The sequence below is a fragment of the Agrobacterium sp. CNPSo 2736 genome, from assembly GCF_004005385.1.
GTDB classification, from domain to species: Bacteria; Pseudomonadota; Alphaproteobacteria; order Rhizobiales; family Rhizobiaceae; genus Agrobacterium; species Agrobacterium leguminum.
On sequence record NZ_RZTX01000025.1, the window covers coordinates 1 to 42,017 of the forward strand.

The following is a 42,017-nucleotide window of genomic DNA, read 5'->3' on the forward strand; positions in this document are numbered from 1 at the left end:
GGTGCCGGTATTGGCGATGCGGACGGCTTTTTGTGTTGCGGCATCGAAAAGATCCAGATGTGCCTTTGAGACGTCGCATCCGATGTAAACAGGGTGTACCATGGCAAGCCTCATCCTGTGCTACGAGGTCCGCGCTCACGGCCTCCATCAACTGTTCAGGTTGGGATTATCAGAGCGGGCGGAGGTCCAAAAGCCAGCAGGCGGTCTCTAACGACCAGGATTCCGACGGCCTTCCGCCCGCACTCTACATAGCACAAATCCAATACACAGGATTCCTGTGACAAGCACAGGAATGAGGTTGAGGGGAGCCCCGGCACAAAAGCGGGACGCACCCTAGTGATAATTCACCTTTTCCGCATCGAGAATGCTGTCCGCATCCAGCGCCGCAATCGGAATATCGCTGCGCGCCGGAATATCGCCGGAAAGCTGAAGCGCCAGATAACGCCCGCAGCAGACCCGAAGGAACGAGGTGAAATTGCCGAGATCGTGCCCGGCATCGATCGATTCATTATAAAGCTTGGCGATGAGCTGCACGCTGTTCATGCCGTCACGCCGCGCGATCTCGTCCAGCGTCGCCCAGAAAAAGTTTTCAAGCCGCACGCTGGTGACCATGCCATCGATCCTGAGCGACCGCGTATGGCTCTCCCAAAGCGTCGGGTCTGCCTTGATGAAAAGCTTGCACATGGTTTCCTCCCTTACCACGCCTGAAAGATAGGCGGAAAACGGGGCTGGAAAAAGCCCCGTTTCGCTGACCTTATTTGCCGAGCACGGCCATGAATTGCGAAAGCCAGGCCGGATGCGCCGGCCACGCGGGCGCCGTCACCAGCTTGCCGTCAGTAACGGCCGCATCAATGGCGATATCGGCATAGGTGCCGCCCGCCAGTTCCACTTCGGGGCGGCAGGCGGGGTAGGCCGAGCAGGTGCGGCCCTTCAAGACGCCCGCAGCCGCGAGCAATTGCGCGCCATGGCAGACGGCCGCAACCGGCTTGTCGGCCTCGAAGAAATGTTTCACCGCCGAGAGCACATCCGCATTGAGGCGCAGATATTCCGGCGCGCGTCCGCCCGGAATGACCAGCGCATCGTAATCCGCAACCTTGATATCGGCGAAGGTGGCGTTGAGCGCGAAATTATGGCCGCGTTTTTCCGAATAGGTCTGGTCGCCCTCGAAATCGTGGATGGCCGTGGCAATGGTCTGGCCCGCCTTCTTGCCGGGGCAGACGGCATGCACCGTGTGGCCGACCGCAGCCAAGGTCTGGAACGGCACCATGGTCTCATAATCCTCGGCGAAATCGCCGGCGATCATCAAAATCTTCTTCGGCATATCTGCTCCTCCCGTTTTCGGATGCCTTTGGGCACCCTAACAGGCGGGATCGAGATGCGGGTATTATGGCAATACTACAGGGCCGATAACGGTGGGATCAGCGGGCCTGCGGCGGCTGCGGCCAGCGTCTCACACCGCCGCCCCAACTCTCAAAGGCTTTTGAAAGCTTCAGCACGAACAAATCCTCGTAACGTGGCCCGACGATCTGCAAGCCGATGGGCATTCCCGATCTGGAGAAACCGCAATTGATGGAGGAGGCCGGTTGTTCCGACATGTTCCACGGCACCGTGAAGGCGATATGTTCGAAGGGAAGTTCGGGATCATTGGTGGGCGAGGCCCAGTCGGCCGGATAGGACACGACGGGATTGACGGGTGAAATCACAGCATCAACGGACTGCATCAACCGCCCGCAGGTCTTACGCATTTCCATGGTCTGGTTGAAACCGAAAACGGCGCGCGAACCGGAAATATCCGCCCCCTTCTGCGCCCATTCATGAATATAGGGAAGGATCGCGGCGCGACGGTCAGCGCTCAGCGCCACCATGTCACCCCAGAACTTCGCCCGCCAGAAATCGTCCAGCCCGTCCAGCATTTCCCGCGTCAGCACCGGCTCGACCGGGATGACGATGGCGCCCGCAGCCTCGAACAGCTTCGCGGCGGAAAGCACGGCATCGCGCACCTCCTCGTCCAGCGGCAGGCCGCAGCCGGCATCCAGCATCAGGCCGATTTTCAGGCCCTTCACATTAATATCGAGGTTCATCCAGTTGATATCGTTGGGCGGCAGCGAGGTGCCGTCGCGCCAGTCGGGGCGAGAAAGCGTCGCCATGGCATAGGCGGCATCGGCAACGGTGCGGGTCATCGGCCCGGCGCAGCGGCCGGTATAATAGGGATCGACCGGGATGCGGCCCTGGCTCGGCTTGAAACCGAACAGGCCGGTCCACCCCGCCGGCAGCCGCACCGAGCCGCCAATATCCGTGCCGATATGCAGCGTGCCATAACCCGCAGCCCCGGCCGAGGCCGCACCGGCGCTGGAGCCGCCGGGGTTCTGGGTGGGGTCCCACGGATTGCGGCTGAGCTTGTGGAAACTGGAAAGGCCGGAGGAGAGCATGCCGTAATCCGGGCAGGTCGTCTTGGCGTAAATAATCGCGCCATCCTCACGGCAGCGGGCGGCCACCGGCGCGTCCTCAACCGCGGGCACCAGTTCCACCGCTTTGGTGCCAAGCGGCACCGGATGGCCTTTCGTGGCGATCAATTCCTTGAGCGAGACCGGAATGCCATCGAGGGCTCCGAGCGTTTCGCCCTTTTGCCAACGTTCCGTCGAGGCCAGCGCCTGCCTGCGTGCATCTTCCGGATCATAGGCGTAAAGCGCATTCACCACCGGTTCGAAGGCATCGATACGCACCTCCACCGCCTGCCAATATTCCGATGGCGAAAGCTTCTTATCCCGGTAAAGCGCCAGGATTTCGAGCGTGTTGAGGTCTATGAGATCGGTCATGGCATCGTCTCGTCAGAAAAACAGGAAATAGGGGCGACAGCTTTTTTGAGCGGTCAGCTGGTATCGCGTGGGTCCAGCAGGTCGCGCAGGCCGTCGCCGAGAAGATTGAGGCCGAAGACGGCGAGCGCAATCGCAAGGCCGGGCATGATGGCAAGCCAGGGTGCGGTGCCGAGATAGGTCTGGGCATCGGCCAGCATCCGCCCCCAGGTGGCGGCGGGCGGCGGCATGCCGAGACCGAGGAAGGAGAGGCCTGCTTCCGTCAATATCGCAAGACCGAGCTGGATCGTCACCTGCACGATGATCTGGTTGGAAATATTCGGCACGATATGGAAAAGCGTGATCTTGGCGCGGTTCTGGCCGATGCTGGTGGCGGCGGTGACATATTCCCGCGACCATATCTGCAACGCCGCCCCCAGTGTCAGCCGGGCAAAGACCGGCACCATGAAGGTGGCGATGGCAATGATGGCGGTAAAACGGCCCGTGCCGATGAAAGCGCCGAGCATCATGGCCGACAGGATGGGCGGCACGGCGAAGATGATGTCGCAGATGCGCATGACCACGGTTTCGGTGAAACCGCGCAGCGCCGCAACCGCCACGCCGATGGTCGTGCCGACAGATGCGCCGATGGCGACGGCGGCGATGGAGGTGGACAGCGAGTTCCACGCACCTGCCATCAGCATCGACAATACGTCGCGGCCGAAATGGTCCGTGCCGAGGCCGCCATAAACGAAGGGCGATTTCAGCTTCTGAACGATCTGCATCTTTGTGGGGGACACCGGCGTCCAGACCAGCGACAGCAGGGCGACTGCGACCAGAAAGACCGTGACGGCGATGCCGACGGCAAAGGCGGGGCGGCGGCGGATCAATCGCATCATCGCGCACCTGCCCGCAGTCTCGGATCGATGAAGAGATAGGCAATATCGACCACGAAATTCATGACGATCACCAGCGCCGAGAAAAACAGCACGACGGACTGCATGACGACGATATCGCGCTGGGTCAGCGCCTGATAGGCAAGCCGCCCGAGGCCCGGCAGGTTGAAGACGTTTTCCACCAGCACCGCGCCGGCAATGAGGAAGGTGAATTGCAGGCCGATCATGGTGACGACAGGGATCATCGCATTCGGCACCGCATGCCGCCACAGCGCCACCCGTTCGCTCAGGCCCTTGGCCCGCGCGGTGCGCACGAAATCCTCGTTCATCACTTCAAGCACGGCGGAGCGGCACACACGCGTGAGAACCCCGGCCTGCGACAGCGCAAGAGCGATTGCCGGAAGGATGAGCGCCGTGAGACCCGCTGAAAAGCTCGGCGTCCAGCCGGGAAAACCGCCGGCCGGCATCCAGCCGAGCGTGGTGGAAAAAATGATGATGAGCAGCAGCCCGACCCAGAAGCCGGGCACGGCAATGCCCACATGCGAAAACAGCCCGGCCGCAAAATCCAGCGCCCCGTTACGGCTCCTCGCCGCCGCCACGCCGAGCGGAATGGCGATGGCCACCGAAAGGCAAACGGCCAGCAGCGCAAGCGGCAGGGTAACGGCCAGCCGCTCCAGGATCAGGCCCGCAACCGGCACGCCATAGGTATAGGATTGCCCGAGGTCGCCCCGGAACACGCCGGCCAGCCAGTGGAGATAACGCAGCGGTAGCGGCTGATCGAGGCCCATCTGCTTCTGCAGCGCGGCGAGCGTATCGGGGTTCGCCGAGGTTCCGAGCATGATGGCCGCCGGATCGCCCGGCAGCAGGCCCATGACGACATAGATGATGAGGGAAACGGCAAACAGGGTGATGACGAGGCTTAAAAGACGCCGGATGAGGACGGCTAACATCTGGCATCTTCTCCTTGCTTTGTTTCGCCTGCGGTCGAAGGTCCAGTTACCTCTCTCCCGTCATTCCGGCCTTGAGCCGGAATCCAGCCGACGCGCATCTGCGCGGCGGAGAGAACCCTTTCAGCCCAAGGACTTGGGCTGGCTGGATGCCGGATCATCCTCGGGCTCGACCCGGGGACCGGCATGACGGAAGAAACGGGTATCGACAAACGTCACTCTTCCCAATGCACATCCGTCAGCACATTCGAGGGAATCGGCTCGTTTTCCCACAGCCCCTTCACCTTCCTGTCCCAGACGCCGAGTTTCGGCATGACGAAAAGATAAAGGGCGGGCACGTCTTCCGCGAGGATTTTCTGGGCTTCGCCATAGAGCTTTTCCTGCTCGCCGGCATCCGCCGTCTTTTCCACATTCGCCACGACCTCGTTGAAAGCCGGGTTCTTATAATTGAAATAATAGGGGTCGCGCGCATAGATATCGATATCCATCGGCTCGGCATGGGCAACGATGGTCATGTCGTAATCCGCGCCCTTCAGGACATCCGCCACCCATTTGGCCGGAAACTCGGTGGTCTCGATGGTCATGGTCACGCCGATTTCGGCAAACATTGCCTGCAGGATTTGCGAGGTCCGCTGGGCATAGGCCATTTGGGGGGCCTTGATGGTGAAGTTGAAACCATCCGGATAACCGGCTTCGGCAAGCAGCGCCCTGGCCTTGTCGATATCGTAAGGATGTACCCCGGTCGTATCGATATAGCCGCGGTCATTCGGCGTGTAATGGCTGCCGATGGCCGTGCCGAAGCCGGACCAGGCGCCTTCAATGACAGTGCCGCGATCCACAGCCATCATCAGCGCCTGACGCACGCGCTTGTCATCGAAAGGCTTGCGGGCATTGTTCATGCCGGCCACGACCTTCAGCTCGGTATTGCCGACGAAGGTGCCGAGGCGCGCGTCGCCATCGAAGGAGGTCATCAGTTCCGGTGCGCCGAATTCCGGGAAGGCATCGATATCGCCGGACTTCAGTGCGGCGGCCTGCGCCTGCGGATCGGAGACAAAACGGAAGGTCGCCTTGTCCAGCTTCACCGCCACGGCCTTGTCCCAATAGGCGTCGTTCTTCTGCAGCTCGACCTTGTCGCCCTTGGCCCAGTTAACGAATTTGAACGGTCCGGTGCCGACAGGAGTGGTGCGGTTATTCTCCACGCTCTTGGGCGCCACCATCACGGAGGCAGGCCAGCCGAGCCAGTAGAGAAGGCTGCCGGCCGGCTGCTTCAGCTTCAGCACCAGCGTTGCCGCATCCGGCGTCTCGATAGTGTCTATGGCGGCGAAGAAGCGTTTCTGCGGATTGACCGAGCTTTCACCGCGCGCCCGATCCAGCGAAAATTTGGCGACAGAGGAATCGAAAGCCTCGCCATCATGAAAGGTGACGCCCTTGCGCAGCTTGAACGTATAGGTCTTGCCATCAGGGGAAATTTCCCAGCTTTCGGCAAGCTGCGGCTTCACCTTGCCGTCGCGGTCGATCTTCACCAGACCTTCGAAGACATTCTGCCAGGTGACCTGGCCGATGGCGACGGGGGCGGCGATGGTCGGATCGAGACCGGCCGGCTCGACGGCCATGCCAAGCGTCAACGCGGTTTTCGGCGCGGCTTCGGCAACCTTTGCCGAAAGCGGCAGCCAGAGCGCCGTGCCCAAAGCAAGGGTCAGCGCGGCGCGGCGCGAAAGCGTTGCCGCCTGCGAAAGATAAGTGCGTGGCATCATTGTCCCCTGTCTGGCGGCCGGGGCATTTTTGCCCTCGGAAGACCGCCCGTTGCAAAAAGAGTGTCATGTTGCAGGCGCACACACAATCTCGATTTTTGTGTGCTCCGTGTAGCTGAAATGGCTACACGGAAATGCGGATGGAAATCAACCTTCCGGGCGGAAAGACCAAACCGTCCCGCTTATCCCGCCGTCGCCTCGCGCATGAAGCGCTCGATGAAATCGGCGAGCTTGGAGGCGGCGAAGGAGAGTTGGCGGTCGGGGGCGACGCAGAGGTCGATCTGGGTGTGAATGCCTTTTTTGCCTGCCAAGGGAACGGCGACCATCTGCCCGCTGCGGATTTCCCGCGCCACCGAAAGCGCCGGCAGAAGCGTGGCGGCGGCGTGGCCCAGCACCAGTTCCTTCAGCATTTCCAAAGAGCTGGTAATGAAGACGGGATCAAGCTCGATGCCCGCATCGGCAAACAGCGTATCGAAGGCCTGACGCGCAGCGAAACTTTTATCCGGCAGGGCAAGCGGCAACCCGGCCAGCTCTTTCAGCGAGACTTCCGGCTGTGCCGCGAGCGCATGGCCGGCCGGGAAGATGGCATCGTAGCTGATGCGGGTGCGCGAGCGCACTTTTACGCCGGAAAGCTTCGGCGCAAACAGACTGACGACCAGATCGGCTTCCGCCGCACCCAGCGCCTCCATCGCCTGCCGGGCGCTGGTAATATGCACCTCGAAACGCAGCTTCGGATATTTGAGGCTGAATTGCGCCAGCACCGGCGCCAGAAGGTTCGCCACCGTCGCGCCATTGGCATAGACCGTGACCCGGCCGCGCTGCAGGCCCTTTAGATCGTCGATGAGTTGGTGCACATGGTCGAGTTCCCGCAGCGTCTTGCCGGCGCGGGCGGCGAGCAATTCGCCTGCCGCCGTCAGCTTCACGCCTCGGCTGGAACGCTCCACCAGTGGCGAGCCGAAATAATATTCGAGATTTTCGATCTGCCGGCTCACCGCTGTGGGCGCCACATTCAGGTTTTCCGCCGCGGCGCGCATGGAATTGGTGCGGACCAGTTCGTCGAAATACATCAGGGCGCGCAGTTGCATGGGGTGGATACCTTGTTCGGATAGGTCACGTGGCGGTTCACCATATCATCGCAGCGTCGCGAGAAAATACTTCACGCGGGAAGATCGCTCGTGAAAGCAAAGCTCGCCGCTTGTTTCTTCTCCCCGCCGGGGAGAAGGTGGCGCGCAGCGCCGGATGAGGGGGCGACGGCAAAGATATGCGGAGAGCTTGCCCCCTCATCTGCCCCTTCGGATCATCTTCTCCCCGGCGGGGAGAAGAAAAAGGAGGCACCCTCGCGCCATCACGCGCGTTTGAAACCCTCGCTCGCCACCAGCAGCTGCCTTGTATAATCCGCACCGAATTCCCGGCTTTCCAGCGCCTCCGCCTCCAGCATTTCCACCACCTTGCCGCTTTTCATCACCGCGAGGCGATCGCACATATGGCTGATGACACCGAGATCGTGGCTGACCATGACGAAGGTGAGGTTGCGGTCCTTGCGGGCCTGTTCCAGCAGATTGAGGATTTCGGCCTGAATGGAGGCGTCGAGCGCCGAGGTCGGCTCATCCAGCAGCAGGATTTTCGGCTCGACGATCAGCGCACGCGCAATGGCGATGCGCTGGCGCTGGCCGCCGGAAAGCTGGTGCGAATAACGGAAGCGGAAGCCGGAACCGAGACCGACTTCATCCAGTGCGCGGGCGATGCGCTGTTCGCGATTGTCGAGACCGTGGATGACCAGCGGTTCGAGCAGCAGCGCATCCACCGTCTGGCGCGGGTGCAGCGAGCCGTAGGGGTCCTGAAACACCATCTGCACGTCGCTATAGAAGCTCCTGTCGCGGCGCTTGCCGGCATAGGAGCGCCCGGCCACCATCAGGGAGCCCTCATCGAAATGATTAAGGCCGGCAATGGCGCGCAGCAGGGTCGACTTGCCGGAACCGGACTCGCCGACGATGCCGAAGGATTCACCCTCGGCCACATCGATGCTGACGCGGTCGAGCGCGATGTAACCGTCGAAATCGACCACCATGTCGCGGACGGAAAGAACTGAACTCATGCGCGCCACTCCGGCTTGCGTTCCAGAACCGGCAGCGGATGCCGGTGGCCGCCGATTTCCGGCAGGCAGTTCAGCAGGCCCTGCGTATAGGGATGTTTCGCCTCCTTCAGATTGGCGGAAGACAGCTCTTCCACCACCTTGCCCGCATACATGACGAGAACGCGGTCACAGAAAGACGATACCAGCCGCAGATCGTGGCTGACGAAGATCAGCCCCATGCCACGGTCGCGCACCAGCTTGTCGAGAATGTCGAGCACTTCCAGCTGAACCGTGACATCGAGCGCCGAAGTCGGTTCGTCGGCGATCAACAGTTCCGGACCGCAGACCAGCATCATGGCGATCATGACACGCTGCCCCATGCCGCCGGAAACCTCGTGCGGGTAAAGATCGAAGACGCGTTCCGGGTCGCGTATCTGCACGGCTTCGAGCATGGCGAGCGTGCGCTGGCGCGCCTCGCTGCCGCCGATCTTTTCATGGGTGCGCAGGGTTTCCATGATCTGGCGACCGATGGTCATGACCGGGTTCAGCGAATATTTCGGGTCCTGCAGGATCATGGCCATGCGCTTGCCGCGCATGATCCGCCGCTCTTTTGCAGACGCCTTGAGCAGATCGATATCGCCGAAGCGCAGCGCATCCGCCTCGATACGCGCATTTTTCGGCGTCAGCCCCATGATGGCGCGGCCTGTCTGCGATTTTCCGGAGCCGGATTCGCCGACGATGCCGAGACGCTCGCGCCCGAGCGTGAAGGACACGCCGCGCACCGCCTCCACCAGCCCGGTGCGGGTGGGGAAGGACACGCGCAGGTTCTCTACGGTCAGAAGCGGCGCACTCATTGGCCCGCCTCCTTGGGGTCCAGCGCATCGCGCAGGCCATCGCCCAGCAGGTTGAAACCGAGGCTGACAATGAGGATCGCCACGCCCGGCATGGCCGCGACCCACCATTGGTCGAGGATGAAGCGGCGACCCGAAGCGATCATCGCGCCCCATTCCGGCAGCGGCGGCTGTGCGCCGAGGCCGAGGAAGCCGAGGCCTGCGGCGGTGAGGATGATGCCCGCCATATCCAGCGTCACGCGCACGATGAGCGACGACAGGCAGAGCGGCATGACGTGTTTCAGCACGATGCGGAAGGGCGACGCGCCCATGAGCTTGACCGCGGCGATGAAATCGGAATTGCGGAAGGTCATGGTTTCGGCGCGCGCGATGCGCGCATAGGGCGGCCATGAGGTAAGCGCGATGGCGAGCACCGCGTTTTCGATGCCCGGCCCAAGCGCCGCGACCAGCGCCAGCGCCAGAACGAGCTTCGGAAAGGCAAGGAAGATATCGGTGATGCGCATCAGGACCGCATCCACCCAGCCGCCGGCATAACCGGAAACCGTGCCGACGATGAGGCCGACGGGGGCCGCGATGATGGCGACCAGCAGAACCACGAACAGCGTCAGCCGCGAACCGTGGATGAGGCGCGAAAGAATATCGCGGCCCTGATCGTCAGTGCCGAGCAGGTAACCTTCCGTGCCGGGTGGCAAAAGCCGGGCATTGCGCAGATCGCCCTGCACCGGGTTATGCGGGGCCAGAACATCGGCAAACAGCGCCACGAACAGCAGCGCGATGATGATGGCCAGCCCAAGCAGCGCCAGACGGTTTTCCGAAAAGCGCCGCCAGATGACATAGGCGCGGCCAAGTCGCGCCTGCTTGCGCGAGGCCGGCCGGTCGGAGAGCAGCCATTCGCGGCTATAGGGTTTGATCGTATCGGTCGAAAGGGTCATCGGCTGCGCGTCCTCGGATCGAGCGTCCGGTAAAGCAGATCGGAAAAGAGATTGATGCCGACGAAGATGGCGCCGATCACGATCGTGCCGCCGAGAACGGCATTCATATCCGCATTCTGCAGCGAATTGGTGATGTAGAGGCCGAGCCCCGGCCAGGCGAAGATGGTTTCGGTCAGCACCGAACCTTCGAGCAGACCGGCATAGGAGAGCGCAATCACGGTCACCAGCGGCACGGCGGCATTACGCAGCGCGTGGAACCAGATGATGCGGGTTTCCGAAAGCCCCTTGGCGCGGGCCGCGACGATATATTCCTGGCTTAGCTCGTTCAGCATGAAGGAGCGCGTCATGCGACTGATATAGGCCAGCGAAAAATAGCCGAGCAGACAGGCGGGCAGGATGATGTGGCGGAAGAGATCCCACAACACGTCCCATTGCCGCTGCCAGATCGCGTCGATCAGGAAGAAGCCCGTGACCGGCGTGAAGGTGAATTCATAAACGATATCCATGCGGCCGGGATAAGCCACCCATTGCAGCCGGGCGTAAAACACCAGCAGCGCCAGAAGGCCGAGCCAGAAGATCGGCACGGAATAACCGATGAGGCCGATGACGCGCACCACCTGGTCGGCAAAGCTGCCGCGCTTGACGGCGGCAAGCACGCCGAGCGGAATGCCGAAGACGGCGCCGATGATGGTGCCGAGCGTGGCAAGCTCGATGGTGGCCGGAAACACCCGCTTGATATCCTCCATCACCGGATTGGTGGTGAGGACGGAGGTGCCGAAATCGCCCGATAGCGCCTGCTTCAGATAAAGGAAGAACTGCTGCCAGAGCGGCAGGTTGAGGCCGAGCTGCTCGCGCACCCGCTCGACCACATGTGCGGGCGCCCGGTCGCCGACGATCGCCAGCGCGGGATCGATCGGCACGACGCGGCCAATGAAGAATGTGACCGCCATCAGCCCCAGAAAGGTGGTGATGACGGTGACGGCGAAGCCGAGAACGGCTTTCACGCGGGCATTGGCACGGCGTTTGCCGTGCCTCGCCCTGCTATTGCTTTCAACCATGCTCAAGAGACCGATCCTTCCGGATCATTCCTTGGAAATGGTGTAGACGAAGTTGGTGTCGAAGCTCGGTCCGAGCTTCAGGCCCTTCAGCTTGGCGGAATATCCCGCCACTTCCGTCTGCTGGAAGATGATGACGAAGGGACCCTTCGCCAGAACTTCCTTCTGCAGGTTTTCATAGATGGCGGCGCGCTTGGCGCTGTCCTTCTCCAGAAGCGCAGACTGGGTTTCCTTGGTCAGATCAGGAACGTCCCAGGCATTGCGCCAGGCGAGCGTCTTGTTCTTGCCCTCGTCGGAATTGTCGTAGTTGATGGTGAAGGTTTCCGCATTCGAGTTCGGGTCGAAATAGTCCGAACCCCACTGGCCAATGTAGATATCATGCGTGCGGGCGCGGTATTTGGTCAGCGTCTGCTTGCCGTCGCCGGGGATGATTTCCAGCTTGATGCCCGCCTGCGCCAGCGTCTGCTGCACGCTTTCGGCAATGCCGGTCACCGGCTGGGTGTTGCGCACATCCATGGACACGGTAAAGCCGTCCTTCAGGCCGGCCTTGGCCAGAAGCTCCTTCGCCTTGGCGACGTCGAGCTTGTAGGGGTTCTCGTCAAGCGCGCCGAGCTGTCCCTTCGGCAGGAAGGTCTGGTGAACTTCGCCGATGCCCTTGATGATCGTCGCGCCGATGGCGTCGTAATCGACCAGATATTTGAAGGCTTCGATGACCTCGGGCTTCTTCAGGTTCTCGTTTTTCTGGTTGAGGCTAAAATAATAGACGGTGCCCTTCGGCGCGGAGGTGACGGCAAGGCCTTCTTTCTTGGAAACGGCTTCCATGTCGCCCGGCTCGAGGTTGCGGGCCACATCGATATCGCCGTTCTCAAGCGCTAGGCGCTGGCCGGAGCTTTCCTTCATGTGGCGATAAACGACGCGCTTCAGCTTCGGCTTCTCGCCGTAATAATTTGGGTTGGCTTCCAGGATCACCGCCTCGTTGGCCTTCCAGCCAAGGATCTTGTAGGGGCCGGAACCGGCATAACCCGTCTTCAGGAACTCGTTGCCGAAATCGGTGTCGTATTTGTAATCGGCGCTCGGCGTGACGGACTTCGCCTTTTCGGCGATGAGCTTCTTGTCGACCACCGAAGCGACGGTTGCGGTCAGCACGTTCAGCACGAAGCTCGGCGCATAAGGCTTATCGACCGTCAGAACGAAGGTGTTCGCATCCGCAGCCTTCGCCTTTTCGGTGACGTTGTCACCGCTGAGACCGAACTGCGTCAGCAGGAATGCCGGGGACTTGTCGAGCTTCACGGCGCGTTCGAAGGAGAAGGCCACATCATCGGCCGTGACGGGATTGCCGGAGGCGAATTTCAGGCCGGATTTCAGCTTGAACGTATAGGTCAGGCCATCGTCGGAGGTCGTCCAGCTTTCGGCCAGATCGCCGATCACCTTGGACGTGTCGGTAAGATCGATGGAAACCAGCTTGCTGTAGGTATTGCCGGTCACTTCGGCAGCGGAGAGTTCGAAAGCCTCGCCCGGATCGAGCGTAATGATGTCGTCGATGGCGAAACCTTCGACCAGCGTATCGGCCGGCGTTGCGGCAAAAGCCTGCGGCGCCGCCAGCATCATCAGCGACAAAGCGGCGCTGGTGCTCAGAATACGCATGGATTTGTTGAGCGATTTGATCATAGGATCTCCCCTTTTGTTATAAGCTTGATTTGGTTCGCTTCAGCTCTTCTCAGGCCGCCTCGTGCCAGGCCTGAGACAAAACACGCAGCCAGTTTTCCCGGCATATTTTAGCAAGTTCTCCATCACCGTAGCCCGCCGATTTCAGCGCCGCAACCAGATTGTGATTGCCGCTCGCATCGGCAACGCCGACGGGTATCGTCGCGCCGTCGAAGTCCGATCCCAGCGCCACGCAATCGACGCCCATGCGCTCCACCATGTAATCGATATGGCGCACCATGTCGGAAAGCGGCGTATCGGCAATGTCGCGCGCATCGGCCCTGAGCATGGTCACCGCGTAATTGAGACCCACCAGCCCGCCGCTTTCCTTGATGGCGTCCATCTGCCTGTCGGTGAGATTGCGGGCGACGGGGGTAAGCGCATGCGCATTGGAATGGCTGGCGATCAGCGGCTGATTGGTGGTCTTCGCCACATCCCAGAAGCCTTTTTCGGTGATATGCGCGAGATCGATGAGAATGCCGAGCCTGTTGCATTCCTTCACCAGCGCAAAACCGGCGTCGGTGAGGCCCGGCGCCGTATCGGGAGACATGGGATAAGAGAACGGAACGCCATGGCCGAAGATATTGTGCCGGCTCCAGACCGGGCCTAGCGAGCGTAGGCCGGCGGCGTAAAATACCTCCAGCGCATCGAGATCGGCCCCGATCGCCTCGCAGCCCTCCATATGCAGCACGGCGGCGAAGATATCCTCGGCAAAGGCCTTGCGGATATCGGCCGTGGAGCGGCAAAGCCGCCACGCGCCAGCGCGGTCGAGCCTCAGCGCAATCGCCGCCTTTTCCATGGCGATATCGAGCGAGGGCTGGCGCTCCAGCGGGGAGGCGAGCGGCGTGTTGTAATGGCCGCTTTCATCCGGTTCCTGAAGAATGAGATCGCCGGAGGGAATATAGATCGCGCAGATGCCGCCGCCGAGGCCGCCTGCCCTTGCGCGGGGCCCATCTATATGGCCTTCGCGTGTGCCGTTCCTGAATTCGGCCACCGGATCGGCACCGGCCTTGCTGTTGCGCCACAACCGAAGCAGCACATCATTATGACCGTCGAACACTGCGTGCATGGGAAGAAATTCCAGTCATCGGAAAGAACAAAACGGGGGCGGGCAGACGCCGGGATGACACCGCGCGAAAGCAAACCGGCGCATTGTTCGCCGACCGCTATTGTCTGTCGGAGGCGATCTTAGGACGATCTCTTCGAGCTTCGCAAGACACAAATTAGGCAGCGGTGAAATTATCACCACTTGCCTTTTGCCGGAATTTGCGCTTCGTCAGGCGCGCCAGCCGCCATCCGCTTTCGTGAGCAGCGGCGTTGAAAAAACACCCCTAACCCGCTCCGGCCATTCCGGCCCGAAAGCGGCGATTTTTTCCCGCCAGCGATCCGATTGCAGCATGGCCGCGCCGATGACGGCGGGCCGGATGCCGGAGGCGGCGAGAAGCGAAAGACCCGATATGATGGAGCTGCCGCTGGAGATCACATCATCCACCAGCGCCACCCGCCGGTTCTCGATGAGCGGCAGCATGCGCGGATCGATATAGAGCCGTTTTTCCTGCCTTGTGGTGATGGAGGACATCGGCACCGACAATTCCTCCAGATACCAGAATTTGCGCGAGGTGCCGAGCGGCACGTAACGGGAATGGCCGAGATGCCGGGCAACGGCGGCGGCGAGCGTCAGCCCCAGCGTCGGCAGGCCGATGACGACATCCGGCTTGAAGGGAAGAAGCTGTGCGGCGAGATCGGCCGCCAGCGCCTCGAGCACCTCAAAAGAGGCCTGATTGACGATAAGCGAGGCCAGCGCATGTTCGCCATCCGCCAGCGGCCTTATCGGCAGGCATATCTGCCTTCCGTCATCCAGCGCCGCCGGAAAGAAGGCGGAATGCGGGCCGGCCGTTTCGAAGCTGCGGCGCGGATGTATCTCCTGCCAGAACTCATGCGGCGCGGCGGGACAATGGGCGGCAGGCGATGCGGATGACGGCATCGGTTTTTCCTTTCAGAACCGGGATGGCGCAAGGCGGAGGCGGTTTTCAGCCACGCCAATTCCGTTCGGCAGATTAGTCATTTTAGCAACCACAGAGACGCTGCGGGTTCATTTCATTGGCTTTTTCCGTTAGAAGAGAAAAAAGCAACAGGCATTCGGATGAACCCACCTATGACGCGGGTTTTTCCCATATTCAAGGACAAGCTGCCCATGAGACTGCTGGACCGCATCGGCGAGGACCTGCCATTCCTGACGGAGCTTCGCCACGACCTGCACGCGCATCCCGAACTGGGTTTCGAAGAGGAAAGAACCAGCGCCATCGTCGCCGATCTTCTCGAGCGTGCCGGGCTGAAGGTGCATCGCGGTCTTGGCGGCACCGGCGTGGTCGCCACGCTGCAGGTGGGCAACGGCACCCGCAGCATCGGCCTGCGTGCCGACATGGATGCGCTTGCCATGCCGGAAGTGCCCGACCGGCCCTATAAATCGAAATTTCCCGGCAAGATGCATGCCTGCGGCCATGACGGCCACACCGCCATGCTGCTGGGTGCTGCGCGTTACCTCGCAAAGACCCGCGATTTTTCCGGCACCGTTCATTTCATCTTCCAGCCGGCCGAAGAAGGCCGCGGCGGCGCGAAAAAAATGGTGGAGGACGGGCTTTTCACCCTGTTTCCCTGCGATGCGGTCTATGGCCTGCACAATATGCCGGGGCTCGGCATCGATGAAATGGCAGTTGTGGAAGGCCCGCAGCTTGCCTCTTCCGACAGCTGGCGCGTGACCTTCAAGGGCATCGGCACCCATGGCGCCAAGCCGCATCTCGGCCGCGATCCGGTGACGGCGGCGGGCACCTTCCTCGCCTCGCTGCAAACCATCGTCGGCCGCGTCGTCGATCCGCTGCAACCTGCCGTGGTCAGCGCCTGTTCGGTGCAGGCGGGCGACCCGAAGGCGCTCAACGTCATTCCCGATCTCGTCGAAATCGGCGGCACGGCGCGCGCTTATGCGGCTGACGTGCGCGACCAGCTCGAAGCGGAAATCGGCAGGCTGGCAAAGGGCACGGCGGCGATGTTCGGCATCGAGGCGCATTACGAATTCATCCGCCGGATTCCACCCGTCATCAACGAGGCGGATGCGACGAAACGGGCGCTGCGCGCCGCAAGAACCGTCTTCGGCAACAAGACCCGCAACGCCTTCCCACCCTCGACCGCCGGCGACGATTTCGCCTTCTTCGCGGGTGAAGCGCCCGGCTGCTATGTCTGGCTGGGCAACGGCCCGGCAGTGGATGGCGCGCTGCACCACAACACCTCCTACGACTTCAACGATGCGGCCATCGTGCCGGGCGTGGCGTTCTGGGCGACGCTGGTGGAGCAGGAACTGGCGGCGGAGTGACTCCCCGGCCGGCGCGATGGCCGCTCAGGCGCGCCGCGCGCCCCGGGCGAGCGAAGCTGGCTAAAATTCCGGCAAGTGCGCAGCCGGCGGTAATGGCCATGATGCCGGGCCAGCCGGCATGGATCCAGAACCAGCCGCCGACCCAGCCGGTAATGCTCGCTCCGCAATAATAAAACAGCAGATAAAGCGCGGAAGCATGGCTTTTGGCGGCGCCCGCATTCGCGCCCACTCCACTGCTGGCAGCCGAATGCCCGATGAAAAATCCGATGGTTATCGCCGCAATCCCCGCCACGATGAGGATGATACTTGAGGCGAATGTGAGCAGGATACCGGCAAGGATGGTGGAAAAGGCAACCACCAGCATGATCCGCCGGCTGAACCGGTCGACCAGCGCCCCGCCATAGGAGGACGCAACGATACCCAGGGCAAAGGTCAGGAAAATCATGCTGACGGCCGTGCGGCCCAATTCGTAAGGCGGCGCGACGAGGCGAAAGGCGCAATAGTTGAAAACGGTGGTGAACACGCTCGTCAGCATCGCGCCGAGGAAATAGAACCGCCGAAGTTCCGGGTTTCCAAGATGTTGCGCCCATATTCTCAGATGATTTTTAAGCGGCATGTGCTGCGGCCGGAAATTCCGCGAGGGCGGAAGCAGCAGCAGGAAGCCGATGGCCGCGAGGATGCAGACCGCCCCCAGCGCATACATTGCCGCCTGCCAGGAGGTATAGGCGGACACCAGCCCCATGCCGACACGTCCCGCCATGGAGCCGAAGGCCGTGCCACCGACATAGAGCCCCATTGCCTTGCCGAGACTGGAAGGTTCGATCTCCTCGGCAAGATAAGCCATGGCCACGGCCGGAACGCCGCCGAGCACGAACCCTTCCAGCGCGCGGGCGGCAAGCAGCCATGCCCAGCCTTGCGTGCTTGCCGCAATGATATTGGCGATGGCTGCCAGCATCATCGAAACGAACATCAGATTTCGGCGGGTGAAGAGCTGGGCAAAGGCCCCGCTGAGCAGAATGGCGAAGGCAAGCGTTCCCGTCGTCAGCGACAGGGCCAGCGATGCAGTTGCAGGGTTGATGCCGAATTCCGCCGGAAATTCCGGCAGGAGCGGCTGCACGCAATAGATCAGCGAAAAGCTGGCAAAGCCCGCGAGGAAAAGCGCCCAGCTCGCCCGGCGAAACTGACGGCTTCCCTGCCGTATCCAGAGCACATCCGGCGGCTCCTCCGTCATGACGATCGGCGGGGTGAAATCCTGTTTTTTGAGCTGGCGCATCGGGTTTGTCCCTTTCGCTCCCAGCTATAGCGCAGCTCCGTCTTTCATTCTAATATATGGAAGACGTTCCTATCATATCTGGATCTAATATCATGGAACTCAGGCACATCCGTTATTTTCTGGCTATCGCCAATGAAGGCAGTTTTACGCGGGCGGCAGAACATCTGGGAATCGCGCAGCCGCCGCTCAGCCAGCAGATAAAGGTTCTGGAACAGGAAATCGGCGTGCGGCTCTTCCGGCGTCTAGCGCATGGCGCGGAACTGACACCGGCCGGCCATGCCTTTCGTGCTGCGGTGACCCATATTCCGCATCAGGTGGGCGAAGGTGTCCGGCTCGCACGCAGGGCAGCAGCCGGTGAAACCGGCATTCTGAGAATAGGCGTCACCGGCACGGCGGCGCTCAACCCTCTGGTTCCGGCCTGCATCCGCACCTACAGACGCCAATATCCCGACGTGGAGCTTCAGGTGATGGAGGCAGCCGCCCTGGCACTGACACCGGCCCTGCTCGAAGATCGGCTGGACGTGGCGCTTTTGCGCCCTTCTCAATCCGATCCTGATACATTGCTCGAGGAAGTGCTCACTGACGAACCGCTTCTGGTCGCCCTGCCTGCATCCCATCCGCTCGCGCGGCGCGGCACCGCCATAGACCTGATGGAATTGCGCGACGACCCTTTCATTCTGACGCCACGCAACGTCGGCACCAGCCTTCACGATGCATCGATAAAAGCCTGCCAGGAGGCCGGTTTCACGCCGCGCCTTGGGCCGGCGGCACCGCAAATCGCCTCGATATTGTCGCTGGTCGCGGCCGAACTCGGGGTTTCACTCCTTCCGGAATCCGTCGCACAGGTCAAAATGCAGAACATCGTCCTATTACCCTCCAGCGGCCCGCCGCCGCGGCTTTCCATATCGCTCGCCTATCGGCGCGGAACGACATCGCCGGTGGTGAAGAATTTCGTGTTGGCGGCGCGCATTGCCGCGCGCGAAACACAGACGCCTGACGTGCCCGCGGTCGAATAAACCGCAGCCCGCAGATGCGGGCCGCCGCTATTCGAGAACGGCAATCACCGGGCTTTCCATTACCCTGCCCGTCAACACATCGGCAATGCCCATATCCGTCTGGTGCGGGCCGATATTGCAGGCGAGCGTCGCGCCGAAGCAGGCCTTGAAGACGAGATAGGGCGGCTGCCATTCCACCACCCTGCCGACGGCTTCGCGCAATTCTTCGAAAGCCCTTGCCACGTCTTCAAGCGGGGCATCGGAAACGAGGCCGGAAAGCGGCAACGGGAGAAGCGCGGTGACCTTGCCCTCTGAGGCAACGGCCATGCCGCCGCCCGCCTTTATCACCGCATTGGCGGCCAGCGCCATGTCCTCGGCATTGCCACCAAAAACCGTGAGGTTGTGGCTGTCATGCGAGACGGTGGTGGCGAAGGCGCCGGTCCAGTTTCCCCAGCCCGTAAGGAATCCGGTTCTGGTGATCGGCTCGGCCATGCCGTGGCGATGGGTGACGGAAATCATCGTCGCACCTTCGGGCGGAATGACGAAACCATCCTTCACCTCGGCTTCCGCCTCGCCCCATTGCGTGAAGCGCGGACGGTCGATGGTGGCGAGGCGCACCTTCGCGCCTTCGCTGGCAACCCGGAAATCATCGGCTGCGCGCAGCGGCAGCTTCATCGAGCCTTCGAGCGCTGTCGCATCGCAGGTCGGAACGTCGACGAGCATATGCCCGCCTTCCGCAACCGCCCTGCCCCCGGCCAGAACGTAGCGGGCGGCAAAACCGCTCAAATCCTCGAAGACGACGATATCGGCGCGACGGCCGGCGGCGATGAGGCCGAGATCGGCACGGCCGAGCCTTTGGGCTGCATTGAGCGTCGCGGCGCGCAGCGCCCATTCGGGCTTCAGGCCATAGCGGACAAGGCGGCGCACCACATCGTCCAGCCCACCGCCCTGCAACAGATCGTCAGGGAACACGTCGTCAGTGCACAGCGTCACCGTTTGCGGCAGGTGGCCGAGCGCATTCAGCGCTTCCACGAATTCCGGCAGCAGGTGATCGTGCGAGCCGCGCAGCTCGATGGTGAGCCCAGCTCGCAGTTTCGTCATCAGGTCTTCGCCCGAGACCAGCTCGTGATCGGAAGAAACGCCCGCCGCCATGAAGGCGTTGAGATCGGCGTCCTTCAGGCCGCGTGCATGGCCGCAGACCAGCTTTTCCGAGGCAAGCCCGGCCTGCACGATGCCGCTCATGCGCGGATCGCGTTCGATGACGCCGCGCATGTTCATGATTTCCGCGACACCGCCGACCTGCGGCCATGACAGGATATCGGCAAGAATGGCGGCGTCGAAATCCGCCCCGCCGCGCTCCAGCCCAGGTGCGGAAGGCACGCAGGAGGGCGCGAGCAGAATGGCGCGCAGGGGCAGGTTTTCGATGGATTTCGCCGCCCAGCGCACCCCATCCACACCATGCACGTTGCCGAATTCATGCGGGTCCCAGACGATGGTGGTGACGCCGCGTGCGACCACCGCCGCCGCATAAGCCGCCGGCGTGACCATCGAGCTTTCGATATGCATATGTGTATCGATGAGGCCCGGCGAGACAAAGGCGCTTGCCGCATCGATGATCCGTGCAGCGTCGCTGCGGCTTGCCCGCTCGTGCACGCTGGCGATCAGAGCGCCGACGATGCCGATATCGGCGGCGCGAAGCTCTCCCGTCACCACATCCACCAGCGTTCCACCGGTGATCAGAACATCGAAAGGCGCATCGCCGCGTGCGGCGGCGACCGCGCGGCTGCGCAGCGCATCATCGGTGAGATCGGTTGGCTCGCGTGTTGGAGAGTTCGCGTTCATCGGGCGGCCTCCCGGCGCAGCGCCTCGAGAATCGCCGTCTTCGCACCTTCAGCATCCACCGTTTCGGCGAAATGCGCGTTGAAGGCTTTCGCTTTCTGAGCGCGCGTCTCGACCACGGTTCGCCCGCGCGTCAGCGTCGCCTGAAGCTCGACATCGATCCGCGCATGACGCCAGCCGATGAGACCGGAGGTAAAGGCGACGGCGGCCACGGGATCGTAAAGCGCCATGGCGGCTCTGCCACGGCTGGTGGCGATGCCGATGAAACCTTCCAGCAGATCGGCGATCAGCCCGGCATTCTTGCCGCCGGCATTGCGGATCGGCAGCACATCGGCCGGCGAGGCGGTAACCTTGCGGCAGGCATCCAGATCGACCATGCGCAGCGGCAGACCGTGCGACAGCACGATGGCCAGGGCTTCGGGATCGGCAAAGGCGTTGAATTCGGACGAGGCCGTGTGATTGCCGCTGGTCACGCCGCCACCCATCCAGGTGAGATCGGAAATTTTGGCGGCAAGATCAGGCCGGGCAAGGCAAACCGCGGCGATATTGGCGAGCGGGCCGAGCGCCAGAATGCGCTTCTCACCATCACCCTCAAGCCAGTTGCACAGGGCGGCAAAGGCATGGCTTTTCGGCAAGGCCGGCGCATCCGGCAAGTTTTGGCCGACGGTCGGAATGCCGTTATCGCCCAGAATGCATTGCGCGGTTTCGAGCGCGCCGAGCACCGGCATGGCGCGGCCCTGATGGATCGGCATCGGCCAGCCGAAGGCTGAGACCGCTCCGGCGGCATTGCCGCAGACCGCTTCCAGCGTCGTATTGCCGAACACCAGTGAAATGCCGTCGATGGCAAGGCCTGCCGATTGCACCACCATGATGGCGGCGATATCGTCAAAGCCCATATCGGTATCGATCCACACGCCCATGGTCAGTTGAACACCTTGAGGCTCGCCGCCTTTTCGACCGGCAGGTCGAAGGCGAGCGTATCGCCGATTGCGTGGGAGGTCAGGGCGGCGTCCGTTTCCGCCTTGATGGGGCCGAGCGGCGTATCGAGCAGATATTCGCGGCTGTTGCCGGCAAAGGAGGTGCCGCGCACGGTTCCCTGGAAAGGACCTGAACCGAGGGTGACCATGCGCGGCCGCCAGGCCAGTCCGGATGCTGAAAGGACTGGTCCGGGAAGCGGTGTTGTGCCGTTTGCGGTTTTCAACGCGCCACCTTCCAGCGCGAAGATGTTTTCAAAGCCGACGAAATCCGCCACGAAGGACGAAACCGGCGCGTTGTAGATGTCTTCCGGCGCGCCGATCTGTTCAATCTTGCCGCCCTTCATGACGACAATGCGGTCGGCGAGCGCCAAAGCCTCGATCTGGTCATGGGTGACGAAGATCATCGTCACGCCGGTCTCCTTCTGTACGCGCTGCAATTCGGTGCGCATTTCAAGGCGCAGGCGGGCGTCGAGGTTGGAGAGCGGCTCATCGAGCAGCAGTAATTTGGGCTCCATGACCATGGAACGCGCCAAGGCCACGCGCTGCTGCTGGCCGCCGGAAAGCTCCGCCGGCTTGCGCGAGGCGAAACTGGACAAGCCCACCGATTTCAGGCCGGAGGCAACCTTGTCCTCCAGCGCCTTGCCGCTCATGCCCTTGAGCTTCAGGCCGAAGGCGACGTTTTCATAGACCGTCAGATGCGGGAAGAGCGCATAGGACTGGAACACCAGACCGACGGCGCGCTTGTTGGCCGCGACCCGCGTAATATCGGCCCCGTCGAGATCGATGCGCCCGCCAGCCACCGGCATCAGCCCGGCAATGGCGCGCATCGTCGTGGTCTTGCCGCAGCCGGAAGGCCCGAGAAGCGCGAGCAGCTCGCCCTTGCGGATATCGAGATCGAGGTCCTTGACGGCGACATTGCCGCCATAGGCGAGCGAGACTTTTTTGAGCGAAAGGTAATTTGCGTCAGACATAACGGGAGAACCCCAGGAAACGTTCGGCCATAAAGACGATGCCGATGGAAAGGAAGGCGAGCAGCGAGGAGAGTGCGGCCACGGAAGGATCGAAGACGATTTCCATGTAACCCAGCGTGTCGATGGGCAGCGTCCGCACGCCCGGACCCGACAGGAACAGCGATACCGGCACCTGGTTGAAGCTCGTCACGAAACCGAGAATGAAGGCTGAGAGAATGCCGCCGCGAATATTCGGCAGCACGACGCGGAAAAATGCGCCGACCCGCGACGAGCCGAGCAGCACCGCCGCCTCCTCGATATCGGAACGCAGATTGTTGAGGCTGGCTGACACCACCCGCACCGCATAGGGGAGGATGAGCGCAGTGTGGGCGAGGAACAACGCAAGCGTGATGCCGATGCCGAAAGGCACGACGAAATAACGCAGCAGCGCGAGACCGACGATGATGCCGGGCACGATGATCGGCGCCGAAACGATGGTGCGCACGGTCTCGGCAAAAGGCAGCTTGTAGCGCGACATGGCGTAAGAAGCGGGAATGCCGAGGATGAGTGCCGTGAACGTTCCGCCGATGGCGAGGAACATCGACATCGCAAAGCTTTCGCGAAAACTTTCCACCGTGAAGACCTTGGCGATCCATTTCAGCGAAAAACCCTGTGGCGGAAAGGCGAGCGTATCGCCGGCCGAAAACGAGGCCGCGACGATGATGAGGAACGGCCCGATCAGGAAACCGACGACAAGCAGAAGCGTGAGCGGAATGAAGAGCTGCCGGGTCATTTCTTGTTCCTCGCGGTGGCGATGCGCTTCAGCAGGATATTGGCGGCAAAGCTCATGACGATCAGGATGAAGGCGATGACGCTTGCGGAGACGAAATTGTTGGAGACCGTCACCTGCTGGTAAAGCAGGGTTTCCAGCATCAGCACCTTCGAGCCGCCGAGAATGGCGGGCGTGATATAGGCGGTCAGCGAACCGGTGAAGACCAGCGTGCCGCCGACGACCAGCCCTTCTTTGGTGAGCGGCAGGATGACCTTCCAGAACACCTGTAGCCAGCTTGCGCCGAGCACGCGGGCAGCCGCAATCGTATCCTTCGGCATATTCTCCAGCGCGCTGATGAGCGAGATGATCATCAGCGGCAGGAACAATTGCAGAAGACCGATGAAGACGGCCGTTTCGGAAAACAGGATACGGATCGGCCCGTCGCTGAGGCCGACGGCCTGCAGCGCCTGATTGACGATGCCGGTTCGACCCAGAATGACGATCCAGGCATAGGTGCGGGCGACCGGCGAAATCATCAGCGGCAGCACGACCAGATTGACGACGTGCCCCTTCGCGCCCTGCGACAGGTTGACGATGGCGAAGGCCGCCGCATAACCCACCACCGCCGAGACGATGGTGACAAGCGCGCCGAGCTTCAGGGTGCGCAGGAAAACCGTCTGGTTCAGCGGATCGGTGAAGAAATCGGCGTAAGCCGACAATGTCCAGCCATCGGCGGTGCGAAAACCCTCCGACAGCAGGATGAAGACCGGCACAAGAAAGACCGCCGCCGCGAAAATTGCGGCGGGCAAGGCAAGCGCCAGCGCTTCGGCCCGGTTCTGAAACATGGGTTTATTCCCTGAACGGCCTGAGGGCCGGTTGTTTTTTCAGCCAGACGCACCGGCCTACGATCAAAAGGGTGGAAAAGCGGTCAGGGGACGACCGAACCGCTTTTCCGGGAATGGAGCCGCCCTGACGGACGTTCAGTGCCCCATTCCAAACGGTGAATGACTTACTGGCCGACCTTGGAATTCCACTCCGACAGCCACTTGTCGCGGTTATCCAGCGTCACGTCGGAAGGGATGAGCTGAAGGCTTTTTGCGGTTTCGTCGCCATAGGTGATGTTATTCGCCACCTCGTCGGAAACCTTGACTTCCCTGTTGGTCGGGCTGTCCACCAGCTTTTCGGCCAGCGCCTTCTGAACGTTGGTAGAGAGCCAGAAATCCATGAACTGCAACGCCAAATCTTCGTTCTTCGTGCCCTTCGGCACCACGAGCACATTCATGCCGCCGGTCTGGCCTTCCTTGGGCGTTGCCCAGGCGAGCGGCAGATCGAGCTTGGTGAAAGGCGCCCAGGAGAAGCGGCCGATGGGCGCTGCCCAGATTTCTTCCTGCTGCATCAACTGCACCAGTTGCGAGGACTTGACGTAGAATGTGACGATATCGTCCTTCTTTTCGCCCACGGCCTCGATGGCGCCGGAAAGATCGGGCGTGTCCTTGCCGATGGCTTTGCCGAGCATGTAAAGCGCCGGCGGGCCCTGATTGGTAGTGACATTCGGGAAGGCGAGGTGGTCGACAATGCCGTCCTTCAAAAGATCGGCCCAGCTGTCGATCTTCATCTTGTCGGTGCGGTAAACGATTGAGGTGGCGTAGAAATTGACGCCGACGCTCATGCCGTCGCCGTTCGGATCCTTGGCGATGTCATAGAGCTTTTCGATATTCGGAACCTTGGAAGCGTCGATCTTCTGGATCAGGTCCTTGCGGGTGGCCGACAGCGCATCCGCCATGGAAACGATGGCGAGATCGACCACCGGATTGGCCTTGTTGGCCTCCATCTTGGCCAGACGCTCGACGCTGTTGCCGGTCTCGACGACCAGCTTGCAGCCGCATTGCTTTTCGAACGGCGTATAGACCAGCTCCTTGAATTCGTCCTGCGCGAAGGCATAGACCGAGATCGTCAGCGTCTTGTCCTGCGCCTCAGCGGCGCCCATCGTCAACATCAGGGCGGCGCCCGATGCAAGAATGATCTTTTTCATGGTGTGAGTTCTCCTGCTGTCGTTTTTTTGGCTTCAATCGCATCATGCTTTGCCTTGCCGGTGGAGCCGCGCATGATCAGCGCCATCGGTACTTTCGAGATGTCCGCCGTCACATCGACGGCGACGCCGTTTTCGCCCGCGCCGTCTATCGCGCGCAGCAGCGCGCCGACCGCGAGATCGGCGATGCGGCCCATATCCATGCGCATGGTCGTCAAGGGCGGGGTGACCACGGCGGAAAAGATGAGATCGTCAAAGCCGGTGACACTGGCCTCTTCCGGCACCTCGATGCCCTCGCGCTGCAATTCGGTGAGCACGCGCAGCGCATGCAGATCGGACACGGCCGCAAAGGCGGTGAAACCTTCGGCAACCTTCTCTGCAAGACCAAGCCGGCAACCCGCGCCGCCCGCCTGTTCAATGGCGTCCACCCAGAGCGTCTGCGTCACGCACGCCTTGCCAAGACCATCGCGAATGCCGCCAAGACGGTCGTTCTGCACGTTGGAATCGCGGTTCTTGCCCACCAGCACTACCTTGCGATGGCCAAGCCCGGCCAGATATTCGCCCACCTGCCGGCCGCCATCCCAATGGTCGGCGGCGACCGTGTTGCCGGGCGTCGAGGGGCTGTCGATCACCGCGACAGGACAATCGACATCGGCAATGCGCGTGCCGCGACGGGGAACGATGACCATGCCATCCACGCCGCGCTCGATCAGCCGGTTGATCGCATCCGTCTGCATGGCGATCTCGCCGCGCGAGTCGGCGATCAGCACGCCGTACCCGGCAGTGACGGCCGCCTTTTCAATGGCCTGCGCAATCTGCGGAAAGAGAGGATTGGCAATATCGGGCAGCACCAACCCCAGAACACCGCTTCTGCCGGTGCGCAGCGCCCTGCCCGCCGAACTCGGCACATAACCAAGCTCGCTTGCCGTCTTGCGAATGCGCTCCACCAGCTCCGGCGAAACGCGGCCCTTGCCCGACAGCGCATTGGACACAGTTGCAACCGACACGCCGAGTGCCGCTGCTATCGCGCTCAGATTGGTGGCAGGCCGTGAAGACGCCATAATGGTCCGGAAGGGATGATTAAACGTTTAATCACGATAGTCGAGCTAAGCTCTCCTGTCGAGTCCGCAAGACGGCAAAACCCGGCGAAAACCTGGGCATAAAGTCTAAATGCCCGAAAAAAGTGCGATTATTTTTATGGGACTGCCGTGCTCGCCGCTCGGTAGGCCTCAACCTGCCGCACCAGCCAGTCACGAAACAGCACGACCGGAACGTGGTTGGCGCGCGAGAGCGGCGCCACGGCATAATAGGAGCTGGGGCTTCTGGCCTGATGATCGAAGGCCTTTACCAGTTGCTTCGATTTCAGTTCGTTATCGATCAGGAAAAGCGGCATGAGCGCCACGCCAAGCCCGGCGATGCAGGCCTGGGCCACGCTGGAAAATTGCTCGAAGCGCATGCCCTGCGGCAAGGCGAGCGACAGGCCGAGGCTTTCGAACCAGTGACCCCATGCGCCAGGCCGCGAGGCCATGTGCAGCAACGGCAGGGCGGCGATGTCTTCCCCCTTTTCCACGGGATGGGCGCTGAGGAATTGCGGGCTGCACACCGGCGCGACCATTTCATGCATTAGAAAGGTGCTTTCCGCCCCCGGCCAGTCGGCCTGGCCGATATGGATCGCCATATCCAGCTGCTCGCGCTCAAAGTCGAATTGCCCGATGCGGGTGGCGAAATTGATGGTGATTTCGGGGTGGTTCGCCACGAAATCCGGGATACGCGGCAGAAGCCAGCGGGTGCCGAAGGTGGGCAGCATGGCGAGGTTCAAGGTATTGCCATGCGTTTTGGTCATGATCTGCAGCGACGCGGAGCGTATCTCGCCAAGGGCGGAGGCAATCGATTTTGCATAGGCGCGGCCCTCGTTTGTCAGCGCCACGCCGCGTGCGCCGCGTTCGAACAGGCGCACGCCAAGCTGTTCTTCCAGTGACATAACCTGCCGGCTGATCGCCCCCTGCGTCAGGGCAAGCTCATCGGCGGCGGCGGAAAAGCTTCCGAGCCGGGCCACGGAATCGAAGGCGGCGAGCGCGCTGGTGGATGGCAGAAGTTTGCGGCTGAGAGACGTCATGAGCCATTACTATATGTAATGCAAAAATGAGTAAACATGGCTTGTGCCGACTGGCTCGAATACCAATAATCCGGCCAGCAAATCCGGAGGCATCACGTGAGCGAACACGCAGCATTCAATTGGCAGGACCCTTTTCTGCTCGAAGACCAACTGACCGACGACGAGCGGATGATCCGCGACGCCGCCGCCGCCTTCGGCAAATCGGAACTCTTGCCGCGTGTCTCCGAGGCCTATCTTTCTGAGACCACCGAACCGGAACTGTTCCGCCTGATGGGCCGCACCGGCCTGCTCGGCGTCACCCTGCCGGAAGAATACGGCGCGGCCAATGCAAGTTACGTGGCCTATGGTCTCGTCGCCCGCGAGGTGGAGCGGATCGACAGCGGTTACCGCTCGATGATGAGCGTGCAGTCCTCGCTCGTCATCCATCCGATCTTCGCTTACGGCTCGGACGAGCAGAAGAAGAAATACCTGCCCGGCCTCGTTTCCGGCGAGTTGATCGGCTGTTTCGGCCTCACCGAGCCGGATGCCGGTTCCGATCCCGGCGGCATGAAGACCCGCGCCGAGAAAATTGCCGGCGGCTATCGCCTGCGTGGTTCGAAAATGTGGATTTCCAATGCGCCAATCGCCGATGTCTTCGTCGTCTGGGCGAAATCGGAAGCGCATGACCAGATCCGCGGCTTCGTGCTGGAAAAGGGCATGAAGGGCCTCTCCGCTCCCAAGATCGGCGGCAAGCTGTCGTTGCGTGCCTCCATCACCGGCGAGATCGTTCTGGACGGCGTGGAAGTGGGCGAAGACGCGCTGCTGCCCAATGTTTCCGGCTTGAAAGGCCCGTTCGGCTGCCTCAATCGCGCCCGTTACGGCATTTCCTGGGGGGTCATGGGGGCTGCGGAAGATTGCTGGTTCCGCGCCCGGCAATATGGTCTCGACCGCAAGCAGTTCGGCAAGCCGCTCGCCGGCATGCAGCTTTACCAGAAAAAGCTTGCCGACATGCAGACCGAAATCGCCCTCGGCCTTCAGGCATCGCTCCGCGTCGGCCAACTGATGGACGAGCATAAGATGGCGCCGGAAATGATCTCCATCATCAAGCGCAACAATTGCGGCAAGGCGCTGGATATCGCCCGCCAGGCCCGCGACATGCATGGCGGCAACGGTATCCAGATCGAATATCACGTCATGCGCCACGCCCAGAACCTCGAAACGGTCAATACCTATGAGGGCACGCACGACGTCCACGCGCTGATCCTCGGCCGGGCGCAGACGGGCATTCAGGCGTTTTTCTGAGGCTTTCTCGGCGTCGAGGAGCTCGGCTTTAAAAAGGCCCCAAACCTCTCCTTCGTCATGCTCGGGCCTGTCCCGAGCATCTGGAACCGATTGTTCTAACGAGACGTGGTTGGATTCTCGGGACAAGCCCGAGGATGACGGCGAGTGCGAGAGAAGGTCAGCAGTTCGAGACCTCCGAAAATCATTTCGGAGGTCTCTTCGCTATTCAACTCAGGTGACAGCTCAGAACGTGCCGCGAATACCGACGCCAAACATGCGCGGTTCGGTCATGCTCGCCTCGATGCCGCCAATGCCGCGGTTTTCCTTCATCAGCGTAGGTGCGCGCTCATCGAAGACGTTCTTGACGTAGGCGTAGAATTCAAGCTCCTCCTGGAACTTGTAGCTCGCCCGCACATCCGCAATCGTATAAGGATCGATTGCATAAACGGCCTTGTTATCCGTGTCGGAATAATAGCCGTCGAGATGGCGCACCTGGCCAGAAACAGTGAACTTGTCCGTCACGTCCCAGCTTGCGCCGACGGTGAAGCTGTAACCCGGCGACTTGGCGAATTCCTTGCCGACATAGGCGGCATTGCTGGAAATCTCATCGATTTTCGTCTTCAGCAGACCGGCGCTGGCCTTCAGCGTCAAATTGTCGAGAACCTGATAATCCAGGCCGATTTCCAGACCGTAAGCATGAGCTTCTTCGGCATTGACTGTGTAGGATTCGCTGATGCCCGTGGAGACGACGACCGGTACGTTAAACTGAGCGTTCTTCATGTCCATGTAGAACAGGTTACCGTTCACCGTCAGCGTATCGTCCAGCAGGCTGGCGCGGGTGAACAGCTCGTAGTTCCAGATGGTTTCCTTGTCGAAGGTGCGCCATTTGCTGGTCGTCAGATCGAATGCGACGCCGCCGGGATTGTAACCGCGGCTGATCAGGCCGCCCACCGTCCAGTCGTCATTGATGGCATAGGCCAGCGACGCCTTGGGCAGGATTTCCGAGAAGGTTTCGTCATAATTGACCGAGCTTCTGCTGGTGGCGCTCAGCGTCCGGTAACCGGCGCGCTGAATCTGGTCCTGCTGGTACCGCAGACCACCCGTCAGGGTCCATTGATCGGTCAGGCGATAGCTCAACTCGCTGAAGAGGCCGAGATTGTCCTTGGTATCGTTGAAGCGCGAGGTTCCGCGCAGATAAAGCACCTCGTCGGCTTTCGTATGTGCGTAATAAATACCCGCGACACCGCTCAGCACGTCTTCCTGATCACCGAAGGTCACGCGTGTTTCGTGGGACGTGTTCTTCAGGTCGATATCGGCATCACCCGTATTCGCAATACCGACCCGGCGTTTGGCGATGGACGAGGAGAACTGTGTCTGGTTGAACAGTTTCACGCCGTTTTCGAAATCGTAATTGATGTCGAGAATGCCGGTATTGGTGTACTGGCTGAAATTCGGCATCGTCGTGGTGACGTGGTTGAGATTCTCGAAGGGGCGCGACGCCGCTTCCTGGCTCGGCCGGTTGGAGGCGTTGTAGGAATAGGTGAGCTTCGTCGAAAGACCGGGAATTTCCGACGGTTCCCACAAAAGCTTGAAGCGACCGTTGAACTCCTTGAAGTTCTGGTCCGTGCCCTCATGGGCGAATGCGGAATTGATGTAGTCGATGAAGGTATCGCGGCCGGAATAATCGATCGCCATGCGTGCCGCCAGCTCATCCTCGATCAGCGGACCGGAAAAGGCGAAGGAACCGCGCTTCTGGTGATAATTGCCGATTTCCGCCTGATAGCTGGCTTCGGGCGTAAAGGTCGGGTCCTTGGTGTTGACGAGGATCGCGCCGGCAATGGCGTTGGCGCCCTGCGAGGTGGTCTGCGGGCCGCGGAACACCTCGATGCTTTCGACATCCCAGATAGAGCTCGCGCCATAGATGAACTCGTTATAACCGAGATAATGGCCGTCGACATTGATCGTCGCGCGCGGCACCGTGCCGGTGAAGAAGGCGATGGAGCCTGTGTTCGGTCCCTGCGTGTCCTGTCCGCGAATGATCGGGGCGCTGACATTGTCGGTATAAACGACGTTCGGAATATCCTTGATCGCTTCCGATACGGTCGGGTCGCCGGTCTTTTCCTTCTTGATTTTATCACCGGTTATGACTGAGACGGACGACGCCGTGTTCTTCATGTCGCGCGCCACTTTTTCACCGGTCACGACGATCGGCTTCAGGACGGTGGTGCCCGCCGTCGCTGCCTGCTGATCCTGACCGAGAACCGGCGTCACAAACAATGTCGCCAGCGTCAGCGCGCTGACCCCGCTCATCAAACGACCGTTAGAGCTAAACCCCATCACACACCCCTAATAAACATGAGTATTAAAGTCATATTCAAGTAACGGAAGCGTTATCCGTTTCGCAATAGAGAATGCGTTCTGTATTGCGGACAAAAAGGCTTCCGTAACGGGATGTGCCATATTTACAACAAAGTTTACGGACCGCCGCTTCCTCACCCGCAGCGTTTCGAAAGGGAACAGCATAGTTCCGTCCGCAGAAATCGATTCCGATTTCCGGCCCGATGCGTTAGGCATGCTCAACAAAACGGGGGAACGCGCTTGAACGCCATGGGTGACGATTCGGACAAACTGCCGGAAAACGAGGGCGAAAAGCGCTCGGCCCTCATTCAGTCGGTGTCGATCGCGGCGCGTTTCCTCAATCTTCTCGCCAGATCGGACAGGGCGTTGGCACTTGGCGAACTGGCCAAACGCGCCGGCACCGGCCGTTCCACCGCGCATCGCTACATGCAAAGCCTCGTGCGGGAGGGGCTGGTGATACAGGACCCCGCAAGCGGCAGTTACGATCTCGGACCGGCGGCGCTTGGGATAGGCATCAGCGCGCTCAGGCGAATCAATCCGGTCGAAACCGCCGGCCGCCAGATGAATGCGCTTGCCTCCAGGATCGGCGCCAGTTGCGGCGTGGCGATCTGGACCGAGCGCGGCCCGACCGTGGTGCGGTGGGCGAGAAGCGCCGGCTTTTCCATCAGCACCGTGGCGCTCGGCGATGTTCTGCCGCTGGACAACAGCGCCTGCGGGCTGGTTTTTCAGGCTTACCTGCCGCCGGACAGGATAGCCGCCGTGCGCAGGCTGCAACCGGCCGCCTTTCGCGGCTCCCGTCCCGATGCCGGCATTCTGGAAACCATCCGCGAAGCGGGTGGCGCGGAACTCAATGAACATCTGTTCTCCGCCCTGACCGGCAAGGCCGCACCGGTTTTCGACGCCCAGGGCGAACTCTGTTGTGTCGTCACAACCGTATCCTTCGTGGCCACCGCCGAGACCGAACGGCATTTTTCCCGATTGATCGAAGCCGCCAGACAGGCGACGGCCGAATCCGGCGGCGCGTAAGCCTATTCGGCCAGATGCTCCGCAAAGGTGCGGCCGGAATAGGCCGTGCGGAAAAGCCCGGCATCGGCGAGCTTCGGCAACAGCCGCTCCAGCACCAGCCGCATGGACGCCACCGAACCGCCGGGCACCGCGACGAAACCGTCGATCGCACCGGCAGCCGCCCATTCGCGGATGGCCTCAAGGGCATCTTCAACGGTGCCGATGATCTGCCAATGGCCCGACCCCATCACTTCCGGACGCCGCAATAATTCCGCGACACTCAGCGTCTCCCGATCGATCCGCCGGCGCAGCAGGCCGGCATGGGTGCGGCTTCGCGGCGTCTCCGGCGGCGGCGGCAGGTCGGAGGCGGTAACGATCCGCGTGAGCGGCCAGTCCGTGAGATCAAGACCCGTCATATCGCGAATGGAGGCAAAGGCGCGGGCGCGGTTGGCGCGGGCATGGGTCTCCGCAAAAAGTTCCAGTGCCTCCCTGCCGGTCTCCGCAAGGTAGAGGCTGAGGCCCGGCATCAGCTTCACACCGTCGGGGTTGCGACCGTGGCCCTCTGCACGCCGCCGCAAATCCGCCCTGAGTTCGATGGCCGCCTGCATGTCCGGCGTCGAGGCAAAGACAGCGTCGGCCACTGACGAGGCGAAATCACGACCCTCGGGAGAGGCGCCCGCCTGCACCAGCGGAATGCGGCTGGCATGGGACGGCAGGTTGAGCGGGCCTTTGACGCTGAAGTGCCTGCCCTCATGTGCCACCGGATGCACCAGCGAGGAATCGGCAAACCGCCCGCTTTCCCGGTCGAGTTTGAGAGCTTCGTTCGGGAAGCTCGCCCAGAGCTGCTGCACTACCTGCGTAAATTCGGCGGCGCGCTCGTAACGCTCCTGCGGCGAAGGCATCTCTTTCAGGCCGAAATTTTCGTGCCCCTCAAGCGCCGTGACGATATTCCACCCCGCCCTGCCGCTGCTCAGCCAGTTCAGCGACTGGATCTGGCGGGCCACCACATAGGGCGGCAGAAATGTGGTCGAAACGGTGGACAACAACCCGACATGGCTGGTTTCCCGCGCAATGGCCGCAAGAAGCATGGTCGGGTCCATGCTGGCAAATCCGCCGCCGGTCTCCAGCCCCTCGGTGCGCAGAAAAAGCGTATCCGGCCGAAACACGAAATCCACATGCGCGGCCTCCGCGCGCTGCGCCAGATCGACGAAATAGTCGCTGGAAAACACCCCGTTTATATCGCTGTCCGCGCGCCGCCATGCCTCGCCGCTGAGCCAGGTTGGGGCCAGCGACATGCCGACATGAAGCTTGGCTGCGACTGACATGATGTACCTCGACTGAAATAACCGGCAAGAAATCCGTCCGTTGAATCGGCAAATTTCGATTTGTGGAGAGTTTTACTATAGTTTAGTGTCGCTTCAAGACCACACCGTCGCGCCCGCCGGAAAGAAATGCTTTTTCCACGGGTTCGATATTTAAATTCAAATGCTTATAACGCCTGTGCGGCGTCTCGACGCATGGGCGCATGAATAACAGGAGTTGTATCCGGTGCTTGACGCCACGGACCTTCACGCCAGCTATGGACATGTTCCCGTCCTGCGGGGGCTTTCCGCCCGCTTCCGATCCGGCCGCGTCACCGCGCTGGTCGGCCCCAATGGCTGCGGCAAGTCGACGCTGTTGAAGACCATCATGGGTTTCGTGCCTTTGTCATCGGGGGCAATAAGGCTCGGCGAGCGTTCGATCGGCGAGATCGGACGCCGCGAACTGGCACAGCGCATCGCCTATCTGCCGCAGGAGTGCCATTGCCCTGACTATATGACGCTCGGTGAGCTGATCGAGCTTGCCGGTTACGCCCGTTACGGTCTTGCGGGCGGCCCAACCGAACGCGACCGCGCGCTTTTTGCCGAGGCGCTGAAGACCGTCGGGCTGGAAGACAAGGCGAAAGCGCAGGTCAACACGCTTTCCGGCGGCCAGCGCCAGCGCGCCTTCATCGCCATGGTGCTGGCGCAGGATACGGACGTGATCCTGATGGACGAGCCGGTCAATCATCTCGACATGAAATATCAATATGCCGTTCTCGGCCTCGTGCGCGAACTGACGGACAGGCATGGCAAGACCGTCATCGTCGTGCTGCACGATCTCAACCTCGCCTCCACCTTCGCCGATGATGTCATCATGCTGAAGGCCGGGCGGGTTCTGGCGTCTGGGCCGGTTGCCAAAGCGGTCACGCCCGAAAATGTCACCGAGGTCTTCGATCTCGAAGCGGATATCTTCTCCCGGCAGGGGCGGCTCATCTGCGTGCCCCGGCTGGAGCGGCAGGAACAGGCCATTCCGGCATGACCCCGAAAATAACGCTGATTTTCGCCGCCGCGCTGCTGCTGGCTGCCATCCTCGCCATCAATCTGCTGGTGATGTCCGGCGACATGCCGCCTGCCGAAATCCTGGCGACGCTCTGGCGCGGCGAGGCCGACAGCTATGAGCAGTCGGTGCTTCTCTATCAGCAAATCCCACGCGCGCTGATTGCCATCTATGTGGGGGCGACGACGGCCGTCAGCGGTTGTGTGCTGCAGGGGCTTGCGCGCAACCCCCTCGCCTCGCCCTCCACCCTGGGGCTGAATGCCGGCGCGACGCTTTTTGTGATTGCCGGTGCGCTGGTGTTCGATTTCTCTCCGGAAATACAGGGCCTTGCCGCGCTCGCGGGCGCCGGCTTCGGTTTTGCCGCCTGCTTCGTCGTCGCGCGTCTCGCCGGGCGGGCGAACGATCCGCGTGGCCTGTCGCTCATCCTTTCCGGTGCGCTGGTTTCCATGCTGCTGATCGGCGTGACCAACGCCCTGCTTCTCTCCAACCCCACACGCCGCGCCGAATTCCTGAGCTGGGTGGGCGGCAATATCAACCACGTCTATGCCGAGCGCCTCACCGATTTCTGGTGGATCGGCGCAATTGCGCTCGTCATATTGTGGGCGGTTGCCCGGCCGCTGACGCTGGTTCTGCTGGGCGCGGAAAAGGCCGCTTCCGCCGGTGTGAATGTCACGCGTGTTTCCCGGGTCGCGCTCTTCGCCACCATGCTGGCCTCGGGTTCGGCGGTGGCGATCTGCGGCCCCATCGGTTTCGTCGGCCTCATCGTGCCGCATATTATCCGGCCGCTGGTCGGGGTGAACTTCACACTTGCTTTGCCGGCCTCCGCGCTTGTCGGCGCGGGCCTCTGCGTGCTGGCCGATCTTGGCGCGCAAACCCTGTTTGCGCCCTATGTGGTCAATACCGGGCTGTTCATGGATCTGCTTGGCGGCCTCGTTTTCATCGTCATCGTCAAGCGCTTCTATCTGTCGCCTTCGGCAAGGGGGCTGTCATGAAGGGGGCTTTCATGAAACGGCATTTCGCCACCGACGGCAAAGCGGTGCTGCGGCTGCCGAGCGGCCTGCAGATCGGCATCGGCAATCTGAAAGCCGGCCTTGCGCTGCTTGTGCTGGCGCTGGCGCTCGCCGCTCTGTCCGTCAGCCTCGGCAATACCGAAACGGGCCTCGCCGATCTCCTGCGCGGATTGGTGGGCGGGCACCTCGGCGACGATCAGGCCTATGCGCTGTGGACGGTGCGGCTGCCGCGTATCCTGCTCGGCTTTATGGCCGGCTGGAGCGTGGCGCTGGCAGGCGCCATGCTGCAATCCGTCGCCCGCAATCCGCTCGCCGATCCCGGCCTGTTCGGCCTCAGCCAAGGGTCGATGACCACCATCATGCTGCTTCTGGTGCTGGTGCCGGCCTCACCCAAGACGCTGGTGGCGCTTGCGGCTGTCGGCGGCGGTCTGGCCGTCGCCTTCCTTCTCATCGCCCTCGTCGGGCGGGAACGCTCGAGCGGCCTTGCCATATTGCTGATGGGCATCGCAATTGAATCGGCGCTTTCCTCCGTCTCCTCCGTGCTTCTGCTTTACACGCCGGCCGAAACCTCGCTGTCGCTGGCTGACTGGATGGCGGGTTCGCTGTTTCAGGCCAGCTGGTCGACCATACTCGTTTTCGCCCCCCTCTTCGCCGCAAGCCTCGTGGGCATTTTTCTCATCGGCCGGGCGCTCGCGGTCTTCGATCTCGGCAATGAAATGGCCATGGCGCTCGGTGAAACCGTCAGGCATTCGCGCCCGCTCGTCATTGTTTTTGCGGTGATCCTCAGCGCCTCCTCGGTTACCGCCGTCGGCCCGCTGACCTTTCTCGGCGTTATCGCCCCGCATCTCGCCACCTTCGTTTCGCCCGCCGTCGGCCGCGCCAGGCTTTTCCTGTCGGGGCTTACCGGCGGCATTCTGGTCGTCACCGCCGATACGCTGTCGCGCGGGCTGGTGGCCGATACGCCGATGCCGATCGGCCTTGCGCTGACGCTGATCGGCGTGCCGCTTTTCATCCTCACGCTGCGCCTTCAGGCGCTGCGCAGAACAAACAGCCACTGAAGACATCGAATAAAGGGAATGCCATGCGAATTGCCATGCTCATCGCCGCACTTCTTGCTGCCGGAACGAGCCTCGCCGCCGAGCGCAGCGTGACCGATGCCGCCGGCCGCACCGTCTCCGTTCCGGAAAAGCCGCAGCGCATCGTCGTCATGCACGAGCCGCTGCTCGGCGTGCCGCTGATGGATCTCGACGCCAATGTGGTCGGCGCCTATGGCCGCAACAGCGACGGCAAATTCGCCACCGCCGTCGACTTCGTCGACACCGTTCTCGGTGAAGGCCGCACGAAACCGAAGGGTTTCGGCGCGGTTGGGCAGATCGACCTCGAAAAACTGCGGGCGCTGCAACCGGACCTGATCGTCGCCACGGAAATGGATGGCGGCAAGGCCGAACAGCTCTCCACCGTCGCCCCCGTCTATCTGCAAAAGGTCAGCACCGGCCATGCCTATGGTTTCAGCGTCGAAGAAAACCTTGCCGCCCTGGTCGGGCGAAGCGATGTCTTTGCCGAGCGCCGGAAGACCTATGACACGAAGCTCGCCGCCGTCAAAAAGACGCTGGGGGAGCATATCAAGGGCAAGACCTATCTCGCGATCCTGCTGACCGACCAGATCAATGCGGTGGGCGACATGTCCGGCGCGGTGCAGGCATTGGAGGATTTGGGTTATACCCGCCTGAAGATCGACAACGCCGCCTCTTCGGGCGGAATGGGCTCGACCCTGATGATGCCGCTGAGTGCCGATGCCTTCGGCAAGCTCAATCCCGATCTGCTGGTGGTGATGAACAGCTATACCAGCCCCGCCCGCGGCGAGGCGGGAACGCGCGCCGCCCTTGAAAAGATCATTCCCGGCTGGGAGCGTTTCGTAAAACCGGCGCGCGAGAAAAGGATCGTTTTCCTCGATTCCACCAAGGTCACGACGCCTTCCATTCCAAGCGCCCTGCACACATTGAATGAAGTGGAAAGCTGGGCGGGCCGCCGCTGAACGGCGTTATTCAAAACCAATCCCGGCACGATTTCTGTGCCGGGTATAAACTTGAGTTTTTGGAGAAAGTTATATTGCCGAGGCCGAAACCGCCTGTTATGGTTCGCGCATCTTGACGCAACGACGCCGGAATATCGCGCCGGATTAAGATTCCCAACGCGCGATCGTCCGGCACGCCGACCCGGGACAGCGAGACCGCCGAACCCGTCGGCGATATCCCAGGAAAGACAACAGCATGAGCATGCCAGAAACCATGGATTCCCCCATTCCGGACCGCACTCCCAAACGCCATCGCCACGCCGTCGCGCTGCGCGCGCTCAATGTCGCGCGCGTCGAAAAGCTCAGCCGGTCCATGGTCCGCATCGTCCTGACCGGGCCGGAACTGGAGGGCTTTGCGAGCCTCGGTTTCGACGACCACGTCAAGATGTTCTTTGCCCAGCCCGGCGAAACCGAGCCGAGCCTGCCGGTGATCGGCCCGAACGGCATTGAATTCCCGGAAGGCGCGCCACGCCCACTGGCGCGCGACTACACGCCGCGCAGTTTCGACGCCGAAAAGGGCGAACTCGCCATCGATTTCGCCACCCATCACGACGGCCCCGCCAGCAACTGGGCGAAAGCCGCCAAAGCGGGCGACAAAGCGTGGATCGCCGGTCCGCGCGGCTCTTTCACCGTTCCCTTCACCTACGACTGGCATCTGCTGATTGCCGACGATACCGGCCTACCCGCGCTGGCGCGGCGGCTGGAGGAAATGCCTGAGGACACCCGCGTCGTGGCTCTGATCGAGGTCGAGACGGATGCCGACCGGCTGGAACTCACGACGAAGGCGAATGCGTCTATCGTCTGGGTGACGCAGAAGACGGAGAACGGAACCGACCACGACGCGCTGGCGGGCGCGCTGCGCAAGCTCGACCTGCCGAAGGGCGATTTCTTCAGCTGGGTCGCCTGCGAATCGAAGGCTGCAAAGGAGGTTCGCGCCCTTCTGGTCGAAGAATTCGGCGCCAACCCCAAATGGACTCGCGCTTCCGGTTACTGGCGGCGCGGCGCCAGCGGCGTTCACGATCATTTCGATGAATGAACCGGCAATCGCGGCGGACGCCATGCCGGAGGTGGAAACGATGATGACGGAACTCAAGGCCCTTATCGCCAGGGTTCTGGACCACGAAGTGCGCGACATCGAACCGGGGGACAACCTGTTCGGTCGCGGGCTTCATTCGCTTGCCCTCATGCGGCTGATGCCACCGCTTTCACAGCTTGCCGGAACGCGGCTCGATTATGACGATCTGGCCCGGCGGCCCACGCTTGCCGCCTGGCAGGCGCTCATCGAACGGTCGCGCGCGGGACGTTGATCCCACGACACAGCATTTTTCGCGCCGGAGCGCGATTCCCGAATATTTCCAAGGAGAGGACCATGGCAGCAGACAATACGCGTATGCTCGCACGTCGCATCGAAGAAACTTTCGACAGGGGGGATGCAGCCCCGCCGAGCCAATACGAAGAACGGGTCTGGTTCGAGCAGTTTCAGGATCCCGACCAGGTCTTCCGGGCCCTTCTCGCCCATCGCATCGGTGAAGAGTGCGATCTGCTGCGTCTGACCTCGGCGCTGAAGACGGTTTGCGAGGTCTGGCCCGAGCTTCGTGCGCGCTTTGCCTTCGGCGAGGACGGCACGCTTGCCAAGAGCATCGAGGCCCCCTCCGCATCCATCGTGCAGCTGCTGCATGTTCCATCGGCGGGCGAGGCCCTGACCTTGCTGCACGACCTGCAGGCAAGGCCCTTCGATGCCGAGACCGACCCGCCGTTTCAGGCCGTCGTGCTCTTAAGCGAAGGAGAAATCCTGCTGGCATTTCTGGTCCACGGCCTGCTTGGCGAAGTCCTCTCGCCGCAAATCCTGCTGGAAGGCATTACGGCGGCCTATGCCGGTGAGACACCGAAACCGCTTTCGCCGCGCGCCGTCGAAAGTGACGGCGTCGACCCGCTTCCGCTCGGCTGGCTGCAACGTCCGGCCTCCGGCTCGACCGTCGTGGCGCTGCGGCAAAACGGGATCGACAGGCCGGCGAGCCACAGCCACGGCGTCGATCTTCCCGCCCCCCTGCTCGGCCTCAACAGCTCCACGGCGACGAATGCGCTTCTGGCCCGCGCCGGATCGCGTTTTGCCCTTTTCCTGGCAAAAACCGGCGGTCCCGAGACCGTAACCCTGCGCCTGCAGCCCGGTACCGGTGCTGCGATGCCGATGTCAGCCGAGGCTGCGGCACGGGTAGCAATCTCCCGCGACCAATCGCCCGAACAGGCTGAAAAAGCCGTGCTGTCCGGTCTGGAGCAGCGAAACGACAATGAAGGCGGAACCGCCACCTTCACGCTTCAGGCGCTTGCGACACCCGTCCAGGCCATATCGGAGCATGGGCTCCAGTTTGAGCACCTGCCCCTGCCCTCCCTGCAATCCGGTCTCGGCCTGACGCTTGCCGCCGGTCCGACAACCGCCGGCGATATCCGTCTCGAATTGACGGGCGGCAGGGAGACATCGCCGCATGCGACGGCCTTCCTGCTGGAACGCTTCGTCAGCCATCTCGAAGGCGGCGCGGATTTTTCCGGCATCGTCCCTCAAAACGCCGCGGCAACAGCCCTTTCGCCCGCAGCTTCCGTCCAGAACGACGACGACACCGTCGCAACGATCCTTGCGGAATTCCGTGAAGCGCTCGTCTCGCCCGACATGGGGCCGGATGACGATTTCTTCGATTTCGGCGGCCATTCACTGATTGCGACGCGCATCATCGGACGTCTTCTCAGCAATCACGGCATCGAGCTCCGCTTCAACGACCTGTTCAGCTACCCGACCGCCGCTTCGCTCGCAAAACAGGCGACCCGGCTCGAAACCGCAGCACCTGCGCAGGCGGAAGCGACCGCGAGCGACTCGCTCACCGCACCGCTTTCGCTGGCGCAGATGTCGCTCTGGAAGGCCTATGCCGCCTTCGGCTTCGGCGAAATCTTCAACATTCCCTTCGCGCTCGATTTCCTCGATCCCGTGGATGAGAATGCCTTCGAATGCGCCTTCCTCGATATCATCGAGCGCCATCCCGGCCTGCGGACCCATTTCTACGTCGAAGACGATACGGTTCTGCAAAAGATCGTGCCGATGCACGACCTGCCCGGTTACAAATGGTTCTGGACGAGCGAAGAAAGCCAGGGCGTGGACCGGCATGCGGAAGCCGGCTGGCGGTTCGATCTTGCGCGTGAACTGCCGATGCGGCTGCGCTTCCTTAAGGATGCGCAGACCGGCCGCCAGGTGCTTTCCTTCCTCTTCCATCACATCGTGCTCGATGAATGGTCGGTGAACCTGATGATGGACGAACTGACCGAGGCCTACCGGGCAAGGGCGGCGGGCAAGGCTCCGGTCTTTGCCACCAAGCCGGCGCCCTTCCATGAATTTGCGAGAAAACAGGTCGCGTCGGGCGTCAATGCCGGCCACCTTGCCTATTGGACCGATATGCTGCGGGATGCGCCGAAAGGCCTTACCCTCAACGGACAGGACAGCACGCCGCACGAGGCATCGCAGGACGAAGCACCGGCAGGCGGCTGGATCGAATTCAAGCTGGAAAAACATGTCGGCGACGGGCTTTACGCCATTGCCAAGCAGAACAGCGCATCGCTGTTCAACGTGGTCTATGCCGCCATTGCCGCATCGCTGCGCCATCTCGGTGGGTTGAGCGATCTCGTCGTCGGGACCTCGGCGTCTGGCCGCACCGATAGCGGTTATTTCGATACGATCGGTTATTTCACCACTGTCGTCGCCCATCGCGTGCGTTTCGGCGAGACCATGACCGTCGGCGACCTGATTTCTTCGGTGAAGAACACCATCAACGGTTCGCTGGAACACAGCGAAATCCCGATCGATCTCGTCGAGGAAGCGCTGGGCATGACGCCCGGCCGCGACCATCTGTTCGAGGTCTTCATCCAGATCCACGCCAAGAACAAGCTGAACGGCACCCTTGCCGGGCCGGATGGCAAGCCGGTGGAGTTCCGCCAGATCGACCCCGACAAGCATGAATCCATGCTGGGGCTGCAATTCGAGGTGATGGAAGAGACCATCGGCGGCGAGCGCTCCATTCGCGTGCTGATGAGCTACCGTTCGGATCGCTACGGCCCGCAGGACGTCGAGCGGCTGCGCGAGACCACCAGCGGCGTTTTCAGCCGCTTTGCCGAGGCCGGCGCTTCGAGCCGCGTGCTGACAACGCTCGCCTGAGCTGGAATTGGGCAAGAAAAACCCGGCTTCGCCTTAGCGGAGCCGGGTTCAATTTGTTGGCAAAATCCAGAAAGCCCTCCTCCGTCATGCTCGGGCCTGTCCCGGGCATCTGCAACGCCTCGACTTATTGGACGTGATTAGATCCTCGGTACAAGTGTGCAGCCCTGATACATAGTTGACAGATGTTCGGAGACATCCCTGACAACTTTGCCTTTGTGGCAGAGGAGGTCGGGATGGCTTGGCGGGAGTTGTCTGTCGTGGATCAGCGACGAGAATTTGTGATGCTTGCGTTGCTGGAAGGGGCCACTATTTCGGCTTTGTGCAAGCGTTTCGGCATCAGTCGGCAGACGGGTTATGTCTGGCTGCGGCGGGCGCAGGCGGGAGACGCCTTGCTGGATCGCTCCCGCCGTCCGCATTCGAGCCCTCGGCGAACATCC

The 42,017-nt window shown here is 61.8% G+C and carries 37 protein-coding genes; 12 read left to right on the top strand and 25 right to left on the bottom strand.

The window, feature by feature from the left end:
* Positions 1 to 333: 333 nt before the first annotated feature.
* From EM858_RS25340 to EM858_RS25405, 14 genes are all read right to left on the bottom strand, one after another.
* Positions 334 to 684 (bottom strand): ribbon-helix-helix domain-containing protein, encoded by a 351-nt coding sequence (locus tag EM858_RS25340; protein WP_127758383.1) that lies wholly within the window; start codon positions 682 to 684, stop codon positions 334 to 336.
* 70 nt (positions 685 to 754) lie between these two features.
* Positions 755 to 1,321, bottom strand: coding sequence for a DJ-1/PfpI family protein (locus EM858_RS25345; protein WP_020813219.1), 567 nt, complete (start codon positions 1,319 to 1,321; stop codon positions 755 to 757).
* A gap of 97 nt (positions 1,322 to 1,418) precedes the next feature.
* Positions 1,419 to 2,816, bottom strand: coding sequence for an amidase (locus EM858_RS25350; RefSeq protein ID WP_127758384.1), 1,398 nt, complete (start codon positions 2,814 to 2,816; stop codon positions 1,419 to 1,421).
* A gap of 53 nt (positions 2,817 to 2,869) precedes the next feature.
* Complete coding sequence (locus tag EM858_RS25355) at positions 2,870 to 3,691, bottom strand: ABC transporter permease (protein WP_164865569.1); 822 nt, start codon at positions 3,689 to 3,691, stop codon at positions 2,870 to 2,872.
* A complete protein-coding gene (locus EM858_RS25360) occupies positions 3,688 to 4,638 on the bottom strand; it encodes an ABC transporter permease (RefSeq protein ID WP_127758385.1) in 951 nt (316 codons plus the stop codon). Before EM858_RS25360 ends, EM858_RS25355 begins: the two co-directional genes overlap by 4 nt.
* A gap of 212 nt (positions 4,639 to 4,850) precedes the next feature.
* Entirely contained in the window at positions 4,851 to 6,386 is a 1,536-nt protein-coding gene (locus tag EM858_RS25365) for an ABC transporter substrate-binding protein (RefSeq protein WP_127758386.1), read from the bottom strand.
* A gap of 182 nt (positions 6,387 to 6,568) precedes the next feature.
* Positions 6,569 to 7,471: a LysR substrate-binding domain-containing protein gene (locus EM858_RS25370; RefSeq protein WP_080820585.1), complete on the bottom strand. Its 903-nt coding sequence runs from the start codon at positions 7,469 to 7,471 to the stop codon at positions 6,569 to 6,571.
* Positions 7,472 to 7,731: 260 nt separating this feature from the next.
* Positions 7,732 to 8,481 (bottom strand): ABC transporter ATP-binding protein, encoded by a 750-nt coding sequence (locus EM858_RS25375; protein WP_127758387.1) that lies wholly within the window; start codon positions 8,479 to 8,481, stop codon positions 7,732 to 7,734.
* Positions 8,478 to 9,314, bottom strand: a complete 837-nt coding sequence (locus EM858_RS25380; RefSeq protein WP_003523148.1) for an ABC transporter ATP-binding protein — start codon at positions 9,312 to 9,314, stop codon at positions 8,478 to 8,480. Before EM858_RS25380 ends, EM858_RS25375 begins: the two co-directional genes overlap by 4 nt.
* On the bottom strand, positions 9,311 to 10,243 hold the full coding sequence (locus tag EM858_RS25385; protein ID WP_003523147.1) for an ABC transporter permease: 933 nt from the start codon (positions 10,241 to 10,243) through the stop codon (positions 9,311 to 9,313). The genes EM858_RS25380 and EM858_RS25385 overlap by 4 nt, the downstream gene beginning before the upstream one ends.
* Positions 10,240 to 11,307 (bottom strand): ABC transporter permease, encoded by a 1,068-nt coding sequence (locus EM858_RS25390; protein ID WP_080820577.1) that lies wholly within the window; start codon positions 11,305 to 11,307, stop codon positions 10,240 to 10,242. Before EM858_RS25390 ends, EM858_RS25385 begins: the two co-directional genes overlap by 4 nt.
* 18 nt (positions 11,308 to 11,325) lie before the next feature.
* Complete coding sequence (locus EM858_RS25395) at positions 11,326 to 12,966, bottom strand: ABC transporter substrate-binding protein (protein ID WP_127758388.1); 1,641 nt, start codon at positions 12,964 to 12,966, stop codon at positions 11,326 to 11,328.
* A 49-nt stretch (positions 12,967 to 13,015) separates the two neighbouring features.
* The gene (locus EM858_RS25400) at positions 13,016 to 14,071 is read right to left on the bottom strand and encodes a dipeptidase (RefSeq protein ID WP_080820571.1); all 1,056 of its coding nucleotides are present in this window, start codon (positions 14,069 to 14,071) and stop codon (positions 13,016 to 13,018) included.
* Positions 14,072 to 14,278: 207 nt separating this feature from the next.
* On the bottom strand, positions 14,279 to 14,986 hold the full coding sequence (locus tag EM858_RS25405; RefSeq protein ID WP_127758389.1) for a phosphoribosyltransferase: 708 nt from the start codon (positions 14,984 to 14,986) through the stop codon (positions 14,279 to 14,281).
* Positions 14,987 to 15,196: 210 nt separating this feature from the next.
* Between EM858_RS25405 and EM858_RS25410 the strand changes: the two genes are divergently transcribed.
* Complete coding sequence (locus tag EM858_RS25410) at positions 15,197 to 16,369, top strand: M20 aminoacylase family protein (protein WP_162936028.1); 1,173 nt, start codon at positions 15,197 to 15,199, stop codon at positions 16,367 to 16,369.
* Here EM858_RS25410 and EM858_RS25415 read toward each other — a convergent pair.
* Entirely contained in the window at positions 16,296 to 17,642 is a 1,347-nt protein-coding gene (locus tag EM858_RS25415) for an MFS transporter (RefSeq protein WP_245483049.1), read from the bottom strand. The two genes, EM858_RS25410 and EM858_RS25415, sit on opposite strands and share 74 nt — an antisense overlap.
* A gap of 92 nt (positions 17,643 to 17,734) precedes the next feature.
* On the opposite strand from EM858_RS25415, the gene EM858_RS25420 reads away from it, so the two are divergent.
* Positions 17,735 to 18,658, top strand: a complete 924-nt coding sequence (locus tag EM858_RS25420) for a LysR family transcriptional regulator (protein ID WP_127758390.1) — start codon at positions 17,735 to 17,737, stop codon at positions 18,656 to 18,658.
* A gap of 27 nt (positions 18,659 to 18,685) precedes the next feature.
* On the opposite strand, the gene EM858_RS25425 is transcribed toward EM858_RS25420, so the two are convergent.
* The 8 genes from EM858_RS25425 to EM858_RS25460 form a co-directional block, all read right to left on the bottom strand.
* Positions 18,686 to 20,479 carry an adenine deaminase gene (locus EM858_RS25425; RefSeq protein ID WP_127758391.1) on the bottom strand — a complete coding sequence of 598 codons (1,794 nt, stop codon included), beginning with the start codon at positions 20,477 to 20,479 and terminating at the stop codon, positions 18,686 to 18,688.
* Positions 20,476 to 21,396, bottom strand: coding sequence for a nucleoside hydrolase (locus tag EM858_RS25430; protein WP_127758392.1), 921 nt, complete (start codon positions 21,394 to 21,396; stop codon positions 20,476 to 20,478). Before EM858_RS25430 ends, EM858_RS25425 begins: the two co-directional genes overlap by 4 nt.
* 2 nt (positions 21,397 to 21,398) lie before the next feature.
* Complete coding sequence (locus EM858_RS25435) at positions 21,399 to 22,424, bottom strand: ABC transporter ATP-binding protein (protein ID WP_127758393.1); 1,026 nt, start codon at positions 22,422 to 22,424, stop codon at positions 21,399 to 21,401.
* A complete protein-coding gene (locus EM858_RS25440) occupies positions 22,417 to 23,196 on the bottom strand; it encodes an ABC transporter permease (RefSeq protein ID WP_127758394.1) in 780 nt (259 codons plus the stop codon). Before EM858_RS25440 ends, EM858_RS25435 begins: the two co-directional genes overlap by 8 nt.
* Positions 23,193 to 24,020: an ABC transporter permease gene (locus tag EM858_RS25445; RefSeq protein WP_078053248.1), complete on the bottom strand. Its 828-nt coding sequence runs from the start codon at positions 24,018 to 24,020 to the stop codon at positions 23,193 to 23,195. Before EM858_RS25445 ends, EM858_RS25440 begins: the two co-directional genes overlap by 4 nt.
* A gap of 164 nt (positions 24,021 to 24,184) precedes the next feature.
* Entirely contained in the window at positions 24,185 to 25,207 is a 1,023-nt protein-coding gene (locus EM858_RS25450) for an ABC transporter substrate-binding protein (protein WP_127758395.1), read from the bottom strand.
* Positions 25,204 to 26,265, bottom strand: a complete 1,062-nt coding sequence (locus EM858_RS25455; RefSeq protein WP_127758396.1) for a LacI family DNA-binding transcriptional regulator — start codon at positions 26,263 to 26,265, stop codon at positions 25,204 to 25,206. The genes EM858_RS25450 and EM858_RS25455 overlap by 4 nt, the downstream gene beginning before the upstream one ends.
* 134 nt (positions 26,266 to 26,399) lie before the next feature.
* Positions 26,400 to 27,320: a LysR family transcriptional regulator gene (locus EM858_RS25460; RefSeq protein WP_127758397.1), complete on the bottom strand. Its 921-nt coding sequence runs from the start codon at positions 27,318 to 27,320 to the stop codon at positions 26,400 to 26,402.
* A gap of 96 nt (positions 27,321 to 27,416) precedes the next feature.
* On the opposite strand from EM858_RS25460, the gene EM858_RS25465 reads away from it, so the two are divergent.
* The gene (locus EM858_RS25465) at positions 27,417 to 28,601 is read left to right on the top strand and encodes an acyl-CoA dehydrogenase (protein ID WP_127758398.1); all 1,185 of its coding nucleotides are present in this window, start codon (positions 27,417 to 27,419) and stop codon (positions 28,599 to 28,601) included.
* 222 nt (positions 28,602 to 28,823) lie between these two features.
* Here the strand turns inward: EM858_RS25465 and EM858_RS25470 are convergent, their stop codons facing one another.
* On the bottom strand, positions 28,824 to 30,890 hold the full coding sequence (locus EM858_RS25470) for a TonB-dependent receptor (protein ID WP_127758399.1): 2,067 nt from the start codon (positions 30,888 to 30,890) through the stop codon (positions 28,824 to 28,826).
* 297 nt (positions 30,891 to 31,187) lie between these two features.
* Here EM858_RS25470 and EM858_RS25475 point away from each other — a divergent pair, with 297 nt between their 5' ends.
* Positions 31,188 to 31,964, top strand: coding sequence for an IclR family transcriptional regulator (locus tag EM858_RS25475; RefSeq protein WP_127758409.1), 777 nt, complete (start codon positions 31,188 to 31,190; stop codon positions 31,962 to 31,964).
* A 2-nt stretch (positions 31,965 to 31,966) separates the two neighbouring features.
* Here the strand turns inward: EM858_RS25475 and EM858_RS25480 are convergent, their stop codons facing one another.
* The gene (locus EM858_RS25480; protein WP_127758400.1) at positions 31,967 to 33,268 is read right to left on the bottom strand and encodes an NtaA/DmoA family FMN-dependent monooxygenase; all 1,302 of its coding nucleotides are present in this window, start codon (positions 33,266 to 33,268) and stop codon (positions 31,967 to 31,969) included.
* A gap of 214 nt (positions 33,269 to 33,482) precedes the next feature.
* On the opposite strand from EM858_RS25480, the gene EM858_RS25485 reads away from it, so the two are divergent.
* The 8 genes from EM858_RS25485 to EM858_RS25520 form a co-directional block, all read left to right on the top strand.
* The gene (locus EM858_RS25485; RefSeq protein WP_127758401.1) at positions 33,483 to 34,283 is read left to right on the top strand and encodes an ABC transporter ATP-binding protein; all 801 of its coding nucleotides are present in this window, start codon (positions 33,483 to 33,485) and stop codon (positions 34,281 to 34,283) included.
* Entirely contained in the window at positions 34,280 to 35,293 is a 1,014-nt protein-coding gene (locus tag EM858_RS25490) for an iron ABC transporter permease (RefSeq protein WP_127758402.1), read from the top strand. Before EM858_RS25485 ends, EM858_RS25490 begins: the two co-directional genes overlap by 4 nt.
* An 11-nt stretch (positions 35,294 to 35,304) precedes the next feature.
* Positions 35,305 to 36,369, top strand: a complete 1,065-nt coding sequence (locus tag EM858_RS25495) for an iron ABC transporter permease (protein ID WP_127758403.1) — start codon at positions 35,305 to 35,307, stop codon at positions 36,367 to 36,369.
* Between the two features lie 23 nt (positions 36,370 to 36,392).
* Positions 36,393 to 37,346, top strand: a complete 954-nt coding sequence (locus EM858_RS25500) for an ABC transporter substrate-binding protein (protein ID WP_127758404.1) — start codon at positions 36,393 to 36,395, stop codon at positions 37,344 to 37,346.
* 235 nt (positions 37,347 to 37,581) lie between these two features.
* A complete protein-coding gene (locus EM858_RS25505) occupies positions 37,582 to 38,421 on the top strand; it encodes a siderophore-interacting protein (protein ID WP_127758405.1) in 840 nt (279 codons plus the stop codon).
* Entirely contained in the window at positions 38,414 to 38,692 is a 279-nt protein-coding gene (locus tag EM858_RS25510; RefSeq protein WP_127758406.1) for a phosphopantetheine-binding protein, read from the top strand. The genes EM858_RS25505 and EM858_RS25510 overlap by 8 nt, the downstream gene beginning before the upstream one ends.
* A 62-nt stretch (positions 38,693 to 38,754) precedes the next feature.
* Positions 38,755 to 41,580, top strand: a complete 2,826-nt coding sequence (locus EM858_RS25515) for a condensation domain-containing protein (protein ID WP_127758407.1) — start codon at positions 38,755 to 38,757, stop codon at positions 41,578 to 41,580.
* A 233-nt stretch (positions 41,581 to 41,813) separates the two neighbouring features.
* On the top strand, positions 41,814 to 42,017 hold a 204-nt coding region (locus EM858_RS25520; protein ID WP_164865502.1), incomplete at its 3' end, for a helix-turn-helix domain-containing protein.

What these genes read in the sequence shown, in the direction of transcription:
- EM858_RS25400 (WP_080820571.1), bottom strand. Translation starts at nt 14,071, where the DNA reads ATGCACGCAGTGTTCGACGGTCATAATGATGTGCTGCTTCGGTTGTGG.
- EM858_RS25355 (WP_164865569.1), bottom strand. Translation starts at nt 3,691, where the DNA reads ATGATGCGATTGATCCGCCGCCGCCCCGCCTTTGCCGTCGGCATCGCC.
- EM858_RS25415 (WP_245483049.1), bottom strand. Translation starts at nt 17,642, where the DNA reads ATGCGCCAGCTCAAAAAACAGGATTTCACCCCGCCGATCGTCATGACG.
- EM858_RS25495 (WP_127758403.1), top strand. Translation starts at nt 35,305, where the DNA reads ATGAAACGGCATTTCGCCACCGACGGCAAAGCGGTGCTGCGGCTGCCG.
- EM858_RS25460 (WP_127758397.1), bottom strand. Translation starts at nt 27,320, where the DNA reads ATGACGTCTCTCAGCCGCAAACTTCTGCCATCCACCAGCGCGCTCGCC.
- EM858_RS25350 (WP_127758384.1), bottom strand. Translation starts at nt 2,816, where the DNA reads ATGACCGATCTCATAGACCTCAACACGCTCGAAATCCTGGCGCTTTAC.
- EM858_RS25455 (WP_127758396.1), bottom strand. Translation starts at nt 26,265, where the DNA reads ATGGCGTCTTCACGGCCTGCCACCAATCTGAGCGCGATAGCAGCGGCA.
- EM858_RS25360 (WP_127758385.1), bottom strand. Translation starts at nt 4,638, where the DNA reads ATGTTAGCCGTCCTCATCCGGCGTCTTTTAAGCCTCGTCATCACCCTG.
- EM858_RS25490 (WP_127758402.1), top strand. Translation starts at nt 34,280, where the DNA reads ATGACCCCGAAAATAACGCTGATTTTCGCCGCCGCGCTGCTGCTGGCT.
- EM858_RS25395 (WP_127758388.1), bottom strand. Translation starts at nt 12,966, where the DNA reads ATGATCAAATCGCTCAACAAATCCATGCGTATTCTGAGCACCAGCGCC.
- EM858_RS25510 (WP_127758406.1), top strand. Translation starts at nt 38,414, where the DNA reads ATGAATGAACCGGCAATCGCGGCGGACGCCATGCCGGAGGTGGAAACG.
- EM858_RS25425 (WP_127758391.1), bottom strand. Translation starts at nt 20,479, where the DNA reads ATGAACGCGAACTCTCCAACACGCGAGCCAACCGATCTCACCGATGAT.
- EM858_RS25480 (WP_127758400.1), bottom strand. Translation starts at nt 33,268, where the DNA reads ATGTCAGTCGCAGCCAAGCTTCATGTCGGCATGTCGCTGGCCCCAACC.
- EM858_RS25435 (WP_127758393.1), bottom strand. Translation starts at nt 22,424, where the DNA reads ATGTCTGACGCAAATTACCTTTCGCTCAAAAAAGTCTCGCTCGCCTAT.
- EM858_RS25410 (WP_162936028.1), top strand. Translation starts at nt 15,197, where the DNA reads ATGAGACTGCTGGACCGCATCGGCGAGGACCTGCCATTCCTGACGGAG.
- EM858_RS25430 (WP_127758392.1), bottom strand. Translation starts at nt 21,396, where the DNA reads ATGGGCGTGTGGATCGATACCGATATGGGCTTTGACGATATCGCCGCC.
- EM858_RS25420 (WP_127758390.1), top strand. Translation starts at nt 17,735, where the DNA reads ATGGAACTCAGGCACATCCGTTATTTTCTGGCTATCGCCAATGAAGGC.
- EM858_RS25440 (WP_127758394.1), bottom strand. Translation starts at nt 23,196, where the DNA reads ATGACCCGGCAGCTCTTCATTCCGCTCACGCTTCTGCTTGTCGTCGGT.
- EM858_RS25345 (WP_020813219.1), bottom strand. Translation starts at nt 1,321, where the DNA reads ATGCCGAAGAAGATTTTGATGATCGCCGGCGATTTCGCCGAGGATTAT.
- EM858_RS25450 (WP_127758395.1), bottom strand. Translation starts at nt 25,207, where the DNA reads ATGAAAAAGATCATTCTTGCATCGGGCGCCGCCCTGATGTTGACGATG.
- EM858_RS25365 (WP_127758386.1), bottom strand. Translation starts at nt 6,386, where the DNA reads ATGCCACGCACTTATCTTTCGCAGGCGGCAACGCTTTCGCGCCGCGCC.
- EM858_RS25375 (WP_127758387.1), bottom strand. Translation starts at nt 8,481, where the DNA reads ATGAGTTCAGTTCTTTCCGTCCGCGACATGGTGGTCGATTTCGACGGT.
- EM858_RS25500 (WP_127758404.1), top strand. Translation starts at nt 36,393, where the DNA reads ATGCGAATTGCCATGCTCATCGCCGCACTTCTTGCTGCCGGAACGAGC.
- EM858_RS25505 (WP_127758405.1), top strand. Translation starts at nt 37,582, where the DNA reads ATGAGCATGCCAGAAACCATGGATTCCCCCATTCCGGACCGCACTCCC.
- EM858_RS25340 (WP_127758383.1), bottom strand. Translation starts at nt 684, where the DNA reads ATGTGCAAGCTTTTCATCAAGGCAGACCCGACGCTTTGGGAGAGCCAT.
- EM858_RS25475 (WP_127758409.1), top strand. Translation starts at nt 31,188, where the DNA reads ATGGGTGACGATTCGGACAAACTGCCGGAAAACGAGGGCGAAAAGCGC.
- EM858_RS25515 (WP_127758407.1), top strand. Translation starts at nt 38,755, where the DNA reads ATGGCAGCAGACAATACGCGTATGCTCGCACGTCGCATCGAAGAAACT.
- EM858_RS25445 (WP_078053248.1), bottom strand. Translation starts at nt 24,020, where the DNA reads ATGTTTCAGAACCGGGCCGAAGCGCTGGCGCTTGCCTTGCCCGCCGCA.
- EM858_RS25370 (WP_080820585.1), bottom strand. Translation starts at nt 7,471, where the DNA reads ATGCAACTGCGCGCCCTGATGTATTTCGACGAACTGGTCCGCACCAAT.
- EM858_RS25405 (WP_127758389.1), bottom strand. Translation starts at nt 14,986, where the DNA reads ATGCCGTCATCCGCATCGCCTGCCGCCCATTGTCCCGCCGCGCCGCAT.
- EM858_RS25385 (WP_003523147.1), bottom strand. Translation starts at nt 10,243, where the DNA reads ATGACCCTTTCGACCGATACGATCAAACCCTATAGCCGCGAATGGCTG.
- EM858_RS25470 (WP_127758399.1), bottom strand. Translation starts at nt 30,890, where the DNA reads ATGAGCGGGGTCAGCGCGCTGACGCTGGCGACATTGTTTGTGACGCCG.
- EM858_RS25380 (WP_003523148.1), bottom strand. Translation starts at nt 9,314, where the DNA reads ATGAGTGCGCCGCTTCTGACCGTAGAGAACCTGCGCGTGTCCTTCCCC.